This window comes from Kitasatospora sp. NPDC056181, from assembly GCF_042266225.1.
Taxonomy (GTDB): Bacteria; Actinomycetota; Actinomycetes; order Streptomycetales; family Streptomycetaceae; genus Kitasatospora.
On sequence record NZ_JBHJUK010000010.1, the window covers coordinates 1 to 57,671 of the forward strand.

The 57,671-nt window shown below is 74.2% G+C and carries 47 protein-coding genes (1 of these 47 running past the window's edge); 20 read left to right on the forward strand and 27 right to left on the reverse strand.

Translation table 11 applies throughout. The features are described from left to right. The coding region (locus ACFC1F_RS06665; protein ID WP_376156258.1) for an FAD-dependent monooxygenase at nt 1-174 on the reverse strand (174 nt) is incomplete at its 3' end. A 187-nt stretch (nt 175-361) separates the two neighbouring features. Then, nucleotides 362-1,147, reverse strand: coding sequence for a phosphotransferase enzyme family protein (locus ACFC1F_RS06670; protein ID WP_376156128.1), 786 nt, complete (start codon nt 1,145-1,147; stop codon nt 362-364). Nucleotides 1,148-1,371: 224 nt separating this feature from the next. Between ACFC1F_RS06670 and ACFC1F_RS06675 the strand changes: the two genes are divergently transcribed. Both ACFC1F_RS06675 and ACFC1F_RS06680 read left to right on the forward strand, forming a co-directional pair. Further along, nucleotides 1,372-2,679, forward strand: coding sequence for an MFS transporter (locus ACFC1F_RS06675; RefSeq protein WP_376156129.1), 1,308 nt, complete (start codon nt 1,372-1,374; stop codon nt 2,677-2,679). 44 nt (nt 2,680-2,723) lie between these two features. After that, entirely contained in the window at nt 2,724-3,587 is an 864-nt protein-coding gene (locus ACFC1F_RS06680; RefSeq protein WP_376156130.1) for an alpha/beta fold hydrolase, read from the forward strand. Nucleotides 3,588-3,786: 199 nt separating this feature from the next. Here ACFC1F_RS06680 and ACFC1F_RS06685 read toward each other — a convergent pair whose 3' ends face one another. Further along, entirely contained in the window at nt 3,787-3,993 is a 207-nt protein-coding gene (locus tag ACFC1F_RS06685; RefSeq protein ID WP_376156132.1) for a DUF397 domain-containing protein, read from the reverse strand. Beyond that, a complete protein-coding gene (locus tag ACFC1F_RS06690) occupies nt 3,990-4,820 on the reverse strand; it encodes a Scr1 family TA system antitoxin-like transcriptional regulator (protein WP_376156134.1) in 831 nt (276 codons plus the stop codon). Before ACFC1F_RS06690 ends, ACFC1F_RS06685 begins: the two co-directional genes overlap by 4 nt. Before the next feature lie 125 nt (nt 4,821-4,945). Here ACFC1F_RS06690 and ACFC1F_RS06695 point away from each other — a divergent pair, with 125 nt between their 5' ends. From ACFC1F_RS06695 to ACFC1F_RS06715, 5 genes are all read left to right on the forward strand, one after another. After that, a complete protein-coding gene (locus tag ACFC1F_RS06695; RefSeq protein WP_162002613.1) occupies nt 4,946-5,200 on the forward strand; it encodes a hypothetical protein in 255 nt (84 codons plus the stop codon). Nucleotides 5,201-5,410: 210 nt separating this feature from the next. Next, nucleotides 5,411-5,899 carry an NUDIX domain-containing protein gene (locus tag ACFC1F_RS06700; RefSeq protein WP_376156136.1) on the forward strand — a complete coding sequence of 163 codons (489 nt, stop codon included), beginning with the start codon at nt 5,411-5,413 and terminating at the stop codon, nt 5,897-5,899. A gap of 93 nt (nt 5,900-5,992) precedes the next feature. Then, the gene (locus ACFC1F_RS06705; RefSeq protein ID WP_376156137.1) at nt 5,993-6,187 is read left to right on the forward strand and encodes a hypothetical protein; all 195 of its coding nucleotides are present in this window, start codon (nt 5,993-5,995) and stop codon (nt 6,185-6,187) included. Between the two features lie 62 nt (nt 6,188-6,249). Next, nucleotides 6,250-6,663 carry a VOC family protein gene (locus ACFC1F_RS06710; protein WP_376156138.1) on the forward strand — a complete coding sequence of 138 codons (414 nt, stop codon included), beginning with the start codon at nt 6,250-6,252 and terminating at the stop codon, nt 6,661-6,663. 304 nt (nt 6,664-6,967) lie between these two features. After that, on the forward strand, nt 6,968-7,855 hold the full coding sequence (locus ACFC1F_RS06715; protein ID WP_376156140.1) for a TIGR03619 family F420-dependent LLM class oxidoreductase: 888 nt from the start codon (nt 6,968-6,970) through the stop codon (nt 7,853-7,855). A gap of 200 nt (nt 7,856-8,055) precedes the next feature. Here ACFC1F_RS06715 and ACFC1F_RS06720 read toward each other — a convergent pair whose 3' ends face one another. The 10 genes from ACFC1F_RS06720 to ACFC1F_RS06765 form a co-directional block, all read right to left on the reverse strand. Then, entirely contained in the window at nt 8,056-8,448 is a 393-nt protein-coding gene (locus ACFC1F_RS06720) for a hypothetical protein (RefSeq protein WP_209410405.1), read from the reverse strand. Beyond that, nucleotides 8,441-9,304, reverse strand: coding sequence for a heavy metal-binding domain-containing protein (locus ACFC1F_RS06725; RefSeq protein ID WP_206671070.1), 864 nt, complete (start codon nt 9,302-9,304; stop codon nt 8,441-8,443). Before ACFC1F_RS06725 ends, ACFC1F_RS06720 begins: the two co-directional genes overlap by 8 nt. Nucleotide 9,305: 1 nt before the next feature. After that, nucleotides 9,306-10,178: a heavy metal-binding domain-containing protein gene (locus tag ACFC1F_RS06730; protein ID WP_376156141.1), complete on the reverse strand. Its 873-nt coding sequence runs from the start codon at nt 10,176-10,178 to the stop codon at nt 9,306-9,308. A 194-nt stretch (nt 10,179-10,372) separates the two neighbouring features. Beyond that, the gene (locus ACFC1F_RS06735) at nt 10,373-10,612 is read right to left on the reverse strand and encodes a hypothetical protein (protein ID WP_376156142.1); all 240 of its coding nucleotides are present in this window, start codon (nt 10,610-10,612) and stop codon (nt 10,373-10,375) included. Nucleotides 10,613-11,118: 506 nt separating this feature from the next. After that, complete coding sequence (locus ACFC1F_RS06740; RefSeq protein WP_376156143.1) at nt 11,119-13,689, reverse strand: ABC transporter permease; 2,571 nt, start codon at nt 13,687-13,689, stop codon at nt 11,119-11,121. A gap of 64 nt (nt 13,690-13,753) precedes the next feature. After that, nucleotides 13,754-14,596: an ABC transporter ATP-binding protein gene (locus tag ACFC1F_RS06745; RefSeq protein ID WP_376156145.1), complete on the reverse strand. Its 843-nt coding sequence runs from the start codon at nt 14,594-14,596 to the stop codon at nt 13,754-13,756. 164 nt (nt 14,597-14,760) lie between these two features. After that, nucleotides 14,761-16,086, reverse strand: a complete 1,326-nt coding sequence (locus ACFC1F_RS06750; protein ID WP_376156147.1) for an ATP-binding protein — start codon at nt 16,084-16,086, stop codon at nt 14,761-14,763. Nucleotides 16,087-16,091: 5 nt separating this feature from the next. Beyond that, nucleotides 16,092-16,757, reverse strand: coding sequence for a two-component system response regulator CseB (cseB, locus tag ACFC1F_RS06755; protein WP_376156259.1), 666 nt, complete (start codon nt 16,755-16,757; stop codon nt 16,092-16,094). A gap of 401 nt (nt 16,758-17,158) precedes the next feature. After that, on the reverse strand, nt 17,159-17,719 hold the full coding sequence (locus tag ACFC1F_RS06760) for a DUF664 domain-containing protein (protein WP_376156149.1): 561 nt from the start codon (nt 17,717-17,719) through the stop codon (nt 17,159-17,161). Between the two features lie 71 nt (nt 17,720-17,790). After that, nucleotides 17,791-18,657, reverse strand: coding sequence for an S-methyl-5'-thioadenosine phosphorylase (locus ACFC1F_RS06765; RefSeq protein WP_209410400.1), 867 nt, complete (start codon nt 18,655-18,657; stop codon nt 17,791-17,793). A 387-nt stretch (nt 18,658-19,044) separates the two neighbouring features. On the opposite strand from ACFC1F_RS06765, the gene ACFC1F_RS06770 reads away from it, so the two are divergent. Then, nucleotides 19,045-19,833 (forward strand): ABC transporter ATP-binding protein, encoded by a 789-nt coding sequence (locus ACFC1F_RS06770; RefSeq protein WP_376156151.1) that lies wholly within the window; start codon nt 19,045-19,047, stop codon nt 19,831-19,833. Continuing rightward, a complete protein-coding gene (locus ACFC1F_RS06775; RefSeq protein ID WP_376156153.1) occupies nt 19,830-22,583 on the forward strand; it encodes an FtsX-like permease family protein in 2,754 nt (917 codons plus the stop codon). Before ACFC1F_RS06770 ends, ACFC1F_RS06775 begins: the two co-directional genes overlap by 4 nt. A gap of 385 nt (nt 22,584-22,968) precedes the next feature. On the opposite strand, the gene ACFC1F_RS06780 is transcribed toward ACFC1F_RS06775, so the two are convergent. After that, nucleotides 22,969-24,051 (reverse strand): helix-turn-helix domain-containing protein, encoded by a 1,083-nt coding sequence (locus ACFC1F_RS06780; protein WP_376156154.1) that lies wholly within the window; start codon nt 24,049-24,051, stop codon nt 22,969-22,971. 767 nt (nt 24,052-24,818) lie between these two features. On the opposite strand from ACFC1F_RS06780, the gene ACFC1F_RS06785 reads away from it, so the two are divergent. The 6 genes from ACFC1F_RS06785 (at nt 24,819) to ACFC1F_RS06810 (ending at nt 30,773) form a co-directional block, all read left to right on the forward strand. After that, nucleotides 24,819-25,154 carry a hypothetical protein gene (locus ACFC1F_RS06785; protein WP_209410396.1) on the forward strand — a complete coding sequence of 112 codons (336 nt, stop codon included), beginning with the start codon at nt 24,819-24,821 and terminating at the stop codon, nt 25,152-25,154. Between the two features lie 127 nt (nt 25,155-25,281). Next, on the forward strand, nt 25,282-26,199 hold the full coding sequence (locus ACFC1F_RS06790; RefSeq protein ID WP_376156156.1) for a hypothetical protein: 918 nt from the start codon (nt 25,282-25,284) through the stop codon (nt 26,197-26,199). Further along, nucleotides 26,199-26,864 carry a hypothetical protein gene (locus ACFC1F_RS06795; RefSeq protein ID WP_376156158.1) on the forward strand — a complete coding sequence of 222 codons (666 nt, stop codon included), beginning with the start codon at nt 26,199-26,201 and terminating at the stop codon, nt 26,862-26,864. The genes ACFC1F_RS06790 and ACFC1F_RS06795 overlap by 1 nt, the downstream gene beginning before the upstream one ends. A 72-nt stretch (nt 26,865-26,936) precedes the next feature. Then, nucleotides 26,937-28,709, forward strand: coding sequence for a peptidoglycan-binding protein (locus ACFC1F_RS06800; protein WP_376156160.1), 1,773 nt, complete (start codon nt 26,937-26,939; stop codon nt 28,707-28,709). After that, complete coding sequence (locus ACFC1F_RS06805; protein WP_376156162.1) at nt 28,706-29,524, forward strand: ABC transporter ATP-binding protein; 819 nt, start codon at nt 28,706-28,708, stop codon at nt 29,522-29,524. Before ACFC1F_RS06800 ends, ACFC1F_RS06805 begins: the two co-directional genes overlap by 4 nt. Before the next feature lies 1 nt (nt 29,525). Continuing rightward, the gene (locus ACFC1F_RS06810) at nt 29,526-30,773 is read left to right on the forward strand and encodes an ABC transporter permease (protein WP_376156164.1); all 1,248 of its coding nucleotides are present in this window, start codon (nt 29,526-29,528) and stop codon (nt 30,771-30,773) included. A gap of 102 nt (nt 30,774-30,875) precedes the next feature. Here the strand turns inward: ACFC1F_RS06810 and ACFC1F_RS06815 are convergent, their stop codons facing one another. Further along, complete coding sequence (locus ACFC1F_RS06815; RefSeq protein WP_376156165.1) at nt 30,876-36,803, reverse strand: TIR domain-containing protein; 5,928 nt, start codon at nt 36,801-36,803, stop codon at nt 30,876-30,878. 289 nt (nt 36,804-37,092) lie between these two features. On the opposite strand from ACFC1F_RS06815, the gene ACFC1F_RS06820 reads away from it, so the two are divergent. Continuing rightward, nucleotides 37,093-38,295 carry an SLC13 family permease gene (locus ACFC1F_RS06820; RefSeq protein WP_307852912.1) on the forward strand — a complete coding sequence of 401 codons (1,203 nt, stop codon included), beginning with the start codon at nt 37,093-37,095 and terminating at the stop codon, nt 38,293-38,295. A 174-nt stretch (nt 38,296-38,469) separates the two neighbouring features. On the opposite strand, the gene ACFC1F_RS06825 is transcribed toward ACFC1F_RS06820, so the two are convergent. From ACFC1F_RS06825 to ACFC1F_RS06835, 3 genes are read right to left on the reverse strand one after another with little or no spacing between them, the layout of a single operon-like run. Continuing rightward, nucleotides 38,470-39,381, reverse strand: coding sequence for an inositol monophosphatase family protein (locus ACFC1F_RS06825; protein WP_376156166.1), 912 nt, complete (start codon nt 39,379-39,381; stop codon nt 38,470-38,472). Further along, nucleotides 39,359-40,126, reverse strand: coding sequence for a hypothetical protein (locus ACFC1F_RS06830; RefSeq protein ID WP_245204220.1), 768 nt, complete (start codon nt 40,124-40,126; stop codon nt 39,359-39,361). The genes ACFC1F_RS06825 and ACFC1F_RS06830 overlap by 23 nt, the downstream gene beginning before the upstream one ends. 20 nt (nt 40,127-40,146) lie before the next feature. Continuing rightward, nucleotides 40,147-41,109 (reverse strand): hypothetical protein, encoded by a 963-nt coding sequence (locus tag ACFC1F_RS06835; protein ID WP_307852911.1) that lies wholly within the window; start codon nt 41,107-41,109, stop codon nt 40,147-40,149. Between the two features lie 357 nt (nt 41,110-41,466). Between ACFC1F_RS06835 and dnaE the strand changes: the two genes are divergently transcribed. Further along, on the forward strand, nt 41,467-45,024 hold the full coding sequence (gene dnaE, locus ACFC1F_RS06840) for a DNA polymerase III subunit alpha (RefSeq protein WP_376156168.1): 3,558 nt from the start codon (nt 41,467-41,469) through the stop codon (nt 45,022-45,024). A 104-nt stretch (nt 45,025-45,128) separates the two neighbouring features. On the opposite strand, the gene ACFC1F_RS06845 is transcribed toward dnaE, so the two are convergent. Beyond that, the gene (locus tag ACFC1F_RS06845) at nt 45,129-46,160 is read right to left on the reverse strand and encodes a saccharopine dehydrogenase NADP-binding domain-containing protein (RefSeq protein WP_376156170.1); all 1,032 of its coding nucleotides are present in this window, start codon (nt 46,158-46,160) and stop codon (nt 45,129-45,131) included. A gap of 97 nt (nt 46,161-46,257) precedes the next feature. On the opposite strand from ACFC1F_RS06845, the gene ACFC1F_RS06850 reads away from it, so the two are divergent. Continuing rightward, a complete protein-coding gene (locus tag ACFC1F_RS06850; RefSeq protein ID WP_209410386.1) occupies nt 46,258-47,205 on the forward strand; it encodes a helix-turn-helix domain-containing protein in 948 nt (315 codons plus the stop codon). Between the two features lie 134 nt (nt 47,206-47,339). Here the strand turns inward: ACFC1F_RS06850 and ACFC1F_RS06855 are convergent, their stop codons facing one another. Continuing rightward, nucleotides 47,340-47,546, reverse strand: coding sequence for a hypothetical protein (locus ACFC1F_RS06855; protein WP_376156172.1), 207 nt, complete (start codon nt 47,544-47,546; stop codon nt 47,340-47,342). Nucleotides 47,547-47,895: 349 nt separating this feature from the next. On the opposite strand from ACFC1F_RS06855, the gene ACFC1F_RS06860 reads away from it, so the two are divergent. Then, complete coding sequence (locus tag ACFC1F_RS06860) at nt 47,896-49,239, forward strand: FAD-dependent oxidoreductase (protein WP_376156174.1); 1,344 nt, start codon at nt 47,896-47,898, stop codon at nt 49,237-49,239. 113 nt (nt 49,240-49,352) lie between these two features. Here the strand turns inward: ACFC1F_RS06860 and ACFC1F_RS06865 are convergent, their stop codons facing one another. From ACFC1F_RS06865 to ACFC1F_RS06875, 3 genes are all read right to left on the reverse strand, one after another. Beyond that, the gene (locus tag ACFC1F_RS06865; RefSeq protein WP_376156175.1) at nt 49,353-52,169 is read right to left on the reverse strand and encodes a molybdopterin-dependent oxidoreductase; all 2,817 of its coding nucleotides are present in this window, start codon (nt 52,167-52,169) and stop codon (nt 49,353-49,355) included. Next, a complete protein-coding gene (locus ACFC1F_RS06870) occupies nt 52,166-52,990 on the reverse strand; it encodes a xanthine dehydrogenase family protein subunit M (protein ID WP_209410383.1) in 825 nt (274 codons plus the stop codon). The genes ACFC1F_RS06865 and ACFC1F_RS06870 overlap by 4 nt, the downstream gene beginning before the upstream one ends. A 104-nt stretch (nt 52,991-53,094) precedes the next feature. After that, entirely contained in the window at nt 53,095-53,283 is a 189-nt protein-coding gene (locus ACFC1F_RS06875; protein WP_376156176.1) for a hypothetical protein, read from the reverse strand. Nucleotides 53,284-53,600: 317 nt separating this feature from the next. Between ACFC1F_RS06875 and ACFC1F_RS06880 the strand changes: the two genes are divergently transcribed. After that, nucleotides 53,601-54,692: a vWA domain-containing protein gene (locus ACFC1F_RS06880; protein ID WP_209410381.1), complete on the forward strand. Its 1,092-nt coding sequence runs from the start codon at nt 53,601-53,603 to the stop codon at nt 54,690-54,692. 225 nt (nt 54,693-54,917) lie between these two features. Here the strand turns inward: ACFC1F_RS06880 and ACFC1F_RS06885 are convergent, their stop codons facing one another. The 3 genes from ACFC1F_RS06885 to ACFC1F_RS06895 all read right to left on the reverse strand — a co-directional run. Beyond that, nucleotides 54,918-55,379 (reverse strand): hypothetical protein, encoded by a 462-nt coding sequence (locus tag ACFC1F_RS06885; RefSeq protein WP_376156178.1) that lies wholly within the window; start codon nt 55,377-55,379, stop codon nt 54,918-54,920. 112 nt (nt 55,380-55,491) lie between these two features. Then, the gene (locus ACFC1F_RS06890) at nt 55,492-56,364 is read right to left on the reverse strand and encodes a BTAD domain-containing putative transcriptional regulator (RefSeq protein ID WP_376156180.1); all 873 of its coding nucleotides are present in this window, start codon (nt 56,362-56,364) and stop codon (nt 55,492-55,494) included. 300 nt (nt 56,365-56,664) lie between these two features. Continuing rightward, nucleotides 56,665-57,671: the final stretch of a BTAD domain-containing putative transcriptional regulator gene (locus tag ACFC1F_RS06895; protein WP_376156182.1), read on the reverse strand. 1,990 nt of this gene lie beyond the right edge of the window; 1,007 of the gene's 2,997 nt are visible here — the last part of the coding sequence; its start codon lies off the right edge, out of view; the stop codon is at nt 56,665-56,667.

Below are 57,671 nucleotides of genomic sequence, written 5' to 3' on the forward strand. Positions count from 1 at the left end.
CAGGCCGCGCTGGTCCATCACCTCGATGCTGCGCGCGTGCAGGCCCAGCGCCCTGACGAACTCGAACGGCTCGGCCATCCTGTCGAGCACCACCGTGCTCACCCCGGACAGCCGCAGCTCGGCGGCCAGCATCATCCCGGTCGGTCCACCGCCGACGACGATCACGTCGAACATCAAAAGCCCCCATTGATTTCCGCAGGCCCTGGATTTCCGCAGGCCCTGGCAACGGTCGGCAATTCTGCGCCACGAAGGGGGCCTTGCCGCAAGGCCCCCCGTACGCTATAAGTTGAGAGTGGCGGAGAGTGGGTGTGCCTCCCGCCCCGAATCTCCTCCCGTTCCGTCCCGGAATTCCTCCCGCCCTTCAGTGTCCGTCGTGAACGGGCCCGGCGGGCGCCGCGAAGGTGTCTTCGATCCAGTCCGCGTCGGTCAGGTAGCGGCGGTCGTGACCCTCCGCGACGTGCCGCGCGAACGCGGGGTGACCGGCCTCCGCCTGCTCGTGCATCCACGCCACCAGTGCCCGCAGGCGCTCGGCCGCGACCCGGGGCAGCTCGGCCCGCTCCGCACCGGACAGCCCGTAGCCGTCCGCGAACAGGGCCAGGCGGCGCAGGGCCTCCGGCACCTCCAGCGTGAGCCCCACCTCGTCCGGAGCGTAGAGCGGCACGAAACGGTACGCCGTGTAGGCCGCGTCCCAGAGCCGCGGAGCCGGATGTGCGGTGTCGAAGTCGATGAAGGCGACCGGGAGTTCGTCGCGGAACACCGTGTTGTAGGTGGCCGCGTCGCCGTGGCAGATCACCTCCGCCGGCTCACGCTCCGGGAAGTACCACACATCGCCCGGCTCGCGCGCGAAGTCCGCGGTGGCGTCGTGGAGCCGGCGCAGCAGCCGGGCCACCGCCACCAGCGAGGCGTCGCTGCGTACTTGGGGGGCGGCGAAGTCGTGCCCGACCTCGCCGGGCAGGTACCCGACGATCTCCTCCGCACCGTCCGCGGCCACCCCGTACGGCCTCGGCGCGCCCGTGAACCCCGTGTCGGCCAGATGCGCGAGCAGCCGCTGCACCGTTCCGCTCCACGGCCCGGCCGGGCGGCGCACCCGATCCCCTTCCCGGACCACGTGGTTGACTCCCCCGGCGAACACTTCGCGATCTTCCATCGGGGCAGGATAACGGCCGCATCCCGCATGCTTCCTTCTTCTGACCTGTCGCCAGTTCGCTTCCCCGGCCGGTGGTGTTCAGGACGGTGGAGCCGGAGCGGCGGCCCGTTGTCCGCTCGCTGCACGGGGGCCGGCCACCGTGTGCACCGGAGGAACCGTCCAGGGCGGGAGGACGGCCCCACGTGCCGAGGGTGCCTGCGGGGGGCACTGTTAGCCTGTTCAGCATGATCGCGAAGAGCACCGGGCTGCGGATACCCGGCTTATCGGGCCCGAGCGGCCCCCAACGTGCCCTCATCCTCGCGAGCTTCGTCAGTCGGGTGGGCAACGGGCTGTTCAACACCGCTTCGGTGCTCTACTTCACGCTGGTGGTGCACCTGCCCGCCGCGCAGGTCGGTGCCGGCCTCACGATCGCCGGGCTGGTCGGACTGCTGGCGGGGATCCCGGCCGGGAACCTGGCCGACCGGTACGGGCCGCGCACGGTCTGGCTGGCGGCCGTCGCGATGCAGGCCGCGACGATGGCCTCCTTCGTCTTCATCGACGACTGGGTCACGTTCATGCTCATCGCCACCCTGGACCGGCTGGCGGCGACGGCGGGCGGCGCGGCAGGTGGTGCGCTCATCGCCCGGGCCGGCGGTGAACGCCCGGCCGCCTTCATGGCGAAGCTCCGCACGTTCGTCAACCTCGGCGTGGTCCTGGGCACCGGTGGCGCCGCCTTCGCCGTCACGGTCGACACCCGCGCGGCCTACACCGCTCTCATCCTCGCCAACGCCGCCAGCTTCGCCTTCGCCGGCCTGATCGCCCTGGGCGGCGTCCCGAACTACCGGCCCCTGCCCCAGCCCGAGAAGCACAACCGCTGGGCCGTCCTGTCCGACCGGCCGTACGTGTCCTTCGTCGCGCTCTACGGCGCGATGGGCCTGCAGTACCAGACCGTCTCCCTACTCCTGCCGATCTGGCTGTCCGCCCACACCGACGCGCCCCGCTGGACCGTGGCGGTGGTCAACGCGGTCAACAGCGGGGTGTGCATACTGCTCCAGAGCAGGATCGGCTCCCGGGTGGAGACACCGCGCCAGGGTGGCCGGGCGTTCCGTCTCGCGGGGCTGCTCTTCCTGGTCAGCTGCCCCCTGATGGCCCTGACCGCGGACGTTCCGGTCTGGGTCGCGCCGGGGCTCGCCGTCCTCGCCGTCTGCGTGCACAGTCTCGGAGAGGTGTGGGAGTCCTCGGGCGGCTACGCGCTCGGCTTCGGTCTCGCGCCCGACCACGCCCAGGGGCAGTACCAGGGCTTCTTCGGCGTCGGCTTCAACGCCGGCCAGGCCCTGGCCCCGGTGGTCCTCACGACGGCGGTCCTCGGGCTCGGACACGCGGGCTGGCTGCTGCTCGGCGCGTTCTTCGCGGCCGTGGGCGCAGCAGGCCCGCCGGTGACCGCATGGGCGGAGCGCACCCGGCGCCCGGGCGGCGACACGGCAGACACGGCAGGCACAGCCGGCACGGCAGACGGCCGGCCCGACGAGGCCCCGCTCCCCGAGACCGCGTAGCCCTCCCCGGGCCGCCGGCTCCACGCCACAGAAAGTGAGTGCAGATGCAACCGACGTTCGTACTGGTCCACGGAGCCTTCGCGAACTCCTTCTCCTTCGCGCCGCTCCAGGCCGAACTCGGCCTCCTCGGCCACCGCTCGGTCGCCGTCGACCTGCCGGGGCACGGGTTCGCCGCGACGTACCCCCGGGCCTACCAGGCGCCGCAGGACCTCGGCGGGCTCGCCACCGAGCCCGGGGCCATCAAGGGCGTGACGCTCGCCGACAACGCCGCGCACCTCATCGGGATACTGGAGCGGGCCAAGCGGAACGGGCCGGTCGTCCTCGTCTCGCACAGCCGCGGCGGCATCACGGCCACGGTCGCGGCCAACCGGCGGCCCGACCTGATCGACCACATCGTCTACGTCTCCTCCTGGTGCCCCGTCACCCTCGACGTCGGCGCCTACTACGCCGAGCCCGAGATGGCCACGGTCGACGCCGCGGGGCTGGCCTCGGCGATGGTCGCGAACCCCGCCGAGCTCGGGCTGCTGCGCTCCAACTTCCGCACCGCCGACCCCGGCGTCCTCGCGGCCTTCAAGGCGGCCTTCCTCGCCGACGGGACGGACGAGGAGTTGCTGGTCTTCCTCAACACCCTCCAGCCCGACGAGAACCTCGACGCCGGCACCTCCGACGACCGGGCGCAGGCCGACAGCTGGGGGCGGATCCCCAGGTCGTACGTCCGGCTGACCGAGGACACCAGCGTGCCGCTCGCCATGCAGGACCGGATGATCCGCGAGGGCGACGCGCTGACGCCGGAGAACTCGTACGACGTCCGCACGCTCACCAGCAGCCACCTGAAGTGGCTGGTCGACCCGGCACCGGCGGCCCGGGTCCTGGGTGAGATCGCCGCGCTCCTGCCCGGCGGATCATGACCGGAGCCGGATGAGGCCCGGAGGCCGGCCTCCCGCCGCGTGAACTCCGGTGCGGATGGGCGTGCGGGCGCGAGACGATCATCTCCCGGCAACTCGCAACTCCCCTGGGCGGGTCACCATCTCGCGACGGTGACCCGCCCCGTCCTGACGAAAAGGCCCCCGACCGATGCCGGTCGGGGGTCCTCAGGTGCGGGCCGGGTCAGACGGCGCCGAACTCACCGGCCTGGACACCGGCGACGAACGACTGCCAGACGGCGCGGGGGAAGACGAGTGCGGGGCCCTCGGGATCCTTGGAGTCGCGGACGGGGACGGCACCCGGGAAGCTTGCGGAGACCTCCACGCATTCACCGCCGTTGTTGGAGTACGACGACTTGACCCAGGACGCGCCGGACAGGTCAGGGTTCATGGAGCAAGTTCCTTCCGAGCCTTGTGGATCAGTGCCAGGGAGGCCGCCTTGGGCAGCGCTTCCACCACCAGCTGATCGTACTCTCTCTCCCAGGCCACGACCCTTTCCCGGGTTCGTTCAAGATGGCCACGAGCATGTGATTCGGCGTAGCCGACAACGGAACCATCCGGAAGATCCAGCAGGGTCACCGGCATCGTGAACGGAAGATGCTCGCCCAGGTGGAACGGAGCAACCTGGATGGTGACGTTGGGCCGTGAGGCGAGCTCCGCTATGCGGTCGAGCTGCTTGAACATAACGGCATAGCCGCCAACCGGCCGCACGAGGCAGCTCTCGTCCAGCACGGCATGGATCAACGGCGGCGACTTCCTGTCGAGCAGAGACTGACGGCTCGCCAGGAAGTCCACTCGCTCCTCTGCTTCGGCCGCCCTGATCGCACCTCGCTCGACAGCCGCATAGGCCAGCGCTTGGGCATATTCGGGCACCTGGAAGAGGCCCGTGACGACGGTCAGGCCGAACGAGCGCAAGCGGCGGCACCGCGCCTCCGCGTCGGCATACTCCGGAAAGCCTTCCAGCAGGCTCGCCTTCGCATACCGACGCCAGAGCTCGAAGAAGGCACCTCCGCTCTCGAACACCTCGTCGGCTTTAACAGCAAAGTTCCTTGTTGGAGGACGCTTCGCCCGTTCGACGTACGACACAAGCGTGTTGGAGTACCCCATGCGCTTCGACAAGCCGACCTGAGACCATCCCCTTGCCCGCCGTGACCTGTGGAGTTCCCTTCCGAAGCGAACGGCTGGCGATGATGAGGCGTCAACTAGCGGCTCATCCATGAACACCGAGACCTTTCACAAGACAGTTTGGTCAACGTTGAGACCCTCGCCATCGTAGGCCGACTGGGGCACCATGGCTACACCGGGTAAGAGATCCGGAACCCAGAGCTACCATCGGAGCCAACGTGTCCAGCTGCCCCCGCATGCCCGTCTACACGCCCAAGGTCGGCGAAATCGTCCGCGACCTCGCCCACCGGACCGCCGACGGGGAGCCCGCCGAGGGCGTCCACATGGAAACCCTCGCCGGCCTCGCCTACCTCCGGCCCGTCGGCGGCGGCTGCGAGTGGACCACCAAGCCCGAGCACGTCCAGCGGCTTGACCACCCTCACGACGTCACCGTCCAGCACCCCGGCAGGCCCCGCGCGCACGACGTCGCGTGAGCCCAACCCTCAGGCTCCTGACGACGGTCCTCGCCGTGCCCGCCCTCAGCGGCGGCACCGCCGCACTCGCCTGCCGACTGATCCGCGCCGGGCCCCTGGCCCCGCGCCTTCTCGTCTTCGGCCTGATCCTCGCCACCGGCCTGACCGTCGGCCTCCCCACCTGCTACTCCCTCCTGCCGGCCACACCCGACCCCTCCCTCGGAGCCCGACGTGCTGTACCCCCTCCCCGACATCCTCACCAACCCGCCCCGCCGCCGGCTCGACCACCAGGCGCTCGTCCTCAACTCCGACGGCGCCGTCCTCCTCCTCGAAACCACCCTCCGCAACGGCCACACCCTCCCCGGCGGCAGCGCCGAACGCAACGAGCTCCCCCACCTCGCCGCCCGCCGCCACACCGAGACCCAGACCGGCCTCGTCCTCCCCCTGCGCACCCTCCTCGCCGCCGACCACACCGACGAACAACTCCGCCCCGAGGCTGTTCACTTCGTCTACTGGGGCGGCCGCCTCACCCGCGCCCAGGACACCACCCTCACCCGCCACCGACCGCCCCACCACGTCCTCGGCCTGCACTGGATCCCCGACACCCGCCTCGCCGACGTCATGACCGTCGGAGAGCACCGCCGCGTCACCCAGGCCCTCACCGCCCTCGCCCGCGGCGCCCACCTCCCCTTCCTCCTCCGCGGCATCCCCGCCGGATAGCGCATCAGGCGACGTACGCCCTGTCGTGACCTGACACGTCGCCCGAATGCGCCCGGCGACGTGTCACCTGCTGGCATGACTGGGTGTCAGAACATGTTCGAGTCCGTGAGATCGACGACGACGATCGGGGCCCGGCTCACCACCCCGCGCCCCTTCGCCCTCGACGACACGGACCACGCCGGCCACGAGAAGCAGGCCGGCGTGATCCGCCGCCAACTCATCGGGCGGAACGGACCCGCCGCCGACGAACGGCTGCGCGAAGTCGTCGCCAAGGCGAACGACGCCTGATGCGGCGCCGGCCAGGGCCTCCCCGAGGTCCGGCTCAGGTGGCCCTGTGGCAAGATCGCGGGATGCTACGACTCACCGACTTCATTATCGACTGCCCGGACACGATGAAGCTGGCAGCCTTCTACTCCGAGGTGACGGGGCTCCCGGTCAAGGAGAGCAGTAACGAGCACTGGGCCGGCATCCAGTTCGGCGGGATCGAACTGGCCTTCATCCAGGTGGAGGACTACCGCGCCCCGCAGTGGCCCGACAGCGAGCACCCCAAGCAGTTCCACCTCGACTTCGAGGTCGACGACATCGAGGCCGAACAGCGCCGCGTCCTTGCTCTCGGCGCGACCCTGCAGCGGGACTGCATCGAACCCGACGGCTACGGCTTCCGCGTCTACACCGACCCCATCGGCCACCCCTTCTGCCTCTGCCGCAACAAGGGTGTCGTCTGGACCGATCAGGGCCCCGTCTGGCCCCAGCACGACCAGTAGGCCGTGTTTCGAAGTGAGCTGAGCGGCGACGTGTCCTGATCGGGACGGCGCGAGGTCTCCGGTGAGGGTTCGTCGGCCGGGAGGAACCCGACACCGGAGACCTCGTGGCCACCGTGGCGCCCCGACCGGGAAGGTCACCGGTCGGCGGGGTCCCCGGAGTTGGCCGGCGAGCACCGCACGGAGCGATGGGTGATCCGCTGCGTCCCGGCCGGGATGAAACGGAGGCGGTGCGGGGTTGGGTGTGGCGACAGGGCGGTCGGGCGGTCGTCGTGTCGCCACCGGACTGCCACCGAAAGGCAACCTCATGCCCCCGCTGCGCCTCGGCGTCTCCCTTCAACCGCGCTGGCCGCTTGACGACGGGACCGGCGTGCTCCACGCCGCCCGCCACGCCGAAGACCTGGGCTTCGATCACGTCGCGGTCGGCAACCGCCTCCTGGACAGCGGGTTCGGCCTCGACGCGGACCCGCTTGTTCTGCTGTCGGCCGTCGCAGGGGCGACGACGCGTCTGAGGCTGCTGACGTCCGTACTCGTCGCGCCGTACTACCCGGCGCTGGTGCTCGCCAACCAAGCGGCCACTCTGGACGTCGTCTCCGGCGGCCGCCTGGTCCTGGGCGTCGGCACCGGCTGGAACCCGGACGAGTTCGCTGCCGTCGGGGTACCCGCCCGTGAACGTGGTGCGCGGACCGACGACCACCTCGCCGCCGCCAAGGCCCTGTGGACCAGGCGCCCCGCAGACTTCGAGGGGCCGTTCACGACACTGCACGGGGCGCGCCTGGGAGTGCCTCCGGTCACGGCCGGCGGTCCGCCCGTGTGGGTCGGCGGCCACAGCGACGCCGCCCTGCGCCGTGCGCTGCGGTTCGGCGACGGTTGGTACGGCACCGGCGCCGACGCCGCGGAGGTCGGTGACGTCCGGCGCCGCCTGCACGGCCTCGCCGGCGACACCGGGAACGCCGACCGCCTGACGCTCGCTTCAGCCGCGTTCCTCACTCCGCCCGGCATCCCCGCGGTGGTTCCGCCACCGGGACGACCACTCGGTGGTGCTGCACCCACCGCGGCGAGCGTCGCCGCCGACCTCAGGGAGCTCGCCGAGGCAGGGCTTTCCGCTTGCACCCTGTGGCTGCCTGTCGCGGCCGAGCATGTCGGAGAGGCGATGGAGTGGGTTGCAGCCGAGGTCGCCCCGCGGCTCACCTGATGCCGTGGCCGGGGAGGCCGCCGGGTTGATCGAGCTGCCGACTTCAGGGCTGCCAGGCGTTGGCGGCGCCCTCGTGGCGCCGCCGCGCCGGTGGCGCACCGAGTTGGTGCTGCCACAACACCGGCCCGGCCGCCTTCGGCCGGCGGCGACGGCCGACCCCCGGACGCGGGGGTCGGCGGCGGTCGGACCGGCCGGACCGGTCAGAGCAGGAAGCGCTCGATGGCCTCGCGGGCACGGGCGTTCGAGGCCGCGACCTCGGCCAGCGACCGGGCCAGGGCGTCGATCCACTCGTCCAGGCCCACCTGGCGCCGCGAGAGCACGATGCCCCGCACCTCGTGGCAGATCTCCCCGGACACCCGGCCCCGGTCCATCCGCAGCGAGAGCCGCTGCTCCCCGAGCGCGACGTCCAGTTCGGTGACCGATCCCGCGCGCCCGGCCATCCGTTCCGTGACCGAACGCCTGCGCCTGACCTGTACCGCGCCGGGCGGCAGGGAGTCCGCGAGGTTCGCCGACAGCACTTCGGCGTAGAGGTTCAGGTCCGCGCTGTCCCGCCGCAGCGCCGCGGCCAGCAGTTCCACCTCGGTCTCAGGCATCGAGGCTCAGCACCATGGTCGGCCGGTCGATGACGTGGTCGTCGCGAAGCGGGCGCACCGCCGTCCCGATGGCGAAGAACTCGGTGGTGTGAGAGCCCCAGGTGTGCGAGTGCTGCCGCAGCTGGACCGCCACGATCCCCTCGGCCTCCAGGGCCTTCCCCTCCGCCTGCATGCGGCTCATCGCGAGCTCGCGTGCGTCGTAGAGCGCCTGGGTGAACTGCTCGACCTCCACGTTGCGGCCCGCGTTGCCCAGCGCCTGGGTGAAGCCCTGGTGCGCCACGTGGTAGACGCAGGACCCCATGACCATGTCCAGCGGCGCGTATCCGGCCCGGATCAGCGTCCAGAAGTCCTGACCGGACAGGTCCGAGGTGAACGGCTTGCCCTTGTTGTTGAGCCAGGTCCCGCCCGGGCCCGGGTCCGCGCCGTCCGCCTTGACCGCCGTGCCGACCGCGATGAACTCGGCGATGTCCGAGCCGAACTCCTTGAACTCGATGTCCAGCCGCACCCCCACGATCCCGTCCGCCCCCAGGGCGCTCGCCTCCGCCTCCATCCGGCCCATCGCCAGCTCGCGCGCGTGGTACATGGCCTGTGACAGCTTGGTCAGTTCCTGGTTCTTCGACCACCGGCCGAGCTGGATGCCGACGTGGTAGACCGAGGAGCCGAGGACCAGGCCGAGCGGGCGGAAGCCGGCCTCGCGCACCAGCAGGAACTCGTTCACCGTCAGGTCCGAGGTGAAGAGCGAGCCCTTCTCCCCCGGCCGGAGCTGCGCAAGCCGCCGCATCGCGTCCTCGGGTACGCCCTCCGCAGCCGGCTGCGCGGCTCCCCCGGTCAAGTCCCGCCCCGTTCGCTCGGTCATGTCAGCGCTCGCGCTCCAGTCTCATGATGGTCAGTGGCCTGGGCCCGGCGGGCCGCCCGGAGCGGCCGAACCGGGCGATGGAGGTGCCGATGAGGACCGCCTCCGCGCTGAGGTCGCGCGAGTACCCGAACCCGGGGCACTCGCTCTCGCTCACCGTCAACTCCACCTCGTCCACCACCACCCCGTCGCCGCCGTGCTTCGCGGCGTCGAGGGCCAGCCGGTTCCGGGCTTCGTGGCGGACGTGGTTGATCAGCTGGGTGTAGCCGTCGACCTCCTGGTTCCCGGCCGTCCACCGGATCCGGCGGGAGGTGCGCCAGTCGTCGTGCCGGATCGCGAGGGCGATGCCGAAGGCGAGTCCGGTGGGCACCCATCCGGTGTGGATGAGCTTGGCGAAGTCCTGGCCGCCCAGGTGCGACGTGAAGGGCAGGTGCGGCCGGATCCGCGAGCGGGCCCGGACGGCGGTGCCCCACGCGGTGAACTCCAGGCCCCCCGCCGGGAACGCCTCGATCCGCAGCCTCACCCCGACGATCCCGTCGCCGCCGAGCGCGCGGCACTCGGCGACCGCGCGGGCCAGCGCCAGCCTGCGCGCCCCGTACAGCGTCCTCACCAACGGCTCGAAGGACGACTCCCACGCCGAGGACGGCGCCTTCACGCCGTCTACGGCCGACCACGCGCCGGGACAGCCCCAGACGCCGGTGTACCCGATGGTGAAGACGGCCGTGCCCAGGACCTGCCCGACCGGATCGAACCCGACGCCCTTGACCGCCGCGAACTCCTCGGACGACAGCGTCGAGTCCCAGGGGTTGCCGGCCCGGGACTCTGCCGTCCCGTCGGCAGCGGCCCCCGGCCGACCGGCGTCTCGTCGGTGTGTCATCGACTCCTGTGCCATCGTGCTCCCGGCTCACCGCGCGGATCGCGTCGCCGTTCGGCAGCCTATGTCATCGAAGTGATCGGCGGAACGGTGATCACGAACTCCAACGGCCCGCCCCGTGCCGACTCCTGAGGACGCGTCCGTCGCCCTCGGGCGTCGGCGGGCGGGGCGGCCGCGGCCTGCAGCGAAGCGCCGTCTCACCGGGCCCACGGTTGCAGGGCACTCCAGGTGCCACCGGCCGCCGCGAAGACGAGTTGAGAGCCTTCGAAGACCTCCTCGGCACTCGCGGGCCGCCCGGCACCGAAGCGTTCGGCGCAGAGATCCACCTGCAACAGGCCGTCGAAGTGCGTGAACTGCGGCGGGTCGTAGAGCACCCAGCTGAACCCGACGCTCTCGTCGATGCGAAACCGCTGCACGTCCACGAGGTCCAGGCACACGGGCTCCCAAGCAGCCCGTCGCTGACGACCCTGGCGTCGATCACGAGCCTGACGAGCCGTCCTCGTGCCGCCCGGGCACCGTACTCCTGGTCGAGGACGACGCGACGGAGGCAGGAGTCCCCGAACGCGTAGCGCGCGAGCAGGGACGCGATTCCGTCCTCGTCCAACGGATGGGGCCCAAGCGTGCGCTCCGGTATCGCTGTGGTGAGCTCCACTGTCCTCCCTCGTCGATGCCGCAAGCGTAGGAGGCGGCCCCTGGTCCGGCCCCACCGGGCCTCGCGAACCGGCACGGCCTCGGGCCGCTTCGCGCAGCGGCGGGCACGAACGGCGGGTCCACCGCCCACGGCCTCGCGGCACTTCTCGTCGACGGCCCCCCTGCGCCTCCGGCCCGCCCGGCCCACGGGGCGGGCCGGCTCCCCGTCGACGCGACCGGGCGCGGGCCCTGACGCCCGTGCAGCCCCGCCGGGGACGGCGGGACTGCACGGGAGATGGCCTCCGGCCGGGCGTCACACCTCCGCGACGGCCTCCAGCGGGCTCAGCGCGGCCGCCCGGCGGGCCGGGACGGCGGCGGCGGCCGCGCCGACCGCCAGGGAGAGCGCGCACACGAGGAGCAGCGTCCCCCAGGGCAGCACCAGCGCGTACTGCTTCATCGCGCCGTTGGCGAGCGCGCCGACCGCCCAGGCACCGAACAGTCCGCCGGCCAGGCCCAGGAGGGTGCCGAACGCGGCGACCGTCACCGCCTCCAGCCGGATCATCCGCCGGACGCCGGCGCGGTCCATGCCGACGGCGCGCAGGACGCCGATCTCGCGGGTGCGTTCGGCGACCGACATGGCCAGGGTGTTCGCGATGCCGAGCGCGGCGATCACGACGCCGATGGCGAGCAGCCCGTACATCAGGGTCAGCAGGTTGCCCATCGCGCCCGCGGCCTCGTGGACGAGCTCGGGCCGGTCCTGCACCTTGACCAGCGGGTTGTTGCCGACGGCGGCGCGCAGCCGGTCCCGGGTGGCCGCGGTGGCCGCACCGGGTTCGGTGCGGACGAGGACCCGCTGGACGGAGCCGGGCTTGAAGGCGCTGCGCTGGACGTCGCCGCGGGCGCCGAGCGCGTCGTGCGCGGTCGGGTTGTCCCGGTAGACGCCGACCACCGTGTACCCGGCGACGTCCTGGTCCCGGCCGAGGCGGGCGTTGACCCGGCCGCCGGTGGTCACGCCGTTCTCCCGGGCGACGGTGCTGGACAGGGCGATCCGGCCGGGCCCGAGGTCCTTGGCGGAGCCGCTGACGAAGTCGAGCGTCATGACGTCGTCCACGGTGCCGGGGTCGACGCCGGAGACGTCCCGGACGCCGCCGCCGATGAACAGGGCGGAGTCCGCGACGGCGCTCGCCGTCCGCACGCCGGGGGTGCCGGCCACCCGCTGCACCGCGGCCGGGTCGATGCCGGTCGTGGTCGTGCCGGTGCTGATCACGTAGTCGGCGCCGAGGCCGGCCGCGGCCTGGCGGTCGAGGGCCCGCCCGGTGGATTCGCCGATGACGGCGAGGCCGGTGACCAGTGCGGTGCTGATCAGCAGGGTGGCGGCGGTGGCGGCGGTGCGCCGGGGGTCGCGCAGCGCGTTCTGCCGGGCGAGGTGGCCGGTGATGCCCATGCGCCCGGTCGGCCGGCCGGTCAGCCGGAGCACCGGGACGGCGAGGATCGGCGCCAGCACGGTCAGGGCGACGACGAGGGCGCCGCAGCCGAGCATCGCGGTCCGCAGGTTCTCCTCGGAGGCGTCCTTCGCCCTGGTGACCGGGACCAGCAGGCCGACGGCGACGGCGAGCAGGCCCAGACCGGCCGCGGCGCGGGTGCGGAACCGGCCGGTCGCCGGCTGCTGGGCGGTCCGCAGCGCCTCGATCGGCGCGACCTTCGCCGCCCTGCGGGAGGGCAGCCAGGCGGCGAGCACGGTCACACCGACCCCGACGAACAGCGCGGCCGCGACCGGCCGGGCGCCGACGACCAGGGGGCCGTGGGGCAGGGCGTTGCCGTCGGCGCCCAGGACGTCCGGCAGGACGGAGGCGATGCCGAGGCCGAGCAGGAAGCCGGCCGCCGAGGAGGCGAGGCCGACCAGGAAGGCCTCGGCGAGGACGGAGCGCACCACCTGGCGGCGGGAGGCACCGATCGCCCGCAGCAGCGCGATCTCGCGGGTGCGCCGGGTGACGAGCATGGCGAAGGTGTTGACGACCAGGAACGAGCCGATGAAGAGCGAGACCCCGGCGAAGACCAGCGGCGTCTTGCGGTAGCCGCGGGTCAGGGTGTCGACGTAGACGGCCTGCTGGGCGGCCTGCGCCGCACCGGTGGTGGCCTCGGCCCGGCCGGCCGGGAGCAGCTCGGTGACCCGGCGGGCGAGCGCGTACTGGTCGGTGCCGGGTGCGGCGGAGAGGTCGATCGCGGTGTAGTGGCCGGGGGTGGCGAACAGCTGCTGGGCGGTGGCCCGGTCGAAGAGCGTGAGGGTCCCGGCCACGGTGACGCGGGTGTCCTCGGTGGTGACGATGCCGACGAGCCGCTTGGTCATGGCCGGGCCGTCGGTGGCCAGGGTGATCGTGTCGCCGACGCGGTAGTGGCCGGCGGCGGCGGTGCCGCTGTCCACCGCGATCTCGTCGCCGCCGGACGGGGCGCGGCCCTCGACCAGGGGGTGGCGGGCGTCCTTGCCATCCTTGCCGGGCAGGTAGGCGGCGGCCGGGTTCGCCCCGGGCCTGACGCGCAACGGGCTGCCGTCCGCCGCGTTCAGGGCGGCCCGGCCGTCGGCGGAGGGCCGCACGGCGGCGACGCCGGGCACGGCGGCCAGTTTCCGTACGAGCTCGTCGTCGAGCGCGCTGTCGAGCGCGTCGTCCCGCTGGTCGGCGGCCGTGCCGGGCGGGGGCGTCTTCGCCGTCACGGTGACCGCGACGTCGGCGAAGCTTCGCGACGCGGCGGCGCGGTAGGCCGCGGCGGTCGAGTCCGCGAAGACGAGGGTGCCGCAGACGAACGCGACCCCGAGGCAGACCGCGAGGACGGTCATGACCAGACGGGCCTTGTGCGCCAGGACGTTGCGCAGGGCTGTTCTCAGCATGGGCGGCTTTCGAGGAGGTGAGGAGGTCCGGAAGGTGGATCCGCGGAGCGAGGTCCGGGAGGGGCTACGGGTGGGGCCGCGGCTGGGGCCGCGGGGCGCTCCGCGGGGATCGGCCGGTGATTGCGGCGGCCTCGGGGCTCCCCCCGGAGAGGCGCAGCATGACGTCGAGGACCCGGTCCGGCGTGGGGCGCGTCATCTCGTCGACCAGGCGGCCGTCGGAGAGGAAGACCACGCGGTCGGCGAACCCGGCGGCGACGGGGTCGTGGGTGACCATCACCACGGTCTGGCCCAGCTCGCGCACCGAGTCGCGCAGGAACCCCAGGACCTCGGCCCCGGCACGGGAGTCGAGGTTGCCGGTCGGTTCGTCGCCGAAGACGATCGCGGGCCGCGAGGCCAGGGCGCGGGCGACCGCGACGCGCTGCTGCTGCCCGCCGGACAGCTGGGCGGGCCGGTGGTCGAGGCGCTGCGAGAGGCCGACCATCGAGACCACGCGGTCCAGCCACTGCCGGTCGGGGCGGCGTCCGGCGATGGCCGGCGGGAGCGTGATGTTCTCCAGCGCCGTCAGGGTCGGCAGCAGGTTGAACGCCTGGAAGACGAAGCCGACCCGGTCACGGCGCAGCTGGGTCAGCTGCCGGTCGCCCAGCGTGCCCAGCTCGGTGGTGCCGATGCGCACCGAGCCGGAGGTGGGCGAGTCGAGGCCGGCGGCGCAGTGCATCAGGGTCGACTTGCCGCAGCCGGAGGGGCCCATGATCGCGGTGAACTCGCCCTCCCGGAAGCCGATGCTGACCCGGTCCAGGGCCACCACCCGGGTGTCGCCGCTGCCGTAGACCTTGGTCAGGTCCGTGGTGGCGGCAGCGATCCCGGGCGCCGTGTGCGGCGTGTACGGGGCAAGGGGGTCGGTGAGCACGGGGACTCCTCTTCGGGTGCAGGAAGGTGCACTTCGAAGGGTGTCCGGGGAACGTATCGGGGCCTGGGCCGGCGTGTATCGGCGTCCGCGCCGCTTCGTAGCAGTTCTGTAGGGGGACGGCCGGTGGGCCCCAGGGGGCGCCACCGGCGGTCGGGCCGCGGCGGTCAGGCCGGCAGGCGCAGGGTGGCGACGGCGCCGCCGTCCGGGGCGTTGTCCAGTCGCAGCTCGGCGCCGAGCAGCCGGGCCTGCCCCAGGGCGATGGTGAGGCCCAGCCCGTGGCCGGTGCCGCGCCCGGTGGCGCCGGTGTGGAAGCGGCGCGGGCCGTGCAGCAGCAGGTCCGCCGGGAAGCCGGGGCCGTGGTCGCGCACGACGACCGTGGGGCCGTCGACGGTGACCTGCACCGGGGGCGCCCCGTGCCGGTGGGCGTTGATCACGAGGTTGCCGACGATCCGTTCCAGGCGGCGCGGGTCGGTCTCCACGGTTGTGGCGCCCCGTGCGCCGCCCCGTGCGTCGGCGGTCTCCGCCGCCTCCGCGGCCTCCGCGGCCTCCAGGGTCTCCGCCTCCGCCGCCTGCACGACGGTGACCTCGGTGGCGAGGCCCGTCCGTGCCACGGCCTCGGCGACCACGGCGCCGAGCGGCACCCGGGCGCGGACGGGCTGCTCGGCCCCGGCGTCCAGGCGGGAGATCTCCAGCAGGTCCTCGACCAGGCCGCGCAGATCACGGACCCGGGCCCGGAGCAGGTCCTCCGTCTCACCGGGCGGCAGCAGGTCGGCGGCGGCCAGCAGACCGCCGACGGGGGTGCGCAGCTCGTGGGCCACGTCCGCGGTGAACCGGCGTTCGGCGTGCAGGCGCCGGCCGAGGCTGTCGGCCATGAGGTCGACGGTGGCGGCGATGTCGGCCACCTCGTCGTGGCCCTCGGTGGGCCCGGTGCGGGCGTCGAGGTCCCCGGCGCTGATCCGGGCCGCGGTCTCGGAGACCCGCCGCAGCCGGCGGGCGACCAGTCCGGCCCCGTAGACCACCAGCGGAACGGCGGCCGCGAGTGCGGCCAGCGAGGCGACGGTCATGGTCACGTCGAGCCGGTGCAGCCCGTAGAGCTCCGGACTCATGTTGACCCGGACGGCCAGCACCGGGCTGCCCGGGCCGCCGGTCCGCTGGGCGGCCCAGTAGCTCGGCCCCAGGTTCCCCTCGACGCTTCCGTCGTAGGCCGTGTGCCGGTCGCCGTCGGCGGGGTGGCGCAGCGGGGCCGGCAGTGCGGCCGGGTCGAGCTCGGCGCCGTCGGCCAGCGCCCCGGTGCGCCGGTAGACGTCCATGGCCGAGTACACGGTGTTGAACGCCCGGGCCTCGGCCCGGTCCCGGATGTCGTGCGCGGTCCACAGGTGGACCAGCGCGCCCACCGCGGCCGCGACCAGGCAGGCCGTGACCGCGGCCAGCGCGGCGATCTTCCAGCGCAGGGAGGCGCGGACCGGCCGCAGCCGGCGGAACGTTCGCACCGGCGTCAGCGCCTGAACTTGTAGCCGAAACCGCGGACCGTCTCGATCCACTCGCGGCCCAGCTTCCTGCGCAGCCGCTGCACGCACAGGTCCACGACCCGGCTGTCGCCGTCCCAGCCGTACTCCCAGACGTCGCGCAGCAGGGTGTGCCGCTCCAGCACGACGCCCGGGTGGGCGGCGAACTCCAGCAGCAGCTTGAGTTCGGTCGGGGTCAGCGCCACGGGGCTTCCGGCGAGGGACACCTCCATGCCGGCGGTGTCGATGACCAGGTCCCCGAAGACGAGCACTTCCTGCGCGGACGGCGGCGGCCCGTCCGGGGCCTGCCCGGGGACGGGGGCGGGTGCGTAGGTCGCCCGCCGCAGCAGCGAACGGATGCGGGCCACGAGCACGTAGGTGTCCACGGGCTTGACCACGTAGTCGTCCGCCCCGGCCTCCAGCCCGGCGACGACGTCGAGGCCGTCGCCGCGCGCGGACATCATCAGCACGGGCACCAGACTGGTCTCCCGGACCCTGCGGCAGAGGCCGATCCCGTCCAGTCCGGGGAGCATCACGTCCAGGATCAGCAGGTCGAAGGGCTCGTCCCGGAAGTGTTCGAGCCCGGTGAGCCCGTCGGCCGCGGCCCGCATCTCGTAGCCGTAGCGTTCCAGGGCGACGGTGAAGGAGTGGCGCATCAGGTCGTCGTCCTCCACCAGCAGGACGCGGACGGGGCGTGGGGCGGCCCCGGCCGGGGCGGACGAGGACACGGGCAGAGTGCTCCTGTTCGGACCGTTCGGGTGGGGCGCCGCCCGGCCGCACGCACGACGGGTACGCGGCCTGGTGGGCGTCCGGCGACACGAAAGGAACGATACGGCAGACACCGGGCACGGTGACCCGGCCGCCCGGAGGGGCACACGGCCCCGCCCGCGCCCCTCACCCGCCCGCGAACCCCCAGGTCAGCCCGGTCGGCGACGGCCCGGGCAGACCGGGCGGAGCCGCGCCCGGGCCCCCTCCGCCGCGGCCCGGCGCACCGGATCGACGGCAGGCCGAGCGCTCCCTGATACCCGCCGGATACAAACCCGTCGGGCGGCGGGCCTCACTGGCCGACCCTTCCGTCGACGCACTCGCGCAGCAGGTCGGCGTGCCCGCAGTGGCGGGCGTACTCGTCGATCCGGTGCACCATCAGCTCCCGCACCGCGATCGCGTCCTTCCCCACGCGCTCGCCCAGGTCCGGGTGGGCGGCCAGCGCGGCGTCGGTCGCGGCCTGCTCGCGCTCCAGGTCGGCGAAGGCGGCGTCCACCGCGGCCCGGTCGGCGACGACGCCGTCGAAGTCCGCGTCGCGCTCGCCGTACAGCTTCGGCAGCGGTTCGCCGTGGCCGAGCCAGTTGTGCCAGTCCCGTTCCACCTCGGCGAGGTGACGGACCAGGCCGAGCAGCGACATCGTGGACGGCGGGACCGACCGGCGGGCCAGCTGCTCCGGGTCCAGGCCCTCGCACTTCATCCGCAGGGTCATCCGGTAGCCGGTCAGGAACTCCTGGAGCGTGGCGAGTTCGCCCTCCGTCCTGACGCCGGTGTTGTGGCGGGGGTCGTCGTCCGGGTCCGCCCACATGTCGGCGTGGACGGTCGACCTGGTCCATCGTTCGGGTGTGTCGCTCATGCGGGCCATGGTTGCCCGTGCGTCCCGGGCCCGCGAGCGAATATTCCCCGGTGGCGGCCGGCGGGCGGGCGTCACACGCCGGGCAGGCCCGTCGTGAGGCCGTCCAGGGTGTGCGAGCAGATGCAGTCCCGGGTGGCGGGCAGGCCCTCCAGCACCTTGAACAGCACGGTGCGCAGCCGGTCCACGTTGCGCCCGAAGACCTCCAGCACCTCGGCGTGGGTGACGCCCTCGCCGCTCTCCACCCCCGCGTCGAGGTCGGTGACCAGGGCCATCGAGGTGTAGCAGAGGCCGAGTTCACGGGCGAGGGCGGCCTCCGGGTGGCCGGTCATGCCGACCACCGACCAGCCGTTGGCGGTGAACCAGCGGGACTCGGCGCGGGTGGAGAAGCGCGGGCCCTCGATCACCACCAGGGTGCCGCCGTCGACCGGCTCCCAGGCGGCGCCGCGGGCGGCGGCCAGGGCGGCGTTCCGGCCGACGGGGCAGTACGGGTCGGCCATCGGGACGTGGACCACCTCGGGCAGCGAGCCGTCGGGCAGCGGGAGACCGTCGTAGAACGTCTGCGCGCGGCCCGAGGTGCGGTCGACGAACTGGTCCGGGACGAGCAGTGTGCCGGGGCCGTACTCGGGGCGCAGCCCGCCGGCCGCGCAGGGCCCGATCACCTGCCGGACGCCGAGGGCGTGCAGCGCCCAGAGGTTGGCGCGGTAGTTGATCCGGTGCGGCGGGATCCGGTGGCCGCGGCCGTGCCGGGGCAGGAAGGCGACGGTGCGGCCGGCCACGTCGCCGAGGAACAGCGAGTCGCTGGGCGGGCCGTACGGGGTGTCGACGGCGACCTCGGTGACGTCGTCGAGCAGCGCGTACAGGCCGGAGCCGCCGATCACGCCCAGCTCCGCGCGCGGGGCCTGGCCGGGCCCGGTGTGATGGGCCGTCACGTCCGCCATGTCGATCAACCTTTCCTCAGCTGTACCGGCCCGGCCAGCGTAGGCGCACGACGGCCGCGGCGGACCCCCCGACTTATATGTCGGCGGACTGCATATACTTTTCCCCGGCGGGTGCGGTATACATACTGGGTATGCAGGTCCGACCCGGTCACGGCGAACCCCGCCCGGCCGGTCCACGGACCCTTTCCGCCGTCGCACCCGGTCCACGGCCGGGCGCCGCGCCACACCGCCGTGCCACCTCGCCGTGCCACACACCACCGCGCCACGTCGGCGTGTCACGTCGGCGTGCGCACCACTCCGTGCCACACCGCCGTGCCACATCGCCGTGCCACGCATCAGAAGCGCCGTGCCACCTGGCGCCGTGCCACCTCCAGAGGGGGAACACCCATGCCTCAGACCAGTCCCAGCAGGAGCGCCACCACGCCCGTGCTCCACCTCGACCACATCACCCGGGTCCACGGCCGGGGCGCGGCCGAGGTGCAGGCGCTGCGCGGGGTCGACCTGAAGGTCCACCCCGGCGAGTTCGTCGCCGTGATGGGCCCGTCCGGCTCCGGCAAGTCCACCCTGCTCTCCCTCGCGGGCGGCCTGGACAGCCCGACCGAGGGTCAGGTCCTGGTCGAGGGCGTCGCCCTCGGCGGGCTCGGCCGCAAGCGGCTCGCCGAGGTCCGCCGCCGTTCGGTCGGCTACGTCTTCCAGGACTACAACCTCATCCCGGCGCTCACCGCCGCGGAGAACATCGCCCTGCCCCTCGAACTCGACGGCGCCGCAGGACGGACGACCCGGCGCAGGGCCGTCGCCGCGCTGGAGGAGATGGGCATCCCCGAGCTCGCCGACCGCTTCCCCGACGACATGTCCGGCGGCCAGCAGCAGCGCGTCGCCATCGCCCGCGCCCTGATCGGCGACCGCCGCCTCGTCCTCGCCGACGAACCCACCGGCGCCCTCGACTCCGCCACCGGCGAAGCCGTCCTCACCGTCCTGCGCGCCCGCTGCGACGCCGGCGCCGCCGCCATGATGGTCACCCACGAACCCCGCCACGCCACCTGGGCCGACCGCGTCGTCTTCCTCAGCGACGGCCGGATCGTGGACGAGACCGTCGGCCGCGACGCCGACTCCCTGGTGCGGACCGCCGCCCGCCACGGCCGCTCCCACCGGTACGAGGGGATCGAGGCCCGATGAAGCTGCGCTCACTCGGGGCCACCCTGCGCATCGCCCGCCGCGACGCCCTGCGCGCCAAGGGCCGCAGCGCCCTCGTCGTCGCCATGATCGCGCTTCCCGTCCTCGGCGTCACCGGCGCCGACATCGTCCACCGCAGCGGCCAGCTCACCCCGGCCGAACGGACCGAACGGCTCCTCGGCGGGGCCGACGCGTACCTCACCGCCTACGCCCCCGGCAGCACCGTGCACCAGCTCCCGTTCGCCGACGACGGCGCCTACGCCGTCGCTCCCCGGGAGGGCCAGGCCCCGACGCCGGAGCAGGCCCGCGGCGCCGGCACCGTCCCCGCCGACCTGCTCCGGGAACTGCTGCCCGGCGCCACCCTGCTGCCGGCCGGCCCCGGGCCCACCGCGAGCGCCGCGTCCCGGCACGGCCTGCTCCAGACCGACACCGCCGAGGCCGACCTCACCGACCCCGTCTGGAAGGGCCGGATCACCCTGGTCGAGGGCCGCGCGCCGAAGGCCCCGCACGAGGCCGCCGTCACCCGGGCCTTCCTCGACGAGTCCGGGCTGGGCATCGGCTCGACCACCACCCTCAAGGGGCTGGAGAAGACGCCGTTCACCCTGACCGGCGTGGTGGAGCACCCCGGTGACCTCGGCAAGGTCGAGTTCGTCGGCCGCCCCGGCGAGGTCGTCGAGGCGCTCACGGCCCTGGCCCCCGCCGCCAAGGCCCCGACCGGGCTCTCCGAACAGGCCACGGCGAAGGCGTCCTGGCTGGTCAAGGCCGAGGCGGGCAAGCCGCTCGACTGGGCCGGCGTCCAGCGGCTCAACCAGTACGGGTTCACCGCCACCGCGCGCACCGCTGTGCTCCACCCGCCCGCCGACGCGGAACTGTCGTACCGCCCCCAGAGGTTCAGCCTCGACGACTCCCCCCGGAAGAACGCCGCCGTGGTGGCGGCCACCGTGGCCGGCATGGCCCTGCTCGAAGTGGCCCTGCTCGCCGGGCCCGCCTTCGCCGTCGGCGCCCGCCGCTCCCGTCGGCAGCTGGCCCTGCTCGCCGCCGGCGGCGGCGACCGCGGGCACGTCGCGGCCGTCGTCCTCGGCGGCGGCCTGGTGCTCGGCGTGGCCGGCGCGGCCCTCGGTGTCCTCGGCGGCACCGGCCTGGTCGCCGCACTCCGGCCGTGGATCGAGGAGACCGCCGGCAACCGGTTCGGCCACTTCGGCTTCCGGGCCACCGACCTCGCGGCGATCGGCCTCGTCGGCCTGGTCACCGCGCTGCTCGCCGCCGCACTGCCCGCCCTCCAGGCCGCCCGGCAGAGCGTCACCGCCGGGCTCACCGGCCGCGACACCGTCAAGCCGCCGAGCCGCTGGACCACCGCCCTCGGTGCCGTGCTCTTCGTCACCGGTGCGGCCACCGCGCTCCTCGCCGTGGGCACCGACGACGGCACCGGCCGTGGCATCGCCGTCTTCGCCGGCCTCGACCGGATGACCCTGATGGTGCTGGCCGGCTCGGTCACCGCCGAACTCGGCCTGCTCGCCCTCACCCCGCTGCTGGTCTCGCTCTGCGGCCGGCTCGCCCGCTTCCTGCCGCTCAGCGGCCGGCTGGCCCTGCGCGACTCCGCCCGCCACCGCGGGCGCACCGCCCCGGCCATCGCCGCCGTCATGGCCGCCGTCGCCGGCTCGGTGGCCGTCGGGCTCTACACGGCCAGCACCGAGGCGCGGGACCGCGAGACCTACCGCCCGCACACCCCGGTCAACGCCGTCACCCTCGCCGTCACCCCCGGCGACCCGCAGCTCCCCCGGCTGCGGTCGGCCGTCGAACAGGACATGCCCGGCCTCGGCGAACGGGCCGACCTCTCCCAGGCGTTGTACTCCTGGTGCCAGGGCTGCTCCAGCGAGGTGACCGTCAAGGGTGGCGCCTCCCGGGTGGGCGTCCCCGGCCTCAACACCCTCGTCGTCGGCGACGCGGCCGTCCTGCACAACGCCTTCGACCTCCGCGACCCGGCCGCCGACCAGGCGCTCGCCACGGGCAAGGCCGTCGTCTTCGACGCCTCCCGGATCCACGACGGCAAGGTGCTGCTCCAGCTCACCGGCGGGTTCACCAGTGCCCCCCAGCCGGGCTCCACCCCGAGGCAGGACATCAAGGAGATCGCTGTCGACGCCGTCCTGGTCGACAACCCGGCGGCCGCCCGCTACGGGGCCGGCGTCGTCGGCGCCAGGACGGTCGAGGGCCTGGGCCAGGGCGTGACCGTCAGGCCCGTCGGCGCGGTCTGGCTGCCCGCCACCGCACCCGACCACCGCTCGCAGCAGCGTGCGGAGGCCACCACCGACCGGCTCGCGCCGCTGGCCCAGCTCAGCGTCGAACGCGGCTTCCAGCCCAAGGGCGACCTGCCCACCCTCGCCCTCACCGGCTTCGCCGCGCTGGTCGTCCTCGGCGCCGCCTGCATCGCCACCGGCCTCGCCGCCGCCGACTCCCGGCGCGACCAGGCCACCCTGGCCGCCATCGGGGCACCGCCGGGGATCCGCCGCCGACTCTCCGGCGTGCAGTGCGCGGTGATCGCCGTACTGGGCGCGGCGCTCGGCACCGTCAACGGGTTCGTGCCGGCACTCGCCCTGCTCAGGACCCGGGCCATCGACTACCCGGGCGCGACCAACCCGGTCGTCGTCCCCTGGGGCGAGATCGCGCTCACCGCGCTGGCCGTCCCGCTCCTCGCGGGCCTGCTCACCGGCCTGTTCACCCGCTCCCGGGCCCCGCTCACCCGCCGCCTCGGCTGAGACGGCGAGTGGGACGGCGGCCGAGGCCCGCCAGGCCCGGTGGCGGGGCCCGGGGTTGCCCGGGGCGCCCCCCGGCCCGAGCCCGGGCCCGGGCCGGGGGGTGGGGGCCGGGGGGGGGGGGGGGCGCGCCGCGGGCGCCGCCCGGGCGGGGGGGCGCCCGGGGGCCCCCCCGCCCCCCCCACCGGGCCGAAGCCGTGCCCGGGCAGGGTGGTTGGGACCGGTGCGGGTGGTGCGGGTGGTGCGGGCTGTTCCGGCGGTGCGTGCGGTACGGATCGGCGCGTGCGGTACGGATCGGCGCGTGCGGTGCGAACCCCCCTGGCGCACAGCGGAGAAGACCGTTCACCACGCGCCGCCACAACCTGGCGTGACGTCACATCAGGTCACGTCACGGTGTGGCCTCGGTCAGGCCGTACAGCAGGTTCAGGCACTCGGAGATGGTGTCGCGGTACAGCTCGGGGCGCGCCAGCATCACGGTCGTGGCCAGCCGCAGCGCGGGCCGCAGACCGGCCAGGGCGTCGGCCGGCATCTCCAAGGCTCCGGGCTCCAGCCCCACCGGCCCTGTCGGCACCCCCGCACCGGTCCCCGGTGTGCTCCGCCGGCCGAGGCCGACGCGGAGCCGGCGCAGCGCGGCCGCCACGTCCGGGAGCGTCGGATCCGCGTACGGCGGCGGCTGCCGCGTGGGCGGCCCGGCCCAGGAGAGCCCGGGCCGGCCGGGTGGGCGGACCGGCAGCGGGGCGGGCGTGGCAGCGGTCGCGGCCGCCTCGGCCCCGGAGGCCGCGGAGGCCGCGGCGTGCAGGGCCGAGGCCTCCGCACCCTGGAGCTGCAGGGCCTCGACCAGCCGCCGGACGGTCTGCCCGCGGGGCCGGCTGCGGTGGCGTTCCAGGTTGCTGATCGCGCGGGCGGTCAGCCCCGAACGGCCGGCCAGTTCCTCCTGGCTCAGCCCGGCGCGCCGGCGCTGGAGCCGCAGCAGGCGGCCGAAGCCGACCGGCCCGGCGGAACCCGCCGTCGCGGCCGGATCCAGGAGGGCGAGGCCGGCCAGCAACCGGTTCAACTCGGCCTCCGTCAAAGGGCGAAGGGCCGGCTCCCCCGGTGACTCCGGCTCCGACTCCGGCTCCGGCTCCGGCTCCGACTCCGACTCCGCGGAAACGCCGGGCTCCGCCGGGGGTTCCACGCCCTGCACCACCTCCTGACCGGCCTCCGGTTCCCCCCAGGACGGCAGCCCCGGCTCCGGCCCCGGATCCAGCCCCGCTGCCGGGCCGCCGGAGGCCTCGACCCCGCGCGCCGCGCGGTGCAGTGCGGCGGCCTCGGATTCCGGCAATTCCAGCGCCTCGACCAGTCTTCGGACGGTCTGCCCCCTCGGGCGACAACAACAGCGTTCCAGGTTGCTAATCGCCCTGGCGGTGACCCCCGAGCGGTCGGCGAGTTCCTCCTGGCTCAACGCCGCCCGCCTGCGCTCCGATCGCAGCAATGGCCCGAATTTATCCGCTCTTCGACTCACAGAACTTCCCCCGTACTCCCCCGTGAAAATTGCCGTGAACGCGCGCGAACTGTCGGCCGGATTCCCCGTCCGACCCCGCCGCACGGCATACGTACGCAACTCTGCACCGCGATCCCGCGGGACGCGCCCGTGCTCCACCGCTCCGGAGGCCGACCGTTCGCCGGCCGGTCCGCCTCTCGCCCGCCGGGCCCGGTAGGGCTCGTGGACGTGCGACCGCACGGACGGCCACCTCGGTGCGGAGGCCTGCGGCGGAGCGGGATCAGGGTGCCGGCGATGGTACCGGCGGACCGATTCTGCCGTATGAGGACCCGTCAGTGAAGGACGATCCGGCATCACGCCGGGGCCGGCGCCCACGAACCACCGGCCCGCGGACCCGGTGGGAGGGCTGCCGGGACCCGTCCGGGAACGCCGGCGCGCGGCCGGCCACGGGGCCCCGCGCACCCTCGTTCCGGACGGATCGCCCCGCACTGTCCGGAATTTCCGCCGGCCCGGAATTCTGCGAAGCCGGATTCCGGTACTGCACCGGAAGTTTCCCCGAATTTTCACCGGTCCGGGCCGCTCTTCCGGTCAACTTCTGGAGGTGGTTCCTGTTCCTGTGCTTGAATGCCCGGCAGGATCAGTGCCGTGCGAACGGCTGCTGATCACGGGCAATTCGATCGGCGGAGCCGTCCGCCTGAAAGGTTCGACCCGCCGTCCGGCCAGGGCGGCGGATTCTCTCGTAACCATCAGGAGGAGCAATGCGGAAGATCGCGACGGCGGCCGCCGCCGGACTGCTGAGCCTCGGCGCCGTCGGTGCCGGTGCGGGCGTGGCCTCGGCCGGCAGCTGGGGCGGGTACGACACCCGCGACGGCGGCGTGGCCCTGCGCACCTGCGCCAACACCAGCTGCACGCTTCAGGGCCGCGGCTACTCCGACCAGTCCGCCTGGATCTACTGCTACGTGACCGGTCAGAACATCAACGGCAACACGGGCTGGTCCTACAAGGACCACTACCTGGCGAACGGGTCCTTCTGGGCCACCAACTACAGCGCCAACAGCTACATGTGGGCCTACAACACGACGTACCACTGCTGATCACCCCCGGTCGCTGACGGCACAGGGGCTTAGCAGCCAGGGGCCACCGCGGGGCGAGCACCCGCGGTGGCCCCTGGCCGGTCGTCCGGGCCCGGACACGAACGAGATGTAAGGACGGAGACCGATCATGTTCCGTGGTGCGCGACTCGGCCGCCTCTGCCTGGCCGCGAGCGCGGTGCTCCTGGCGGCGGCGTGCAGCAGTTCGAAGGACGGCGGCTCGGCGACCGAGAAGATCCCGGCGCCGGCCATCCCCGCCGTCCTCACCGAACCGGCCGACGGCGCCGAGGTGGCACTGCCGCTCGACGGCTACGGCATCAGCTCCGGCGACAGCCTCCTGTTCGTCCAGGCCCGGGAGCAGGCGACCCGGACCTGCATGCAGGCCAAGGGCTTCGACTACACGCCCGCGGCGGCCGGGCAGAAGCCGCCGCCCGCGCCGATCGACTCCGAGCGGCTGGGCATCCTCTCGCTGACCGCGGCCAAGCAGACCGGCTACCACCGGCCGCCGCCGGCCGCGGGCGGCGGCTCGGTGCCGACCGCCGAGGGCCGGCCCAACGAGTCGCCCGAGTACGGCAAGGCGCTCAACGGGGACATGCGCCCCGGCGGGCCCACCAACGGCACGACGGCGGACCGGGGCTGCCACGCGGCAATGGACCGGCAGCTCGCCGACGCCAAGATCCCGGAGGCCAAGAGCGACCTGGTCGGCGACCTGCGGGCGCAGGCGCACAGCCTCACCGGTGAGGACACCCGGGTCCGGGCCGCGCTGGACGCCTGGAGCAGCTGCATGAAGGGGCTCGGCTACCAGTACCAGACCCCGGTGGACGCCAGCGCGGCCGCCTGGCCCGACCCGGTCGGCCAGAAGGAGCGGGACACCGCCACCGCCGACATGGGCTGCAAGACGCAGGCCAAGCTGCTCGCCACCTGGTACGCGGTCGAGGAGGGCTACCAGAAGGCGCTCATCGCGCGGAACGAGTCCGGGCTCCAGGCCGTCAAGGACGCCGCCGCCCAGCGGATGGCGGTCGTCAAGAAGGCGCTGGGGGGCGGCTGATGGCCACCTCCGGCGGACCGGCCGGGACCGGACCGGCAGCCACCCGCGCGGCACAGGCCCATGCGGCCCAGGCCGCTCCGGTGCAGGCCGTTCCGGTGCAGGCCCGCGCGGCACAGGCCGCTCCGGCGCGGGCCCGCGGGCTGCGCGCGGTGGCCCTGCCGCTCGTCGCGGCCGTCCTCGTGGCCGCCGGGGTGTCGGGCTGCGGCAAGGACTCCGGCCAGGACGCGGCCGCGGGCGGGCAGCCGAAGTGGACGGCCGAGCAGGACACCGTCCGGAAGGACTACCTCGCCTACTGGGACAGCCTGTTGCAGGCCAACGCCAACCCCGGCAAGGACGGCTCCGGCGCGGACGGTGCCGGCCTCCCGGAGCGCGCGGCCGGCAACCAGCTGGCCCAGCTGCGGCAGAACCTCCAGGCCCTCGGCACCCGCAACCTGGTCGCCAAGGGCCCGGTGGACCACACGGTGCGCGGCATCGAGGTCCGGGCGCAGACCGCCGCGCTGGAGGACTGCGTCGCCGTCCGGAAGTGGCTCCAGTACGACGCCACGTCCGGGCAGCAGGACCCGGGCCAGCTGGTCGACCGGCCCAACCAGCTGGCGCACTACACGCTGGCCCAGCGGGACGGCCACTGGCTGGTGACGGACAGTCAGGTCCTCGGTCCCTGTTGACCCGGTCGGCGGGCCCCCGTCTCCCCGGGGCCCGCCGACCGGACCACCAGGTCCAGCGGGGAGACCAGGTCGTTGGGAGACGGTGGGTTGTTCGGGCGCGGCAGGAACGGTTCCGGCTCGGTGGGGCCGGTCGAGGAGAGCGCCGACGGGGGCGCGGGACAGGACGCGGTACTCGGCGGCGAGGGGCCGGACGCGGTAGTCGGCAACGAGGTGCCGGAGGGCGCCGGGCCGCCCGGCCGGTCCCGGCTGGTCCGGCGGCGGCGGGCGTTCCTCCTGGTCGCGGCGGTGGCCGCGGTGGTGTCCGTCGGGGGGCTCGGCGCCGCCTCGCTGGTCAAGTCCCCCGCCGACCGGGCCGCCGCCACCGACCCGCCGCCCGCGACCCTGATCACGGCCACCGCCGGGATGCAGGTGCTGAACCCCTCGGTCGTGCTGCGCGGCATGGTCTTCCCGCCGACCCAGTACGACGTGCTGCCCTCGGCCTCCTCGGCCGACGTGAAACAGCTCTACGTGTCCGGCCTGCGGGTGAAGGCCGGGGACCAGGTCGCCGCCGGGCAGCAACTGGCCGAGGTCTCCGGCCGGCCGCTGTTCGTCCTGCCCGGGCCCGTCCCCGCCTACCGGGACGTCCGGCCCGGCGACACCGGACCGGACGTCGCCGAGGTGCAGGCCGCCCTCGCCGGGCTCGGCTACCGGACCGGAGCCGACGCCTCGGGCACCTTCGGCGCCGGCACCAAGCAGGCCGTCAAGGCGTACTACGAGCACCTGGGCTACCCGGTGCCGACCACCGGAACGGCCACCCAGCAGGCCGTGGACACGGCGCGCAAGGCGGTGGACGCCGCGAAGCAGACGGTGGACGCGCTCACCGCCCAGAAGTCGGCGGGCGCCACGGGCGGATCCACCGGCACCGGTACGACGCCCACGGGCACCCCCTCGACCGGCACGACCCCCAGCGGCACGACGCCGCCCGGCACGACCGCCTCCGCGCAGGGCACGGGCACGCCCGGCGGCACGCCCGGCGGCAGCGGCGGCACGGGCGGGCTGACCGTCGACCAGCAGCTCGACGCCGCGAAGAAGCAGCTCGCCGCCGAACGGGACACCCTCGCCAAGGCCGAGGCGGTGAACGGTCCGATGCTGCCGGCCGCCGAGGCGGTCGTCCTGCCCACCGTCCCGGCCACCGTGACGGCCGTCAACGCCGCCGTCGGCTCCCCCGCCACCGGCGTGCTGCTCTCCCTGATGAGCGGACAGCTCGGGCTCGTGGGGCAGCTCACGCCCGGCCAGGCCGCCGGGGTGAAGCCCGGGATGACCGTCGAGATCCTCGCCGAGGCGGGCGGCGGCGCCAAGCTGACCGGCACGGTCGCCGGGCTCGGTGCGCAGACCACCGCCGCGCTCTCCGGCAGGGTCGTCCCGATCGGCGGCGGCGGGGCCGGAGGGCCGGGGGGCGGTGGCTCCTCGGGCGGCAGCGGCGGCACCGGCGGATCGGGTGGTTCGGGCGGTACCGGAGGTGCGGGCGGGTCGGGCGGCTCCCAGTCGACCGCCGGGGGCGGCGGCGTCGCCGCGTACATCCCGGTGACCATCACCACCCTGGGCCCGATCCCGGCGGAGCTGAACGGCCAGAACGTCAAGATCACCGTGCTCAAGGGCGACTCGACCGCGCCGGTGCTGGCCGTCCCGGTCGCCGCGGTGTTCACCACCTCGGCCGGGCGCACCGCCGTCACCAAGGTCGACGCCGCCGGCGCCCGGACCAACGTCACCGTCACCACCGGCGTCGCCGACCAGGGGTTCGTGGCCGTCACCGCGGCCGAGGGCGGCACGCTCGCCGCCGGCGACCAGGTGGTGGTCGGCCGGTGACCGCCCCCGCCACGACGCCCGCCACCGCCGCCACGGTGCCCACCCCCACCGCCGCGGCGCCGGTCATCCGGCTGCGCGGCCTCGGCCGCAGCTTCCCCGGCCCGCCGCCCGTCACCGCCCTCCACCCCGCGGACCTGGCCGTCCACTCGGGCGAGTACGTCGCCATCACCGGCCCCTCCGGCTCCGGCAAGTCCACCCTGCTGCACCTGCTCGGCCTGCTCGACACCCCCACCACCGGCAGCTACGAACTCGACGGCATCGACACCGCCCGGCTCTCCGACCGCGACCGCTCCACCCTGCGCGGCCGCCGGATCGGCTTCGTCTTCCAGTCCTTCCACCTGCTCGCCCACCGCACCGCCGAGGAGAACGTGCAGCTCGCCCAGGTCTACAACCGCACCCCGCGCACCGAACGCGGCGCGGCCGCCCGCGCCGCCCTCGCCCAGGTCGGCCTCGTCCACCGCACCCACGCGCTGCCCAGCACGCTCTCCGGCGGCGAGCGCCAGCGCGTCGCCATCGCCCGTGCCCTGGTCAACCGGCCCAGCCTGCTGCTCTGCGACGAACCCACCGGCAACCTCGACTCGGCCAACGCGAGCGCCGTGCTCGCCCAGTTCGACGAGCTCCACGACCAGGGCTTCACCCTGCTCGTCATCACCCACGACCCCGCCGTCGCCGCCCGTGCCCAGCGCACCGTCCGGATCGCCGACGGCCGCCTCACCGAACCCGGGCGCGAACCGGCGGTCGTCGGCCCGACCGGCAGCGGCCCGGCCGTCCCCGGCCCGTCCGTTTCCCGCCCGGCCGGCAGCAGGGAGGCCTGAGGTGCGCAGCGTCCTGTCCGACCCCGCCTCCCGCCTCGGCCTGCGCGACCTCCTCGCGGAGGCCATGTCCGGCACGCTCCAGCGGCCCGGCCGCTCGGCCCTCACCATGCTCGGCACCGTCCTCGGCATCGGCGCCTTCGTCGCCGTGCTCGGCCTCACCGCGACCGCCTCCGGCCAGATCGGCGAGCAGTTCAGCCTCACCAAGGCGACCACCGTCACCGTCTCCGACCACCCCTCCACCGAGGGCCTCGCCCCCGGCGCCAACCCGCCGACGGGGTTCCCCGAGGACGCGGACGCCCGGGCCGGCCGGATCAACGGCGTGGCCGCGGCCGGGGTCTGGTGGCGGGTCCCCAAGGCCGACGTGCGGATCTCCGCCACGCCCACCGGGGACTCCGCCGGCCAGGGCCTCTCGCTGCTCGCCGCCACCCCCGGCGCGGTCGCCGCGATGCAGCCGACGCTGGCCGCCGGCACCACCCTGGACGCCTTCGCGCAGCGTGAACGGCTGCCGGTCGCGCTGCTCAGCTCGGCCGCCGCGAAGCGTCTCGGTGTCAACCGGCTGGACGCCCAGCCCGCGGTCTTCGTCGACGGTCTGCCGTTCACGGTGATCGGCGTCTACTCCGAGGTCCAGCGCCTGCCGGACAGCCTGCTGGGCATCGTCATCCCGACCAGCACCGCGCTGGACCGGTTCGGCAACCCCGGTACGGGCAAGGACCAGGAGGCCCAGCTCCTGGTGGCCACCCGGATGGGCGCGGCCCCCGTCGTGGCCCGCCAACTCGCCGTCGCCCTGCGGCCGGACGCGCCCGAACGGTTCACCGTCGTCCCGCCGCCGGACCCGCACAGCCTCCAGGACAAGGTCACCTCCGACCTCACCGGCCTGTTCCTCGCGCTCGCCGGGATCTGCCTGGTCGTCGGCGCCGTCGGGATCGCCAACACGACGCTGGTCGCCGTGCTGGAACGCACCCAGGAGATCGGCCTGCGCCGCTCCCTCGGCGCCCGCACCTGGCACATCGCCGGGCAGTTCCTCACCGAGTCCACCGTGCTCGGCACCCTCGGCGGCCTGATCGGTACCGGCATCGGCGTCCTGGTGGTCCTCGGGACGGCCGCGGCCCGCGACTGGACCGCGGTGCTGCAACCGGCCGCCACCCTCCCCGCGCCGCTGATCGGCACGGTCGTCGGTCTCCTGGCCGGCCTCTACCCGGCCCTGCGCGCCGCCCGCACCGACCCCCTCAAGGCCCTCCGCACGGCCTGAGCCGCACGGCCCGGGGCCCTGTCGGCGCGGCCCCCGGCCGCACGGCGCGGCCCGCACACCGCCGGCCGGAGGCGGAGGCAGCGCCGGAGGCGGCAGCAGCCCTCACAGCTCCGCCTCCGGGGGCAGCCGGTGCACGCCCGGGAGGTGGGTGTCCAGCTCGCCCGGCTCGAACCGGCACATGCCGACGGCGTGCCAGAACTCGCCGACCACGTCGCCCTCGTACTTGTAGGCGCCGGACGGCAGCAGCGCGGCCCAGCCGTCGGGCGCGCCGAGGAGGGTGGCGCGCGGGGTGGGGACGCCGGTGGCGGGGACGTTCCAGAGGCGGACGGTGCCGTCCTCGCCGCCGCTGGCCAGCAGCGAGCCGTCGGGGCTGAAGGTCACGGCGAGGATCCGGCCGGTGTGGCCGCGGAGCCGGCCGAGGTCGTGGCCGGTGTGCGGGTCCCAGAGGCGGACGACGCGGTCGTCGCCGGCGGTGGCGAGGAGCGGCCGGCGGGGGTGGACGGCCGCGGTCCAGAGCCGGCCGACGTGGCCGCCGAGGCGGTGCCGGACGGCGCCGTCGGCCCAGACCACGGCGTCGCCGTCCCAGGAGGCGCTGGTCAGCCAACGGCCGTCGGCCGCGAACGCGACCGCGTACACCCGGTCGTGGTGGCCTTCGAGCTGGGTCTCGATCCGGCCGGTCGCGATGTCCCAGATCCGGACCCGGCTGTCGTCGCAGCCGGTGGCCAGCCGCCGCCCGTCCGCGCTGAAGGCGATGGAGCGGACCCGGCCGCGGTGCTCCCGCAGGGTCGCGACGTGGGCTCCGGTGCTGCGGTACCAGATGCGGACGGTGTCGTCGTCGTTGGCGGTGGCGACGAAGACGCCGTCGGCGCTGAAGGCCTCCGCCCAGATGTGTTCGGTCTCGACGTCCATCTCGCGGAGGTACTCGCCGCTCAGGGCGTTCCACAGGTAGAGGTCGCCGTCGTTGCTGGCGGTCGCGATCAGCGGGCCCTCCGGGCCGAACTGCGCGGAGACCAGCCGGCTGCTGCGGGCCGCGAGTTCCCTGGCCCGACGGCCGGTGGCGGGCTCCCAGAGCCGGACCACGCCGTCGTTGCCGCCGGCCGCGAGCAGCGTGCCGTCGCCGTTGAAGGAGAGCGAGCCGATGCGCCGGCCGTGGCCGCGCAGCAGCTGCCTGCTGCGGCCGGAACCGGGCTCCCAGAGCCGGACGGCGCCGTCGTTGCCGCCCGTCACCAGCAGCGCCTCCGCGTCCGCCCCGGCCGGGCCGCCGGCCGCCTCGCCGACCGGTCCGGCGGCCGGGCGGTCGGCCGGGCGGAACCGGCAGGCCCAGACCGAACCCCGGTGCTCGGGCGGCTGACGGCGCAGCGGCACCACCTCCCGGCCACCGCCGCCTCCATCGCCGCCACCGGCAGCGGCGCCGCCGCGCCTGGCGGCGGGGCCGACCCGCCAGACCCGGACCACGCCGTCGCTGTCGCCGGCCGCGAGCCGGGTGCCGTCGGCGTCGAAGGCCACCTGGTAGACCGCGCCGGTGCAGCCTTCCAGCTCTCCGGCGGCCGTCCCGTCGAGGGGGTTCCAGAGCCGGACCCGGCCCGCGGTGTCACCGCTCGCGAGCAGGTCGCCGTCGGGGTGGAAGGCCAGGGTGTAGACCCGCCCGAGGTGTCCGTCGAAGGTGTGCAGGAGCCGTCCCCGGGCGATGTCCCAGAGCCGTACGGTGCCGCCGGTCGCCCCGTCCGCACCACCGTCGCCGGTGGCCAGGAGGGTGCCGTCCGGGCTGAACCGGGCGCGGTACACCGATCCGCGGTGGCCGGGCAGTTCGGCGGTCAGGCGGCCGCTGCGGGTGGACCAGACGCGGACCGCGCCGGCCAGGTCGCCGGTGACGAGCCGCGAGCCGTCGGGGCTGAACACCGCGGTGTAGACGGGCGCGACGTGGCCGGGGAGGCTGCGCAGCAGCCGGCCGGCGGCGGTGTCCCAGAGGGTGACGGTGCCCTCGGCGTCGCCGGTGGCGAGCAGGGCGCCGCCGGGGCCGAGCGAGACCGGCCAGACGCCGCCGGGGTGGACGTCGAGGCGGTGGCGGCATTCGCCGGAGACCGGGTCCCAGAGCCGGACGGTGCCGTCGGCGCTGCCGGTGGCGAGCACGTCGCCGGCGAACTTGACCGCGTAGACCCGGCCGATGTGGTCCTTGAGGGTGCGCAGCGCCACACCGGTGACGGCGTCGCAGATCAGGACCGAGCCGTCGTCGCTGCCGACGGCGAGCAGTTGGCCGTCGACGCTGAAGGCGACGGGCTCGGGCAGCCGGGTGGTGCGGACGTCGAAGCCGTAGGGGACGCCGACCTCGGAGGGGCGGAACCCGGCCTCGACGGGCAGGCCGGGGGCGATGGCGGCGGCGCGGAGCTCGGGGGCGGCGAGCACCCGGGCGTCGGTGACCGCGGAGATCAGGGCGGCGCGCTGCCAGCGGCTGCCGCTCAGGCGGGCGCCGCGCAGGTCGGTGCGGATGAGCCGGGCTCCGCGCAGGTCGGCGTCGCTCAGGTCGGCGCCGGTGAGGTCGGCCGCGTCGAGGCGGGCGCCGACCAGGCGGGCGCCGCGCAGCGAGGCCCCGGCGAGGTTGGCGCCGAGCAGCCGGGCGTCCGTGAGGTCGGCCCGGGCGAGGTCGACGCCGGAGAGGTCCCGGTGGGAGAGGTCCTCGCCGGCCAGGGCGGCGCCGCGCAGGTCGGTGTGGGCGGGGACGCGCAGCCGGGCCAGCACCTTGACGGCGTTGGACCGGGCGGTCTCGTCGGCGCCCGGGGAGTCCGCCGCGCCGTCCAGGACGGACCCGGCCCACTCCTGGCAGACCTGGTGGTCGGCGAGGTCGCAGAGGAACTCGACCGCCAGCCGGCTGAGCGGCCGCCGGGTGAGCAGGTCGGGCTCGCCCCGGCCGAGGCCGGCCGCGGCCGCGCGGGCGACCAGCCATTCGACCACCGAGCCGTGGATGAACTGGAACATGCCCTCGTCGGAGCGGACCAGGAGCGAGCCCGAGCCGACCGCGTGGGCGACCTGCGGGGTGGGCAGGCTGGTCTCCGCCAGACCGGTCAGCACGCCCGCGATGTCGACCAGTTCGTCGTACGGCATGGCGTTGCGGCCGCTCTCCCAGAGCCGCAGCGCGAGCAGGGTGACGGCCTCCCAGAGCTGGTCCAGGCCGAGGCCGGGCGCGGCGCCCGGCCCGCCGTGGCCGCGCCGCTCCTCGAACCGCAGCCAGGCGGTGAAGACCTCCTGGTAGAGGCCGGCGGCGCTGAGCGCCCGGCCGGCGCCGGCGACGGCCCGCAGCCGGTCGTGGTCGAGGTCGGCGACGAAGCTGAGCAGCCGGGGGTTGCGGCAGAGCGCGAGCAGGTCGGGGATGGCCTCCAGCAGGCGCATCCGGCGGTCGGCGGCGGTCTCGTCGCCGTAGCGGTTGACCAGGTAGCCGCGGATCTGCGCGGTGGTGAAGTCCTGGACGGCGAGCAGCCGCCGCTGCGGCAGCAGGCCGACCCGCTCGCCGAGCGCGGTGAGCACCTGCTCCTGTGAGCTGAAGTGCTGGGTGCGGCTGCTGACCACGATCTTGGCGTTGTCGACGGCGGCGTCCAGCAGCACCTGGAGGTGGTCGGCGGCCCGCTCGTAGCTGACCCGGTTGAGGAGCTCGTCGAAGCCGTCGAAGAGCAGCACGATGCGGCCCTGGCGGAGCATGTAGCGGAAGGCCCGCAGGTCGATGGTGTCGATGCCGTGGGCGGTCAGGTGGGCGGCCACCAGACCGTCGAAGGAGTGCGCCTTGTCGAGCGCGCTGAGCTCGATGAACAGCGGGGTCAGGTGCGGGAGTTCGGTGGGGATGCGGCGAGCCAGCTCGCGCAGCGCGAAGGTCTTGCCGCGGCCGAAGTCGCCGAGCAGCAGCAGGAACCGGCCGTGGTCGGACTCCAGCAGCCGGAGCATCTCGTCGACCAGGCCGTCGCGTTCGGCGCCGCCGGGGCGTTCGGCGTCGCGGTAGCGCTGCGGGAGGTAGAGGCCGGGCTGGTACTGGCCGTCGGTGCTGAGCCGCTCGCTCTGCGCGGCCACGTAGCCGCGCAGGTCGAGCAGGCCCTGGAACTCGACGAAGCTGCGCAGCCGGACGCCGCGCCGCCGGGCGCGGTCGCGCAGCTCGCGCGGTGGCGGCGGGCCGTCGTGGACGAGTTCGGCGTCGGGTGCGGTGCCGGCGGCGTGCACGGCGTCGACGAAGTGGTCGACGTCCTCGGCGGTGGGGGTGGAGACGCAGGCGGCGACGCGCTGCTGGCGGACGAAGCCGGACTCGGTCCAGGTGACGAGGAGCTGGGGCGGCGCGCCCGCGACGACGCGGATCTGGGCGCCCTCGTGGCGGGTCCGGCAGACCTCGGCGACCCGGGCCAGCAGGGTGTCGGCGGGGGAGGCCAGTTCCCGGGCCTCGCGTTCGGGTTCGACGGGCGGCGGGACGGTGGCGGCCTGCGGTTGCGGCGGGGCGGGCGGCGCGGCCGCGTCGGGCGGCGGCGGGAAGGCCCGGTGGGCCCGGCGCCAGACGGCGGGCGTCTGCTGGAGCTCGGCGCCCGGGGCGGGCCAGCGGGTGAGCCCGTCGCGGGTGAGCCGGAGCAGCTGGTGGGTGCCGGGGCCGCCGGCACCCACCACGCCGACCTCGCCGGCGGCGGTGGACAGCGTCCGGACCGCCGTCCGGGAGTCGGCCGGTCCGTGCAGCAGCAGGTGCAGCCGCGGCGCGGTGAGCCGGGTGAACCGGTCGAGGTCGCGCAGCGGTTCGGCGTCCTGGCCCGCCCGGGCCGACCGGGCGCCGGCGGGCCGGGCCGTGACCGGGTGGCGCAGCGCGCCGATCCGCAGCCAGCCGTCGTTCTCGTACGGGCGCAGCGCCTGGGCGAACCAGGCGGCCTGCTCGGGGCCGAGCCAACCGTACCGGTCGTCGGCGCGGTGGCTGTACGCCATCGAGGAGTTGAGGCCGGCGACGACGGTGCCGAGCTCGGGCACGGGGAAGAGCGTCCACGGCTGGGCGCTGTCGAAGACGACGTCCAGGCCCTGGTAGAACTCCTGGAACAGCCGGGCGTAGTGGCGCCACTTGGGCCAGTACGGCGGGGTGGGTCGCAGTTCGTCGGCCTCGCAGGTGCTGAAGTAGGCGCGCGAGGCGGCCTGGCTGACGTCCTGCCCGCCGGGCACGACGGCCACCCGGTGGGGTTCCAGGCCGAGCAGGGAGCGGATCCCGGTGAGGAAGGCGAGCGCCTGTTCGCACTCGCGGGGGCTGCCGGAGGCGGTCAGGTCGCCGGTGACGACGACCAGTTCGGGTGCCGGGGCGCCGGCGTCGGCCAGCTCCACGAGGTCGCCCCAGATGGCGGCCTGGAGGTCCACCGGGTCGCTGCCGCGGCCGAAGGAGGGGCCTGCCAGGTGCAGCACCGAGACGCCCTCGCGCTCGCCCGTCCGCTCCGGCGCCGACGGGTACTCGGGCGGGACGGACGGCCTGCGGCGGCCGGCCCAGCCCGTCCCGCCGACCGGCCGGGGCTCGGGCACCTGCGGCTGCGCCGGGGCGGCGGGCACGCCGGCGGACCCGCCCGGGTAACCGGGCCGCAGTTCGGGCCGGGCCCGCCCGTCCATCGCCTGGCCGACCCGGGCCAGCAGCAGCCGGCGGGCGTGCGCGGGCTCGTCGACGCCCACCAGGTCGATGTAGGTGAGGGTGGCGAGCAGGCCGTCCACCGGGATGTCCTCGATGCGGACGGTCAGCAGCCGGCGGTCCGGGGCGTCCGGGTCGGAGCGCAGGGCGGCCTGCCACTCCATCCGCCCGTAGCGGGAGCGCTCGTAGTGGCGGGAGAGCAGGGCGATGGTGGCGGCGGACTCGGTGACGCCCCGGTCCATGAAGTCCACGAAGTTGGTCCCGGGGACGAAGTCCCAGGCCTGGAGGAAGGCGCGGTAGCCCGCCTCCTCCAGCGTCCAGGCGATCCAGGCCGCCCACCGCTCGTCCGCCGGTGAGTAGCTGATGAAGAAGTCGATCGGCCCGGGGCCACCCGGGGTCGCGTCCATAGCCCCCATGGGGGAGAGCTTATGACCGATCGGGGGCCGGTAAACCCGGTTCGGCCCGGCTGGTTGGCCTTGCTTCGCCCGCGTCCCGCCCGTGTGCCGCTTGTGCCCCGGCCACGCCCGGCCGGTGTCCCGTCCCCGTCGCGCCCCGCTCCCGGCCGCGACCCGCCCTGCTCCCGCCCGTGGTGCGGTCCGCCCCGCACTCTCGTCGCGCCCGCCCCGCGCCCCCGTCGCGCCCGGTTCTCGCCTGCGCCCAACCCCGGTCTCGACGTGAGAACAACCGTGTGCGACCCTGGCGGGCGTGCTTGCCTACTGGCCCACCGTCAGGCGCCTCCACCCCCTGGACTGGGTGGCCGCGGCGCTGCTCGCCTGCGGACTGCTCCTCCTCGCCACCGGTCTGCTGCCGACCGCCTCGGCCGGAGCCGCGTTCTCCCGGATCGCGCCGCTGCTGGCGTTCCTCGGCACGGTCATCGTGCTGGCCGAACTCACCAGCGCGGCCGAGGTGTTCGACGTGGTGGCGGCGGGTGTGGCGCGAGCCGGGCGGGGCAGCTACCCGGTGCTGTTCCTGCTCTGTGTGGCCTTCGCCGCCGTCACCACGATGACCCTCAACCTGGACACCACGGCCGTCCTGCTCACCCCGGTGATGCTGGCCCTCGCCACCCGGGTGGGCATCGCGCCGCTGCCGCTGGCGATGACCACGGTCTGGCTGGCCAACACCGCGAGCCTGCTGCTGCCCGTGTCCAACCTGACCAACCTGCTGGCCGCCGAACGGGTCGCGCTCTCCCCCGCCGGGCTGGCCCGGGTGATGTGGGCGCCGCAGCTGGCCGCCCTGCTGGCGACGATGGCCTGCCTCTGGGGGTTCTACTGGCGGCGCGGCCGCCGGGGCGCCGACGGCTACACGCCGCCGCCGGCCCACCGGCCCGGCGACCCGGTGCTGTTCCGGGTCTGCGGGCTGGCCTGTGCCGGCTTCCTGCTGGCGACCCTGCTGAGCGGTCTCCCGCTCTGGGTGGCCTCGGGCGCGGCCGCCCTGGTCGCGGTGGCGGCCTTCGCCGTCCGACGGCCGGAGGCGCTGCGGACCTCGCTCGTCCCGTGGCGGCTGCTGGTCATGGTGCCGGGGATGTTCCTCGTGGTGCAGACCGTCGACGCGCACGGGCTGCACCGGGTGCTGGCCTCGGCGATCGGGACGGACGGCGGGGTGCTCGGGATGTTCCGGGCCTCGGCCGTCGGCGCGGGCCTGTCCAACCTGCTCAACAACCTGCCCGTGTACCTCGCCGGGGAGGCCGCGGTACCGGTCGCCAACCACCAGCAGCTGCTCTCGCTGCTGATCGGCACCAACATCGGCCCGCTGATCACGCCGTGGGCCTCGCTCGCCACCCTGCTCTGGTACGAGCGGTGCCGCTCGGCCGGCCTGCGGGTGCCGCTGCGGGGCGTCGCCGGGACCAGCGCGGTGCTCGCGGTGGGCGGCGTACTGCTGGCCACGTCGGCGCTCGCGCTGACCTCCTAGCCGGGGGCCGTGGCGGATCCGGCCCGGCCCGGCCCGGGTCCGGCCCGGTGCGGGTCCGGCCCGGTGCGGGTCCGGCCCGGTGCGGGTCCGGCCCGGTGCGGGTCCGGCCCGGGGTAGCGCGCGGACGGGCCCGGCAGGCGCGTACGGGCCCGGCGCGCAAACGGGCCCGGCGCCTCACGGCCCGAAGCCGTCGTCGGGCTTGGCGGCCCGGGCGACCAGGTCCAGCAGGTGGGGCAGCACCTCCGGGCGCCCCGCGACGAAGCTCCGTGCGGTGTCCGGCTGCCCGATCCGCCCGCTGAACCGGCCGCCGTCCAGCCGGCGGATCTCCAGGCCCGCCTCGGCCGCGAGCAGACACCCGGCGGGCAGGTCGATCTCCTCCGCCCGGTAGCCGACGAAGCCATCGATGTCACCCCGGGCCAGCATCGACCAGGTGAGCAGGGGCGCCCAGAGCTGGAGCAGCCGCCGCGAGCCGGCCTCCAGCCCCTCCTTCAGCGCCCGGCACACCGGGTCGCCGGCCGGCACCCCGTGCCCCTGCGTCCAGGCGAGCACCGGTCCGGCGGGGGCCGGCGGGCCGGACGGACGGCGCAGCCGCCCGCGCGGTCCGAAGGCGCCGCCGCCGCGCACCGCCCGCCACGTCCGGCCGGTCACCGGGTCGTGGACGACCCCGAGGACCGGCTCGTCACCGACGCAGAGCGCGATGCCCACCACGTAGACGGGCAGGCCGACCACCACGTTGTTGCTGCCGTCGAGCGGGTCCACCAGCCAGGTCCGCCCGGAGGGTCCGCCCCCGCCGCCCGCACCCGGCCCGGTCCCGCCGCCCTCCTCCGCGACGACGCGGTCGGACGGGAAGCGCTCGGCGAGCCGCCGGGTGACCAGCTCCTCGGCCAGCAGGTCCAGCTCGGTGACCACGTCGCCGTCCTCGCCCTTCGGGTGGATCCGGAAGGCGCGCCGGAAACGGGAGCGCAGCAGCCCGCCCGCCTCCTCGGCGATGTCGACCGCGGCCTGGCACTCGGCCTCGAAGCCGGGACCGCCGGGACCGCCGGGGCCTCCGGGGCCTCCGGGGTCAGTCTTCGGACGGGGGTTCACTGAGCCTCCTGGCTGCCGCTTCGGCGATCCGGGCGGTCCGGGCCGCGTCGCACTGCCGCCGCACCACCCGGCGGGCACGGCCGTGGAGCGGCCCGAGGACGACGTCCACCGGGCCGGGCACCGAGCGCCCCAGCACCACCGTCGCGGCCGGTGCACCGCCCGGCAGGACGGTCGCGTGGAACTCGCCGGCCGCCAGGGTGTACGTCTCGCCGCGCGCGCTGGTCCGCTCGCCGAGCGGCTCCCAGCGCACCAGCCGGGCGGTCGGCCGGATCTCGTCCGTGCCCGCCGCGCTGTGCACCTCGTACGCGCGGTGGGTCGGGCGGACCGGCTCGTCGTGGACCCCGACCCGCAGGTTGCCGACCCGCCCGTACAGCACGCTGCTCTTCAGCTCCCAGCTGTGGCAGTGGATCTCCCGCACGGCGCGGGCCGGGCGCGGGCCGGCGGCGTCCGGCCCGAAGACGTGCACGCAGACGCCGAGCGCGCCGTCGCGCAGCACCGGCAGGCAGAAGAAGCCGAGGGGGTGGGCGACGGCCCGCACGGCTCTCGCGCCCGAGGCGACCTCCGCCAGGATCCCGCCGACCAGCCCGTCCAGCGCGGGCGAGGCCTCGGCCTCCCCGGCGGCCAGGTCGAGCGAGGCGAAGAGGCCCGCGCGGGAGCCGGTACCCGGGCCCGGGCCACGATCCGGGCTGCGATCCGTACCGGGGCCCGTGAAGGGGTCCGGGTCGGGGTCCGTGAAGGGGTCCATACGTCTCCTCCCTCCGGCGGCTACCTGCGGTACGGGTTCTCCGCGTGCAGCGCCCTGTCGATGATGTCGGCGACGTCCGCGTCCGAGAAGGAGGCGGGCAGCCGGATTCCCAGCTGGTCGAAGAGGCGCCGGGCCTCGTCGACGGTCGGGTCGTCACCGAGCGGCTCGGTGTCCCGCAGGTCGAGCTTGACCGCCTGCTCCCGGTAGTGGTGCAGCTCCGTGACGTAGTAGTCGTAGAGCGGGCGCCCGCGCTCGACGTAGAGGCTGACCCTCCGCGGGTCGTCCTGGGTGATGACCAGGCACGACGCCGAGAGGTCGAAGCGGAGCGTCGGCACGACGGACGAGAGGTGGACGTCGATCTCCAGGGTGTCGAGCCGCTGGCGGTACCAGGCGGCGGCGAACACCGTGGCGTAGGACTCCCGGCGGGTGCGCTCCACGCTCCACCCGCCGGGCTGCGCGCCGTCCGGGCGGCTGCCGAAGGTCTCCCGGAACCGCGAGTACGCCGCACAGGCCCGCTCGTCACCCGGGTGCACGATGTCGATCTTGACGGTGAGCGAGCGGCGGCGGCGCTGCGCCTCCCGGACGCACTCGGGCAGGGTGACCGCCCGCAGGTAGGTGCCGGTGCCGCCCTTGAACACCCACCGGTCGGTGTCCTGGCGCGCCCGCTCCAGCGCCCGTTCCAGCTCCACCCCGGCCAGCTCGCGCACCGAGGTCAGGTTGTCCAGCGCCTGCCGGGCACCGGCCGTCGCCTCCCGGATGTCGCTGATCCGGCGCCGGCGCTCGGCCAGCGACCCGTACACGACCGCCGCCAGCACCAGCAGGGTCGCGCCCGAGACGACGTTGTCCCCGAGCCCGCCGCCGAACAGGTCGAGCAGCCCGACGGCCAGCGCGCCGCAGAAGGCGACGACGCCGTCCGAGTTCCGCAGCGCCCAGGCGATCGCGCTCTCCAGCCGCCGCCCGGGCTCCGCACCCCCCTGCGTCACCCCGCACCCCCTCGTTCGTCGGCCAACATGGTAAGTCTCGCAGGCAATTGACGACCAGACGGCGAATTTTCCGGCTGGCCTCCCATTGGTGGTGCCCTCCCTGCGGGGGCCGGGCCGGAGAGCGCACGGCGACCGCGGGGAGGCCGTTCACTCAGGCCGCAGGAGGCTGCGACAAGGCCGCGAGGAGGCCGCGAGGAGCCCGCACGGAGCCCGCAGGAGGACCGGAAGGATCACGTCAAGGACCGCCGCCGTGGTGCCCGCCCGGGCGAGTCGTCCGCGCCGACCGGCTAGCCTGGAGGGCTCCGCCCCGGGGTGCCCGCCCCGGACGCCAGCCCCGCCGACAAGGAGCCCGCCGACGTGTCCGACAGTTTCGCGCACCTGCACGTCCACACCGAGTACTCGATGCTGGACGGGGCCGCGAAGAACGGCAAGCTGTTCGCGGAGGCCGAGCGGCAGGGCATGCCGGCCATCGCGATGAGCGACCACGGCAACATGTTCGGCGCGTACGAGTTCTTCCACGCCGCCGCCAAGACCGGCGTGAAGCCGATCATCGGCATCGAGGCGTACGTCGCCCCGGGATCGCGCTTCCACAAGAAGCAGGTCTTCTGGTCCCCCGGCGGCCAGCGCCCGGCCAGCTCCGACGGCGAGGGCGGCAAGGACGTCTCCGGCGGCGGCCGCTACACCCACATGACCATGTGGGCACAGAACGCCACCGGCCTGCGGAACCTCTTCAAGCTCTCCTCGCTCGCGTCGATGGAGGGCTACTACATGAAGCCCCGGATGGACCGCGAGCTGATCGCCGCCAACGCGACCGGCATCATCGCCACCACCGGCTGCCCCTCCGGCGAGGTGCAGACCCGGCTGCGGCTCGGGCAGTACGACGAGGCGGTCAAGGCCGCCGGCGCCTACCAGGACATCTTCGGCAAGGAGAACTACTTCCTGGAGCTGATGGACCACGGCCTCTCCATCGAGCAGGACGTCCGCGAGGACCTGCTGCGCCTGGCCAAGCAGCTGAACATCCCGCTCCTCGCCACCAACGACTCGCACTACGTCACCGCCGACCAGGCGGACGCCCACGACAGCCTGCTCTGCGTCGGCGTGGGCAAGAACAAGGACGACCCGAACCGCTTCAAGTTCAACGGCTCCGGCTACTACGTCAAGACCGCCGAGGAGATGCGCGAGCTCTTCCGCGATCTGCCGGAGGCCTGCGACAACACGCTGGCGATCGCCGAGCGGGTCGAGTCGTACGGCGAGGTCTTCACCTACGTCGACCGGATGCCGCAGTTCGACGTGCCCGAGGGCGAGACCCAGGCCTCGTACCTGCGCCAGAAGATCGCCGCCGGGCTCCAGCACCGCTACGGCGACAACCCCAGCCAGGAGGTGCTGGACCGGGTCGAGCTGGAGATGGGCGTGATCACCCCGATGGGGTTCGACGCCTACTTCCTCGTGGTCGCCGACATCTGCCAGTACGGGCGGGACAACGGCATCCCGGTCGGACCGGGCCGTGGCTCGGCGGCCGGCTCGATGGTCTCCTACCTGACCGGCATCACCCAGCTGGACCCGCTGGAGCACGACCTGCTGTTCGAGCGGTTCCTCAACCCCGAGCGCATCAACCCCCCGGACGTCGACATCGACTTCGACGACCGCCAGCGCGACCAGATGGTGCGCTACGTCACCGAGAAGTACGGCTCCGCCTACACCGCCCAGGTCAACACCTTCGGCACCATCAAGGCCAAGGCCGCCGTCAAGGACGCCAACCGCATCCTCGGCTACCCCTTCGCGATGGGCGACCGGATCACCAAGGCGATGCCGCCGGACGTCATGGGCAAGGGCGTCCCGCTGGCCGACCTCTTCAACGACAAGCACCCCCGGTACAACGAGGGCACCGAGATCCGGGCGCTGTACGACAACGAGCCCGACGTCAAGAAGATCATCGACACCGGGCGCGGCATCGAGGGCCTGATCCGCGGCACCGGTGTGCACGCCGCCGCCGTCATCCTCTCCTCCACCCCGCTGCTGGAGCTGATCCCGCTGCACATGCGGGACAAGGACGGCACCATCATCACCGGCTTCGACTACCCGTCGTGCGAAGCCATGGGCCTGATCAAGATGGACTTCCTGGGTCTGCGGAACCTGGGCATCATCGACCACTGCATCAAGATCGTGAAGGCCAACCGGGGCGTCGACGTCGACATCGAGAAGATCCCGATCGACGACCCCACCACGTACCAGCTGCTCGCCCGCGGCGACACCCTGGGCGTGTTCCAGCTCGACGGCGGCCCCATGCGCGCCCTGCTCAAGCTGATGAAGCCCACCGAGTTCGCCGACATCTCCGCCGTGTCCGCGCTCTACCGGCCCGGCCCGATGGGCATGAACTCGCACACCAACTACGCCCTGCGCAAGAACGCCCAGCAGGAGATCGTCCCGATCCACCCCGAGCTGGAGGAGCCCCTCAAGGAGGTCCTCGGCCCCACCTACGGCCTGATCGTCTACCAGGAGCAGGTGCAGCGCGCCGCCCAGGTGCTGGCCGGCTACTCGCTCGGCCAGGCCGACCTGCTCCGCCGTGCGATGGGCAAGAAGAAGAAGGAGGTGCTGGAGAAGGAGTTCGTCCCCTTCCACGCGGGCTGCAAGGAGCGCGGCTACTCCGACGAGGCCATCCAGGCCGTGTGGGACGTCCTGGTCCCCTTCGCCGGCTACGCCTTCAACAAATCGCACTCCGCCGCGTACGGCCTGGTCTCGTACCAGACCGCCTACCTCAAGGCCAACTACCCCGCCGAGTACATGGCCGCCCTGCTCACCTCGGTCGCCGACGACAAGGACAAGATGGCCGTCTACCTGGCGGAGTGCCGCCAGATGGGCATCAAGATCCTCTCCCCCGACGTCAACGAGTCCGTGGTCGACTTCACCGCCGTCGGCAGCGACGTCCGCTTCGGCCTGAAGGCCGTCCGCAACGTCGGCGTGCCGGTCATCGAGTCGCTGGTGAAGACCCGGAAGGAGAAGGGCAAGTACACCTCCTTCGCCGACTTCCTCGACAAGGTCGAGCTGGTGGTCTGCAACAAGCGGACCGTCGACTCCCTGGTCAAGGCCGGCGCCTTCGACTCCCTCGGGCACACCCGGCTCTCGCTCAGCACCGTCCACGAGACCGCGATCGACGCCGTGACCGGGCTGAAGAAGCAGCAGGCGATTGGCCAGGACGACCTCTTCGGCGCCCTCGACGGCGCTGAGGGCTCCGGCCCGGCCATCGGGCTCGACTTCGAGCTCACCGACCGCGAGTGGCCGCGCCGCCAACTGCTCAGCCTGGAACGCGAGATGCTCGGCCTCTACGTCTCCAGCCACCCGCTCGACGGCGCCGAGCACATCCTCTCCAAGAACCGCGACACCTCCATCGCCGAACTCCTCGGCTCCGGCCGGACCGAGGGCGAGGTCCGGCTGTCCGGCCTGATCACCGCCGTCGACCGCCGGATCAACAAGGCCGGCAACGCCTGGGCGATCATCACCCTCGCCGACCGCGACGGCTCGGTCGAGGTGCTGTTCTTCCCCGCCACCTACAACCTGATGGCCGACCAGATGGTCGAGGACAACGTCATCTCGGCCCGCGGGCGCCTCAACGAGCGGGACGGCTCGCTGAGCATCTTCGGCCAGGAGATCACCACCCTCGACGTCTCCTCCGCCGAGCTCGGCACCAAGCCGCCGGTCCAGATCAACATGCCGCTCGGCAAGATCACCGCCAACACGGTCGCCGAACTCAAGCTCGCCCTCCAGGCCCACCCCGGCGACGTCCCCGTCCGCCTGCTGACCACCAACTGGGACAAGGACACCCTCTACGAGCTCGGCTTCCTGGTGAACCCCGACAACGGCCTCGCCTCGGACATCAAGACGCTCCTCGGCACGAACTCCTGGGCGGGCACGGTCTAGGCGCCCCCGGGCACCGTCCGCGGGCGGGCACGGGGACAGTCCACCCGCCCGCGGACGGGCACGGTCCACCCGTCCGCGGGCGCCGACCGTCCGCGGGCGGCCCGTCAGTGCGGGAGCTCGACCGCCAGGTGCGGGGCCAGCGACCGGAGGAAGTCCGCGGCGTCGAACATCGCGCCGGCCGAGGCCAGGCCCGTGGTCCGGGTCCGCCCCGCCAGGATCCGGCGGACGGCCTCCACCGCGAGCGGCGCGGTGATCGCGTAGATGTCCCGGCCGCGGGCGGTGGCGCGGCGCTCGACGCCGTCCGCGCGGACCAGCACGTCGACGACGAAGGTCTGGTCCGACCGCCCCAGGTCGTCGACCGCCTCCGGCGCCGGCGTGTCCTCCCCCGCCAGGTCCCGCGCCGCCTCGACGGTCATGTGGGTGCGGACGTCCGGCACGGCCAGGTGGCTGGGCACGGTGACGACGTCGGCCATGGTGAACTCCGCGACCACGGCGCGCCGGCCCAGCGGCTCCGGGAAGTGCCACTCCCGCTCCGACGCCTTGTCGTCGTGGTACTGCAGCGCGCCGTCCGCGAACCGCACCCGGCGGCCCGCGCGACGCCGGTGGGACACCTCGCCGGCCGTCCGGGTGCCCGGCGTGGGGTGCCAGCCGCTCAGCCCGTACGCGACCTCCACCGTTTCCGCCGCCGTCCACTCCCCCATCGCCGCGGTGACCAGGAGGTCACCCAGCCCGCCGTAGAAGGCCATCGCCGGCACCACGGGCGTGCCCGTCCGCCGGGCCGCCTCCGCGTGGTCGGCGAACATCGCGGCGTTCGCCTCGATCTCCGCCGCGACGTCGACGTACGGGATCCCCGCACGCAGGGCCGCCTCGACGACCGGCCCTCCCGTCACCGCGAACGGCCCGGCGCAGTTGACGACGGCCGCCGCACCCGCGAGGGCCCGGTCCAGCGCGTCCGGGTCGTCGACGGCTGCGGGCCGCACCACCACGTCGCCCCACTCGGCGGCCAGCGCCTCCAGCCGGGCCGCGTCACGGCCGGAGACCACGGCGGCCAGGCCGCGCCTGCGCAGTTCCGCCACCACGAACCGGCCGGTGTGCCCCGTCGCCCCGTAAACCACCACTGCCGCCGTCGTACTCATCGTTCCCCCGCTCTCGCCGTGCTGACGGATTCAGTCTGGCCGCCGGCCGGACCGGAGCGTGATGGTCCGGAAGGACGCCACCCGTACACTTTCGGACATGCCCACCGTCGCGCTGCTGACCGTCGGTCACCTGCTGCACTTCGAACTGGCCGTGGCCCACGAGATCTTCGGCAACCCCCCGCGCGAGGTCACGGAGGGCTGGTACGACGTCCTGCTCTGCGGGCCCGGGCCGGTGCGGGTCGGCCCGTTCACGGTCGAGCCCGACCACGGACTGGAACGCGCGGCCGGGGCGGACACCGTGATCGTGCCCGCGTGCGCCGACATCGACGAGCCGCCGCCGGCCGAGCTCGTCGAAGCCGTGCGCTCCGCCCACGCGGCGGGCGCCCGGGTCGCCTCGCTCTGCACCGGGGCGTTCGTGCTCGGGGCCGCGGGCCTGCTGGACGGCCGGCGGGCCACCACGCACTGGGCCCACGCCGCGGAGCTGGGCGCACGCCACCCGCTGGCCCTGGTCGACCCCGACGTGCTCTACACGGACAACGGCAGCGTCCTCACGGCTGCGGGCAAGGCCGCCGCCGTGGACCTCTGCCTGCACCTCGTCCACCTCGACCACGGCGCGGCCGTCGCCAACTCCGTCGCCCGCCGTCTCGTCATGCCGCCGCACCGGCCGGGCGGCCAGGCGCAGTTCGTGGCGACGCCGGTGCAGGTCACCGGCGAGCACGTCCTCGCCGACCTGCTCGCCTGGGTCCTGCAGCGGCTCGACCGGCCGCTCACGGTGGCCGACATGGCGCGGCGGGCGAACACCAGCCCGCGCCACCTCGGCCGGCAGTTCCGGTCGGTGACCGGGCAGCCGCCGCTCCAGTGGCTCCTGACCCAACGCGTGCGCCGTGCCCAGGAGTTGCTGGAGGCCACCGACCAGAGCGTCGAGTCGGTCGCCGTCGCGACCGGCATGGGGACGGCCACGACGCTGCGCCGCCAGTTCAAGCGGGTCGTCGGCGTCCCGCCCGACACCTACCGGCGCTCGTTCCGCAGCGCCAGGCCCGCCTGACGGCGCCGGAGGCCCGGCGTCCCCCGGGACGGGCGGCCGCGGGCACGCGCCGGTGCAGCGGCGGGCGGCACGGCCCGGCGGCACAGCGGCCCGGCGGCACGGCGGCCCAGCGGCCCGGCGGCACGGCGGCCGCGTCAGTCGAGGTACTGCATCGCGATCCGGCAGTGCGCCGCCCGGCCGCGTGGCTGCCCGGAGGAGGACGGCCGGTCGCCCTGGACCGACCGGAGTGCGGCGGCCGGCTCCCCGTCCGGTCCCGCGTCCGATCCCACCTCCGGTCCCGCGGCCTGCTCCCCGGCGCGCGGCGGGGCCTCGACGGCCACCAGGATCTGGCTCTCACTCATGGGGACGGCTCCCTCGGATCGGCGGAGGCGGTCTCTCCGCACCCGCCGTTCCAGTGGACCCCCGGTCCGCCCCGGCCGCCGCCGGTCTTGACGCGCGGCCTACGCGCCGGCGCACGTCCTTGACGGCTTCCTGACGACCGGCCGCCGGTATGGGCGCGCGGTCGGCGGGGTAGGCACCCGGGGCTGCGCCGGGCCCGCGGAGCACCTCCTGGCCGGGCTCCCGGTGACAGCGGGCTCGTCGAACAACCGTCCGTACCTCGATCGGGTGAACCTCACCGCCCGCCCGGGCGTGGCGCGGACGGCTGCCGCAAGGGTGAACCCGGATCAGGAACTGGTTGGCGGAGGTTGCATGGGCAAGAAGTACGCAGCGGGGAGGGCCGTCGTCATCGGCGGCAGCTACGCGGGGCTCGTGACCGCGCGCGTCCTGGCCGAGTTCTTCGGCGAGGTCGTCCTCGTCGAGCGGGACGCCGTCGACGACGACACCGGAGCCCACCCGAGCGCGCCGCAGGGCTATCACGCCCACGCCATGCTCGCCAAGGGCGGCGAGGTCCTGGAGAAGCTGTTCCCCGGGCTGCGCGACGAACTCTCCGCCGCCGGGGCGCCGGTGTTCGACTACGGGAAGGGGATCGACTTCCTGCTCCCGACCGGGTTCGCCCCGCGCGAGCGGACCGGGGTCATGATCCAGACCTTCACCCGCGACGAGCTGGAACGGCGGATCCGGCGCCGGGTGCTCGCCCTCCCCGAGGTCAGGCTGCTGCCCTCCACCCGGTGCGACGGGCTCCTGCGGGCCGCGTCGGGCCGGGTCACCGGGGTGCGCTGCGGCACGCAGGGAGCCGAGCCCGAAGACCTCACCGCGGACCTGGTGGTCGACGCCTCCGGCCGCACCAGCAAGCTGGAGGCGTGGCTGGCCGCGTCCGGGGTCACGGTGCCGCCGAAGAAGGTGGTCAAAGCCAAGATCACCTACACGTCGATGAACTTCGACCGGTCCGAGGACGACCCCGCCGACTTCCACGTCGCCTACCAGATGCTGTCCGCCCCCCGGGTGCGGCAGGCCGGCGTCCTGCTGGCGGTCGAGCGCAACCGCTGGACGTGCTCCCTCTTCGCCTTCGACGACGAGCCGCCCACCGACGACGACGGCTACCTCGGCTTCGCCAAGGGCCTGAAGAACCCCCGCCTGGCCGAGCAGATCGGGCGGCGCACCGTCCAGGAGACCGTTCACCGCTACACCAACCTCGACAACCAGTGGCGGCAGTTCCACGCCGTCAGGAACTGGCCCGAGCGGCTCATCGCCCTCGGCGACGCCGTCTGCGTCTTCAACCCCGTGTACGGCCAGGGCCTGACGGTGGCCGCGCTGGAGGCCGACCTCCTGCGCGGGATGCTCGCGCAGCGCGGGCCCGGGGAGGGGCTGGACGGTCTCGGCCCGGCCTACCAGAAGCGGCTGGGCCGGCTCCTGCTCCCGCCGTGGACGTTGTCCACCAACTCCGACCTGATGTGGAACCCCACCAACCAGCCGCTCAGCGCGCGGATCGCACACTGGTACAACGACCGCCTGTTCCGCGTCGCCGTGAGGGACGCGGGCGTCTGGGCGCGTTTCGTCCGGGTCGTCAACATGACCGCCTCCCCCGCCACGCTCTTCCACCCGTCCGTCGCACTGAAGGTCCTCACCGCGACGACCACCCGCGGCCGGCCGTGAGGCGGCGCGGCCCCGACGGCGGCGCTCGTTGACGGTGCTCGTTGACGGCACTCCTTGTGGACGGCGGCCGGGGCGACGGACCGGACGTCGGGCCGCCGCCCACGAGGGCACCGTCAACGAGCGGTGCCCGGACGTCTGCGGTGCTCGTCGAGGGCCCGCCAGACCTTGTCGCGCAGGAACGGCGCCTCGGTGAAGCGGATGCCGGTGGCGTCGCGCAGGGCGTTGGCGAAGGCGGGCGGCACCGGGTTGAACGGGCTCTCGGACATCGACTTGGCGCCGAGCGGGCCGATGGCGTCCGAGGTCTCCGAGAAGTGCACCTCGGTGCGCGGCACGTCCGCGAACGCGGGCAGCCGGTAGCGGCGGAAGGCCGCGGTGGTGACCTCGCCGCGGCCGTCGACGAGGACCTGCTCGAACAGGGTGGCGCCCAGGGCCTGCGCGACACCGCCCTCGACCTGGCCGCGGCACTGGAGCGGGTTCATCACCTTGCCGGCGTCGGCGCCGTGGACGCTGCGCAGGATGCGGATCTCGCCGGTGTCCGGGTCGACGGCGATCCGGAACCACTGGGAGTTGAAGGCGACCGAGCGCGGCGAGCCGCCGAAGTGGCCGTCGGCCGAAAGCTCGACGCCCTTGCCGCGCGCGGCCTCGAAGACCTCCTTGAGCGCGACCGTCCGGCCGTCGCACTCCACCGAGTCGGCGGTGAGCCGCAGCAGGCTCCGCGGGGTGCGGGCGTACTCCGCGGTGAAGGAGAGGATCTGCTCGGCCAGCGCGTTGGCCGCCTTCATCACCGCCTTGCCCGCGACCACCGTGCCGGCCGAGCCGAAGGCACCGGTGTCGTGGCGGACCACGTCGGTGTCGGACTGCCGGACGGCGATCCGGTCGACGGTGGTGCCCAGCGCCCCTGCGGTGATCTGCTTGTGCACGGTGGTGGTGCCGTTGCCGAACTCCGCGGTTCCGACGGCGATGTCGTACGTGCCGTCCTCCAGCAGCTTCACCGTGGCGTCGGCGATGTGGCCGCCGGGCGGACCGCAGGCGATCGCCGCCATGGCGAACCCCTGGCCCACCAGCCAGCCCTCGGGGGCGAGTTCGGCACTGGTGTCGTTCGCGAGGGCGTCCCGGACCACACCGAGGCACTGGTCGAGTCCGTAGCTGGCGATGTGGAGGTCCTCCTCCTCGCCGAGCGGGCCCTCCATGTGCTCGCCGGGCCCGATGACGTTCCTCTCGCGCAGCACCAGCGGGTCGACGCCGAGCCGCCGGGCGAGTTCGTCCATGGCCGACTCGACGGCGAAGGTCACCTGGCCGAGCCCGTAGCCGCGGAAGGCGCCGGCGGGCACGCCGTTGGTGTAGACGGAGTAGGCGTCGACCTTCTTGTGCGGAGCGCGGTAGACGCCCATCGACTCGCCGACGCTGTGGAACATCACCGCCGGCCCGTGGTTGCCGTACGCACCGGTGTTGGCGACCACCCTGAACTGCACGGCCGTCAGAGTGCCGTCCCGCTTGGCGCCGAGCTTCACGGTGATCCCGAACGGGTGCCGGGTGGTGGCGCCGTAGAACTGCTCGCCGCGGGTGAACTCCAGTTTCACCGGACGGTGCAGCCTCATCGCCGCGAGGACCGCGATGTCCTCGGTGAGCATCTCCTGCTTGCCACCGAACCCGCCGCCCACCCGGCCCGCCACCACGCGGACCTTCTCCATCGGCAGGTCGTACAGGTCGCAGAGGGCGCGCCGGGTCAGGAACGGCACCTGGGTGGACGAACGGACCACGATCCGCTCCCCTCCCCCTTGAACGCTCTCCCCGTTCTCGCCGTTCTCGCCACTCTCCGCGTTCTCCCCGCTCTCGTCGGGGATCTCCTCGAAGTAGACGACGCAACCGTGCGTCTCCAGGCTGGCGTGCTGCACCCGCTGGGTCCGGAAGGTCTCCTCGTAGACCAGGTCGGCCTCGCGGTAACCCTGTTCGACGTCGCCCAGCTCGCCGTGGGCCTCGCCGCAGACGTTGTTCCCGGCGCGGGCGATGCGGCTCTCCGGCCCCTTGGGGTGGATCACCGGGGCGCCCGGCAGCATCGCCTCCTCGGGGTCGAGGACGTACGGGAGTTCCTCGTACCCGATGACGATCCTGCGGCAGCCCTCCTCGGCGGCGCCCTCGCTCTCGGCGACCACCGCGGCGACCCGCTGCCCGACGAAACGGACCACGTCGTCCAGGACCCGGGTGTCGTCCGGGTCCTCGGTGGGGTGCTCGTGCCGGGCCGAGGAGTAGAGCTTGTCCGGTGCGTCCTCGTGCGTGAACACGGCGACCACCCCGGGCACCCGCAGCGCCGCCGAGGTGTCGATCGAGACGATCCGGGCGTGCGGGTGCGGCGAGCGCAGCAGCTTCATGTGCAACAGCCCCGCGACGTCGAGGTCGAAGGTGTAACGGGCGGTGCCGGTGACCACCTGCGGCCCGGCCGGCGCGCCGAGGCTGCGGCCGACGGCCTGCCCGGCACACGGCCGCTCGGTGTGCCGGACCCCGCGGATCGCGTCCTCGATCGCCCGGTAGCCGGTGCAGCGGCACAGGTTGCCCTTCAACCCCCTGGGCAGGTCCGCGAGTTTGTCCTCGTCGAAGGCGGCGGCGGAGGTGGTCATCAGCATGCCGGCCGTGCAGAAGCCGCACTGGAAGCCCTGGGCGTCGAGGAACCTCTGCTGCATCGGGTGCAGTTCGCCGTCCTTCGCCAGGCCCTCGACGGTGGTGACCGAGCGCCCCTCGGCGCGCAAAGCCGGGTAGAGGCAGCTGTGCACCGGCTCGCCGTCGACCTGGACGGTGCAGGCGCCGCAGTCGCCGGCGTCGCAGCCCTTCTTCACCCCGAACCAGCCGCGCTCGCGCAGGTAGGTGCGCAGGCACTGCCCGGCCCTCGGTTCGGCGTCGAAGTCCTCGTCGTTGACGCGGATGGAGAAGCTCATCGCCCGGCCTCCTCGACCAGCTCGCGGCGGATCTCCTCGGCGAAGCGGTACGTCATGTGCCGCCGCCAGGCCGGGAGTCCGTGGATGTCGTCGAAGTACTCCTCGGGCCGCACCCCGTGGGTGACCGCCTCCCGCACCGCCTCGGCGTTCGGCGGCACGGCGAAGCGCAGCTGGACCGGCCGCACCGTCGAGGCGGTCACCGTGAGCGCCAGTTCGCCGTCGATCGGGTCGCGGGCTCCGATCAGCAGCGCCCCGGAGCGGCCCAGCCCGTACAGCGAGGCCTGCCGGAAGGCGGTGCGGCTCGCCAGCGCCCGGGCGGGCACGGTGATCGAACGCAGCAGCTCACCGGGCCGCAGGTCCTTCACGCCGGCGCCGACCACGAAGTCCTTCACCGGCACCTCGCGCACCTCCCCGCTCTGCGCGAGCAGCAGGCAGACGCCGTCGAGGGCGGCGGTCAGCGAGATCATCGGCCCGGCCGGCAGCCCGTTGCACAGGTTGCCGCCGACCGTCGCCATGTTCCAGATCTTCCAGGAGGCCAGGAAGGCCCGGCAGCACTGCTCGAACAGGGGTGCCGCCGGCCAGTCCGCCCCCTGGGCGAAGCGGGAGAGCTGGGCGATGGTGCAGGTCGCGGCGATCTCCAGATCGCCGTTCGCGGTCATCCGGACCGGCTCCCAGCCCATCCGGCTCAGGTCGATCAGCCGGCGGATGTGCGGCTGCGGCTCCGAGAACAGGTACGTCCCGCCGCCGAGCCAGGCGTCCCCGGGCCGCCATGTGCCGCGACGCCGCGCGTCGCGCATCTCCACCACCGTGTTCAGGTCCACCTGCAACCACCGTCCCGAGACCGTTCAGTACGGCGATTGAAGCAACGCCCGCAGGCGGGGACGAGTGGGTTCGGGCACCACTCCTCCCCGCCCGGACTGGAGGATCAGCCAGGGCGGGCGCCCGGCCCGTCCGCGACGGCGCCGGGCCCGCACCGCCCTCGGACGGCGGCGGGCACCCCGGCCACCCGGTCCGAGCCGTGGAGGCCGCCGGCCCACTGCGGCGCCTTGCCGCCACCGTCCGCGACGAGCTGGACGTCGGCCGCGAGCAGCTCCCGCAGGCCGTCGACGTCCACCTCCCGGAAGGCGTCGAAGAACCGTCCGGCGGGGGGTGTCGTTCCGAGCGCGCGGTAATCGGAATTCCGGCGCCCTTCGCAAATTCCCGCTCCCCGGAGAAACCAAGGAGAAGGCGCTGTCCGACCCGCACCGCCGACTGTCCGTCCGTCAGCACCCGTCGTCTTGCCAAATGGGCGGTCGGCGGCGGTCGGCACCCATGAATCCGCAGGTCGGACGGACTGTCAGTGCCTCACCGTAGTGTGGAGACATCGTTGGAGGGGGCGCCGGAAAAGGCGTCGGAAACGGCGTCGAAAAAGCGCTGGAAAAGGGTGGAACCATGTCTTCGAACAGGATCAAGCACAAGGTCAACCACGTCTCGCTCGTGGTCGACAAGTCCGGCTCGATGCGCCAGCACGAGGCCCAGCTCGTCCGCGTGGTGGACGAGTTCGTGAAGGGCCTCCAGGAGGAGTCCGACCGACTCGGCCACGAGACCCGCATCAGCCTCTACGCCTTCGACCACCAGGTGCAGAACCTGGTCTGGGACATGGACGTCAAGCACCTGCCGTCCCTGCGGGGCCTCTACGGGGTCGACAACGGCGCCACGGCGCTGATCGAGTCGGCCGTGAAGTCCATCGACGACCTCAAGAACATCTGGGAGGGGTACGGGGAGCACTCCTTCCTCCAGGTCGTCGTCACCGACGGCGAGGAGAACGCCTCCGGCTACTCCGAGACCGGCCAGATGCACACCCGCATGGCCTCCCGCAAGGGCAGCACCGTGCTGCGCACGTGGATGGACCGCATCCAGGGCGCCATGGACGACCTCCCCGACCACTGGACCTCGGCGATCCTCGTCCCGAACTCCCTGGCCAAGCGCACCGCCCAGGAGTACGGCTTCCCCGCGGGCAACATCGCGATCTGGGACGCGGACTCCAGCAAGGGCGTCGAGGAGGCCATCGGCACCGTCAAGACGGCCGCGACGAGCTTCCTCCGGGGCCGCGAACAGGGCGTGCGCGGCACCAGGAACCTGTTCACCATGGGCCAGGACCTCAGCGCCACCGAGGTGAAGGCCAACCTCGACGCCCTGGACGCCGGCAAGTACATCCTGATCCCGGTCGACCAGCAGCTGCCGATCCGCGAATTCGTCACCAGCGCCGGCCACCCGTACAAGACCGGCTGCGCCTTCTACGAGCTGTCCAAGCGCGAGAAGATCCAGGGCAACAAGCAGCTCGCCGTGGCCGAGAAGGACCCGGCCACCGGCCGGATGACCGGCAGGGTGTTCTCGGGCCCGGCCGCCCGCCAGCTCCTCGGCCTGCCGAAGTCGGAGGCCACCGTGAAGCCGGGCGACAACCCGTCGTACACCGTGTTCGTCCAGTCGACCTCCGTCAACCGGAAGCTGGTGCCGGACACCAAGCTGCTCGTCCTCCTGTAACCGGGATCCGCGCTGCAACCGGGGTCCGCGCTGTAACCGGGGTCCGCGCTCCGGCCGAGCCCCTGCCCGGGCGCGCCACCACCATCCGGGCACACGCCTCGGCACCGGGGCCCCGCCGGCTCGGCTCCGGCCCACCGGCGGCATCCGTGCCACGCCGCCCGGGGCACCCCCTCCGAGGGAGTACATCCGGCCTCGGCAGGGCTCGGACGCCCGACGAGCCTCCGGTCACCGTCCGAGGTGGTCGGCCAGGGACTCGATGGTGCGGCGCCGCGCGGTGTACATCGAGGCCGCCGAGCCGTCGACGAAGTGCAGCCGGAACCGGGCCATCGCCTGCCACCTCGGGCGGCGCTCGATCCGGGCGACGAAGTTCCGGGGCACGTGCCACAGCAGCCGGCCGGGCTTGCGGACGTCCAGCGTCGCAACGACTGCGGTCCGGCGGTCGGTGACCACCAGCAGCCTGACCATCGTGCCGCCCTGCGTGGTGGGGAAGCCGTCCGCCAGGCTGCCGGTGCCTCCCGACACGCCGCCCAGCTGCCCCAGCGCGTTGCCGACCTTTGCGCCCACACCGTGCCCGACGCCCTTGGCGCCCGCCACGGGTACCACCGTCGCGACGTCGAGCAACTGCTCGCCGGGCTCCAGCAGCCGCTCCAGGGCGGGGCGATAACGGTTCATCAGTATCTCTGTCACCGCGGCAGAGTAGCGGGCGGCGATCACCCGAGGTCAGGCGGGCCTCCGGGCGCGGCAGGGCCCCGGTTCCCCGGCCGGGGGCGCTCACCGGGACCCCTGCGCAGCAGCTCGCTCACCGCGGCACCGGATCGTCGCGCAGGACCTCCGCGTGGGCCCGCCGCAGGTGTCCGCCCGGGTCGATCCCGAGCCTGTCCCGCAGGACCGCCCGGGCCTCGTGGTAGGTGGACAGCGCCTCCGCGCGCCGGCCGCTCTGGTGCAGGCCGGTCATGAAGAGCGCGCGGAGGCGCTCGTCCAGCGGGTGCTCGGCGACCAGGCCGGACAGCTCGGCCACCGCCGGATCGAGCCTGCCGAGGGCCAGTTCGGCGGCGAGGCGCATGACCAGGGCCGAGAGCCGCAGGTCGCTCAGGTGGGTGCGGTAGCGCTCGGCGTGCTCGCCCGGCACGCCGCCCAGCGGCATCGTGTCCCGCCACAGGCCGAGCCCTTCGCGCAGGTGCCGGACCTCGGCGGCCCGGTCGCCCGATTCCCTGGCCGTGCGGGCGAGTTCCAGCGACCGGCGGAAGGCGCCGAGGTCCAGCGCCGCCGACGGGAGCCTGAGGACGTATCCCCCGGTCACCGAGCCGATGACGGAACGCGGCTCGCCGCCCGGCGAGGTCAGCGCCCGGCGCAACCGGTAGACGTACGTGCGGACGATGGTCTCCGCCGTGACCGGTGCGCCGTCCCCCCAGATGGCGTCCACCAGCCGGCCGGTGGCGATGTAGGACCCCTCCTGCATCAGCAGGGCGGCCAGCAGCGCCCGCTGCTGGGGCTGGCCGAGATCCGCCTCGGCGTCCCCGTTCCAGGCGGTGAGCGGGCCGAGGACGGAGAACCTCGGGCCGTCCCGGTGTTCGGCGGAGCCCGCGGGCGGCAGGGACGGCGCCCGCGGCGGCGTCGGGACGGACCAGGGGTCCGCCGAGACCGGCCGACCCGTCATCAAGGTGTCCAGCATGACTTCGTGTTCTCCCGTCGTGTCGAACGTCGGAGGCTGGACCGTGTGCGCGCCGCCCGGGTGGGCGACGCCGGTTCCCCCGTCCTCCGTCGGGGCCGACCGGCCTGGTACCGCGCCGGTCGGCCCCTCTGGACGCCACGCTATGGACGCCCGGTGGACAAGCGATGGACGGGCGCGGCGGCGGGGTCGGGGCCGTCGTCGCGTCCTTCGGCATGTCCTGCCCACACCCTGCCGCGCGCCGGGCGTACGCCCTCGCACTCACCCCCGCCAGCGCCCCCGCCCCCGCCCGCCCCCGGCGCCCTACTCCAGGGCCGCCAGCAGCTCTCTGACCTGCGCCGCCTCCTCGTCGAGGCCCAGTCGCCCGTACACCTCCAGTCCCTCCGCCAGGCAGGCCCGGGCCTGGCGCGGGCGGCCGAGACCGGTGAGCGCGGTGCCGAGCGTGCGCAGCAGAGCGGCCTCCAGGGCGGCGCTGGTGCGGCGGGCGAGCGGGAGGACCGCCTCGGCGGCGTCGAGGGCGAGCAGCCAGCGGCCGGCCTCGGCGTGGATGCGGGCGGCGAGGTCGCCGGCCGCGGCCTCGAACACGGTGACCTGGAGGGCGGCGAACTCCTCGCGCGCACCGGCGGCATGGGCGAGCGCCTCCTCCGGGTCGCCGCACAGCCGTAGCACCCTGGCGAGGTAGTAGCGGCCGGTCGCGGCGGAGACCGGTCCGGAGCCGCTCATCAGCCGGGCGCAGCGCTCGGCCGCCTCCCGGGCCTCGGTGAGCCGGCCGGTGTGGGCGCAGCTGAACGCGAACTCGCCGAGCGCGCTGCCTTCGGAGCGTTCGGCGCCGAGTCGGCGGAACAGGTGCGCGGCGCGGCCGGCGTGCTCGGCGGCCTCGGCGTAGCGGCCGTGGATGCGGGCGTTGCCGCCGAGGGTGAGCAGGGACTTGGCGAGCACCCGCTCGGTCGCCTCGGACGTGCAGAGCTCGACGGCCCGGCGGATCTCCTCCTCCGACTCGGCGTAGCGGTTGACGTGCCAGAGCATGGCGCCGCGCAGGTACCGGGCGAGGGCGAGTGCGCCGTGGTCACCGCGCGCGGCGGCCTCCCGGGCCAGCCGCTCGGCGAGGTCGGCGATGACCGTGGTCTGGGTGCGCTCGGCGAGGACCGCGCCCATCCGGTCGGCGAGTTCGGCGGCGCGGTCGAGCGGCAGCGCCGGGTCGGCGCAGCTCAGGGCGATGGCGGCGGCGTGCACCTCGGCCTGTTCGCGCGTCCAGCGGACCGCCTCGGCGCCGTCGGCGAAGTCCCGCCCCGGGGAGTGGACGGTCACGC

Excerpts from the sequence above, each read along its gene's own strand:
- ACFC1F_RS06830 (WP_245204220.1), bottom strand. The coding sequence starts at position 40,126 with ATGGACCCCTTCACGGACCCCGACCCGGACCCCTTCACGGGCCCCGGT.
- ACFC1F_RS06715 (WP_376156140.1), top strand. The coding sequence starts at position 6,968 with ATGCCCCCGCTGCGCCTCGGCGTCTCCCTTCAACCGCGCTGGCCGCTT.
- ACFC1F_RS06775 (WP_376156153.1), top strand. The coding sequence starts at position 19,830 with ATGAAGCTGCGCTCACTCGGGGCCACCCTGCGCATCGCCCGCCGCGAC.
- ACFC1F_RS06720 (WP_209410405.1), bottom strand. The coding sequence starts at position 8,448 with ATGCCTGAGACCGAGGTGGAACTGCTGGCCGCGGCGCTGCGGCGGGAC.
- ACFC1F_RS06785 (WP_209410396.1), top strand. The coding sequence starts at position 24,819 with ATGCGGAAGATCGCGACGGCGGCCGCCGCCGGACTGCTGAGCCTCGGC.
- ACFC1F_RS06850 (WP_209410386.1), top strand. The coding sequence starts at position 46,258 with ATGCCCACCGTCGCGCTGCTGACCGTCGGTCACCTGCTGCACTTCGAA.
- ACFC1F_RS06670 (WP_376156128.1), bottom strand. The coding sequence starts at position 1,147 with ATGGAAGATCGCGAAGTGTTCGCCGGGGGAGTCAACCACGTGGTCCGG.
- ACFC1F_RS06770 (WP_376156151.1), top strand. The coding sequence starts at position 19,045 with ATGCCTCAGACCAGTCCCAGCAGGAGCGCCACCACGCCCGTGCTCCAC.
- ACFC1F_RS06890 (WP_376156180.1), bottom strand. The coding sequence starts at position 56,364 with ATGCTGGACACCTTGATGACGGGTCGGCCGGTCTCGGCGGACCCCTGG.
- ACFC1F_RS06680 (WP_376156130.1), top strand. The coding sequence starts at position 2,724 with ATGCAACCGACGTTCGTACTGGTCCACGGAGCCTTCGCGAACTCCTTC.
- ACFC1F_RS06710 (WP_376156138.1), top strand. The coding sequence starts at position 6,250 with ATGCTACGACTCACCGACTTCATTATCGACTGCCCGGACACGATGAAG.
- cseB (WP_376156259.1), bottom strand. The coding sequence starts at position 16,757 with ATGCGCCACTCCTTCACCGTCGCCCTGGAACGCTACGGCTACGAGATG.
- ACFC1F_RS06725 (WP_206671070.1), bottom strand. The coding sequence starts at position 9,304 with ATGACCGAGCGAACGGGGCGGGACTTGACCGGGGGAGCCGCGCAGCCG.
- ACFC1F_RS06880 (WP_209410381.1), top strand. The coding sequence starts at position 53,601 with ATGTCTTCGAACAGGATCAAGCACAAGGTCAACCACGTCTCGCTCGTG.
- ACFC1F_RS06760 (WP_376156149.1), bottom strand. The coding sequence starts at position 17,719 with ATGAGCGACACACCCGAACGATGGACCAGGTCGACCGTCCACGCCGAC.
- ACFC1F_RS06765 (WP_209410400.1), bottom strand. The coding sequence starts at position 18,657 with ATGGCGGACGTGACGGCCCATCACACCGGGCCCGGCCAGGCCCCGCGC.
- ACFC1F_RS06790 (WP_376156156.1), top strand. The coding sequence starts at position 25,282 with ATGTTCCGTGGTGCGCGACTCGGCCGCCTCTGCCTGGCCGCGAGCGCG.
- ACFC1F_RS06795 (WP_376156158.1), top strand. The coding sequence starts at position 26,199 with ATGGCCACCTCCGGCGGACCGGCCGGGACCGGACCGGCAGCCACCCGC.
- ACFC1F_RS06815 (WP_376156165.1), bottom strand. The coding sequence starts at position 36,803 with ATGGGGGCTATGGACGCGACCCCGGGTGGCCCCGGGCCGATCGACTTC.
- ACFC1F_RS06865 (WP_376156175.1), bottom strand. The coding sequence starts at position 52,169 with ATGAGCTTCTCCATCCGCGTCAACGACGAGGACTTCGACGCCGAACCG.
- ACFC1F_RS06705 (WP_376156137.1), top strand. The coding sequence starts at position 5,993 with ATGTTCGAGTCCGTGAGATCGACGACGACGATCGGGGCCCGGCTCACC.
- ACFC1F_RS06730 (WP_376156141.1), bottom strand. The coding sequence starts at position 10,178 with ATGACACACCGACGAGACGCCGGTCGGCCGGGGGCCGCTGCCGACGGG.
- ACFC1F_RS06860 (WP_376156174.1), top strand. The coding sequence starts at position 47,896 with ATGGGCAAGAAGTACGCAGCGGGGAGGGCCGTCGTCATCGGCGGCAGC.
- ACFC1F_RS06685 (WP_376156132.1), bottom strand. The coding sequence starts at position 3,993 with ATGAACCCTGACCTGTCCGGCGCGTCCTGGGTCAAGTCGTCGTACTCC.
- ACFC1F_RS06855 (WP_376156172.1), bottom strand. The coding sequence starts at position 47,546 with ATGAGTGAGAGCCAGATCCTGGTGGCCGTCGAGGCCCCGCCGCGCGCC.
- ACFC1F_RS06690 (WP_376156134.1), bottom strand. The coding sequence starts at position 4,820 with ATGGATGAGCCGCTAGTTGACGCCTCATCATCGCCAGCCGTTCGCTTC.
- ACFC1F_RS06740 (WP_376156143.1), bottom strand. The coding sequence starts at position 13,689 with ATGCTGAGAACAGCCCTGCGCAACGTCCTGGCGCACAAGGCCCGTCTG.
- ACFC1F_RS06675 (WP_376156129.1), top strand. The coding sequence starts at position 1,372 with ATGATCGCGAAGAGCACCGGGCTGCGGATACCCGGCTTATCGGGCCCG.
- ACFC1F_RS06845 (WP_376156170.1), bottom strand. The coding sequence starts at position 46,160 with ATGAGTACGACGGCGGCAGTGGTGGTTTACGGGGCGACGGGGCACACC.